This window comes from Streptomyces sp. NPDC021749 (assembly GCF_040640655.1).
Classification (GTDB): domain Bacteria; phylum Actinomycetota; class Actinomycetes; order Streptomycetales; family Streptomycetaceae; genus Streptomyces.
The window spans coordinates 285721-341055 of record NZ_JBFACE010000002.1 but is presented as its reverse complement, the minus strand read 5'-3'; the positions used below and the strand labels follow the sequence as shown (position 1 = coordinate 341055).

General features: G+C 72.7%; 53 protein-coding genes, 2 pseudogenes and 1 riboswitch (1 of these 56 only partly in view). Of the genes and pseudogenes, 24 read left to right on the top strand and 31 right to left on the bottom strand.

Annotated elements, in window-relative coordinates:
* Positions 1–68: 68 nt before the first annotated feature.
* The 3 genes from AB0G35_RS03380 (at position 69) to AB0G35_RS03370 (ending at position 2131) form a co-directional block, all read left to right on the top strand.
* Positions 69–1250, top strand: a complete 1182-nt coding sequence (locus tag AB0G35_RS03380; RefSeq protein WP_360942890.1) for a helix-turn-helix transcriptional regulator — start codon at positions 69–71, stop codon at positions 1248–1250.
* Positions 1251–1420: 170 nt separating this feature from the next.
* Positions 1421–1744 carry a DUF6415 family natural product biosynthesis protein gene (locus AB0G35_RS03375; RefSeq protein WP_360942887.1) on the top strand — a complete coding sequence of 108 codons (324 nt, stop codon included), beginning with the start codon at positions 1421–1423 and terminating at the stop codon, positions 1742–1744.
* A 108-nt stretch (positions 1745–1852) separates the two neighbouring features.
* Positions 1853–2131 (top strand): hypothetical protein, encoded by a 279-nt coding sequence (locus AB0G35_RS03370; RefSeq protein WP_360942884.1) that lies wholly within the window; start codon positions 1853–1855, stop codon positions 2129–2131.
* An 83-nt stretch (positions 2132–2214) separates the two neighbouring features.
* Here the strand turns inward: AB0G35_RS03370 and AB0G35_RS03365 are convergent, their stop codons facing one another.
* The 3 genes from AB0G35_RS03365 to AB0G35_RS03355 form a co-directional block, all read right to left on the bottom strand.
* Positions 2215–3747 carry a protein kinase gene (locus AB0G35_RS03365; RefSeq protein ID WP_360942881.1) on the bottom strand — a complete coding sequence of 511 codons (1533 nt, stop codon included), beginning with the start codon at positions 3745–3747 and terminating at the stop codon, positions 2215–2217.
* Between the two features lie 146 nt (positions 3748–3893).
* Complete coding sequence (locus AB0G35_RS03360) at positions 3894–4634, bottom strand: PP2C family serine/threonine-protein phosphatase (protein ID WP_360942878.1); 741 nt, start codon at positions 4632–4634, stop codon at positions 3894–3896.
* Positions 4635–4676: 42 nt separating this feature from the next.
* The gene (locus AB0G35_RS03355; RefSeq protein ID WP_360942875.1) at positions 4677–5813 is read right to left on the bottom strand and encodes a site-2 protease family protein; all 1137 of its coding nucleotides are present in this window, start codon (positions 5811–5813) and stop codon (positions 4677–4679) included.
* Between the two features lie 122 nt (positions 5814–5935).
* Here AB0G35_RS03355 and AB0G35_RS03350 point away from each other — a divergent pair, with 122 nt between their 5' ends.
* Positions 5936–6223 (top strand): hypothetical protein, encoded by a 288-nt coding sequence (locus AB0G35_RS03350; protein WP_360942872.1) that lies wholly within the window; start codon positions 5936–5938, stop codon positions 6221–6223.
* A gap of 264 nt (positions 6224–6487) precedes the next feature.
* Positions 6488–6901: a hypothetical protein gene (locus AB0G35_RS03345; RefSeq protein WP_360942869.1), complete on the top strand. Its 414-nt coding sequence runs from the start codon at positions 6488–6490 to the stop codon at positions 6899–6901.
* 70 nt (positions 6902–6971) lie between these two features.
* On the opposite strand, the gene AB0G35_RS03340 is transcribed toward AB0G35_RS03345, so the two are convergent.
* The 3 genes from AB0G35_RS03340 to AB0G35_RS03330 all read right to left on the bottom strand — a co-directional run bounded on the left by AB0G35_RS03340 (position 6972) and on the right by AB0G35_RS03330 (position 9392).
* A complete protein-coding gene (locus AB0G35_RS03340) occupies positions 6972–7310 on the bottom strand; it encodes a hypothetical protein (protein WP_360942866.1) in 339 nt (112 codons plus the stop codon).
* Positions 7311–7596: 286 nt separating this feature from the next.
* Positions 7597–8298: a transglycosylase family protein gene (locus AB0G35_RS03335; RefSeq protein ID WP_360942863.1), complete on the bottom strand. Its 702-nt coding sequence runs from the start codon at positions 8296–8298 to the stop codon at positions 7597–7599.
* 284 nt (positions 8299–8582) lie between these two features.
* On the bottom strand, positions 8583–9392 hold the full coding sequence (locus AB0G35_RS03330) for a hypothetical protein (protein WP_360942860.1): 810 nt from the start codon (positions 9390–9392) through the stop codon (positions 8583–8585).
* 326 nt (positions 9393–9718) lie between these two features.
* Between AB0G35_RS03330 and AB0G35_RS03325 the strand changes: the two genes are divergently transcribed.
* Both AB0G35_RS03325 and AB0G35_RS03320 read left to right on the top strand, forming a co-directional pair.
* A complete protein-coding gene (locus tag AB0G35_RS03325) occupies positions 9719–10966 on the top strand; it encodes a histidine kinase (RefSeq protein WP_360942857.1) in 1248 nt (415 codons plus the stop codon).
* A gap of 185 nt (positions 10967–11151) precedes the next feature.
* A complete protein-coding gene (locus tag AB0G35_RS03320; protein ID WP_360943098.1) occupies positions 11152–11802 on the top strand; it encodes a response regulator transcription factor in 651 nt (216 codons plus the stop codon).
* A gap of 194 nt (positions 11803–11996) precedes the next feature.
* On the opposite strand, the pseudogene AB0G35_RS03315 reads toward AB0G35_RS03320, so the two are convergent.
* Positions 11997–12823, bottom strand: a pseudogene (locus AB0G35_RS03315) (methyltransferase).
* 581 nt (positions 12824–13404) lie between these two features.
* Positions 13405–14649 (bottom strand): helix-turn-helix transcriptional regulator, encoded by a 1245-nt coding sequence (locus tag AB0G35_RS03310; protein ID WP_360942854.1) that lies wholly within the window; start codon positions 14647–14649, stop codon positions 13405–13407.
* Positions 14650–14878: 229 nt separating this feature from the next.
* Here AB0G35_RS03310 and AB0G35_RS03305 point away from each other — a divergent pair, with 229 nt between their 5' ends.
* On the top strand, positions 14879–15214 hold the full coding sequence (locus tag AB0G35_RS03305; protein ID WP_360942851.1) for a hypothetical protein: 336 nt from the start codon (positions 14879–14881) through the stop codon (positions 15212–15214).
* An 11-nt stretch (positions 15215–15225) separates the two neighbouring features.
* Here AB0G35_RS03305 and AB0G35_RS03300 read toward each other — a convergent pair whose 3' ends face one another.
* Complete coding sequence (locus AB0G35_RS03300) at positions 15226–15831, bottom strand: helix-turn-helix domain-containing protein (RefSeq protein WP_360942848.1); 606 nt, start codon at positions 15829–15831, stop codon at positions 15226–15228.
* Between the two features lie 137 nt (positions 15832–15968).
* Between AB0G35_RS03300 and AB0G35_RS03295 the strand changes: the two genes are divergently transcribed.
* On the top strand, positions 15969–17111 hold the full coding sequence (locus AB0G35_RS03295; protein ID WP_360942845.1) for an NAD(P)/FAD-dependent oxidoreductase: 1143 nt from the start codon (positions 15969–15971) through the stop codon (positions 17109–17111).
* Positions 17112–17179: 68 nt separating this feature from the next.
* On the opposite strand, the gene AB0G35_RS03290 is transcribed toward AB0G35_RS03295, so the two are convergent.
* From AB0G35_RS03290 to AB0G35_RS03260, 7 genes and pseudogenes are all read right to left on the bottom strand, one after another.
* On the bottom strand, positions 17180–19012 hold the full coding sequence (locus tag AB0G35_RS03290; protein ID WP_360942842.1) for an FAD/NAD(P)-binding protein: 1833 nt from the start codon (positions 19010–19012) through the stop codon (positions 17180–17182).
* A gap of 87 nt (positions 19013–19099) precedes the next feature.
* Entirely contained in the window at positions 19100–19177 is a 78-nt protein-coding gene (locus AB0G35_RS03285; RefSeq protein WP_355782455.1) for a class III lanthipeptide, read from the bottom strand.
* A gap of 287 nt (positions 19178–19464) precedes the next feature.
* Positions 19465–19542 carry a class III lanthipeptide gene (locus AB0G35_RS03280; RefSeq protein WP_355782455.1) on the bottom strand — a complete coding sequence of 26 codons (78 nt, stop codon included), beginning with the start codon at positions 19540–19542 and terminating at the stop codon, positions 19465–19467.
* 9 nt (positions 19543–19551) lie between these two features.
* The gene (lanKC, locus tag AB0G35_RS03275) at positions 19552–22233 is read right to left on the bottom strand and encodes a class III lanthionine synthetase LanKC (RefSeq protein WP_360942839.1); all 2682 of its coding nucleotides are present in this window, start codon (positions 22231–22233) and stop codon (positions 19552–19554) included.
* Entirely contained in the window at positions 22230–22520 is a 291-nt protein-coding gene (locus AB0G35_RS03270) for a hypothetical protein (RefSeq protein ID WP_360942836.1), read from the bottom strand. The genes lanKC and AB0G35_RS03270 overlap by 4 nt, the downstream gene beginning before the upstream one ends.
* Before the next feature lie 20 nt (positions 22521–22540).
* A pseudogene (locus AB0G35_RS03265) lies at positions 22541–22930 on the bottom strand (GNAT family N-acetyltransferase); the annotation flags it as partial.
* Between the two features lie 95 nt (positions 22931–23025).
* Entirely contained in the window at positions 23026–24291 is a 1266-nt protein-coding gene (locus AB0G35_RS03260; RefSeq protein WP_360942833.1) for a beta-ketoacyl-ACP synthase II, read from the bottom strand.
* A 552-nt stretch (positions 24292–24843) separates the two neighbouring features.
* On the opposite strand from AB0G35_RS03260, the gene AB0G35_RS03255 reads away from it, so the two are divergent.
* Entirely contained in the window at positions 24844–25023 is a 180-nt protein-coding gene (locus AB0G35_RS03255; RefSeq protein ID WP_360942830.1) for a DUF5708 family protein, read from the top strand.
* 524 nt (positions 25024–25547) lie between these two features.
* On the opposite strand, the gene AB0G35_RS03250 is transcribed toward AB0G35_RS03255, so the two are convergent.
* A complete protein-coding gene (locus AB0G35_RS03250; RefSeq protein ID WP_360942827.1) occupies positions 25548–26852 on the bottom strand; it encodes a helix-turn-helix transcriptional regulator in 1305 nt (434 codons plus the stop codon).
* A 490-nt stretch (positions 26853–27342) separates the two neighbouring features.
* On the opposite strand from AB0G35_RS03250, the gene AB0G35_RS03245 reads away from it, so the two are divergent.
* Positions 27343–28005: a DUF1707 domain-containing protein gene (locus AB0G35_RS03245; protein ID WP_360942824.1), complete on the top strand. Its 663-nt coding sequence runs from the start codon at positions 27343–27345 to the stop codon at positions 28003–28005.
* A 14-nt stretch (positions 28006–28019) separates the two neighbouring features.
* On the top strand, positions 28020–28862 hold the full coding sequence (locus AB0G35_RS03240; protein ID WP_360942821.1) for an ABC transporter permease: 843 nt from the start codon (positions 28020–28022) through the stop codon (positions 28860–28862).
* A gap of 262 nt (positions 28863–29124) precedes the next feature.
* On the opposite strand, the gene AB0G35_RS03235 is transcribed toward AB0G35_RS03240, so the two are convergent.
* Together AB0G35_RS03235 and AB0G35_RS03230 are read right to left on the bottom strand one after the other, a co-directional pair.
* Positions 29125–30852, bottom strand: coding sequence for a thiamine pyrophosphate-binding protein (locus AB0G35_RS03235; RefSeq protein WP_360942818.1), 1728 nt, complete (start codon positions 30850–30852; stop codon positions 29125–29127).
* Entirely contained in the window at positions 30849–32090 is a 1242-nt protein-coding gene (locus AB0G35_RS03230; protein ID WP_360942815.1) for an aldehyde dehydrogenase family protein, read from the bottom strand. The genes AB0G35_RS03235 and AB0G35_RS03230 overlap by 4 nt, the downstream gene beginning before the upstream one ends.
* A gap of 386 nt (positions 32091–32476) precedes the next feature.
* On the opposite strand from AB0G35_RS03230, the gene AB0G35_RS03225 reads away from it, so the two are divergent.
* Entirely contained in the window at positions 32477–33751 is a 1275-nt protein-coding gene (locus tag AB0G35_RS03225; protein WP_360942812.1) for a helix-turn-helix transcriptional regulator, read from the top strand.
* A gap of 161 nt (positions 33752–33912) precedes the next feature.
* Here the strand turns inward: AB0G35_RS03225 and AB0G35_RS03220 are convergent, their stop codons facing one another.
* Positions 33913–34407: a 4'-phosphopantetheinyl transferase superfamily protein gene (locus AB0G35_RS03220; protein ID WP_360942809.1), complete on the bottom strand. Its 495-nt coding sequence runs from the start codon at positions 34405–34407 to the stop codon at positions 33913–33915.
* 309 nt (positions 34408–34716) lie between these two features.
* Here AB0G35_RS03220 and AB0G35_RS03215 point away from each other — a divergent pair, with 309 nt between their 5' ends.
* Positions 34717–34959 carry a hypothetical protein gene (locus tag AB0G35_RS03215; protein WP_360942806.1) on the top strand — a complete coding sequence of 81 codons (243 nt, stop codon included), beginning with the start codon at positions 34717–34719 and terminating at the stop codon, positions 34957–34959.
* 125 nt (positions 34960–35084) lie between these two features.
* Here the strand turns inward: AB0G35_RS03215 and AB0G35_RS03210 are convergent, their stop codons facing one another.
* Positions 35085–35339, bottom strand: coding sequence for an acyl carrier protein (locus AB0G35_RS03210; RefSeq protein WP_360942803.1), 255 nt, complete (start codon positions 35337–35339; stop codon positions 35085–35087).
* Positions 35340–35683: 344 nt separating this feature from the next.
* Here AB0G35_RS03210 and fabI point away from each other — a divergent pair, with 344 nt between their 5' ends.
* The 3 genes from fabI to AB0G35_RS03195 are packed head-to-tail and all read left to right on the top strand — an operon-like array spanning position 35684 to position 38562.
* Complete coding sequence (gene fabI / locus AB0G35_RS03205; RefSeq protein WP_360942800.1) at positions 35684–36454, top strand: enoyl-ACP reductase FabI; 771 nt, start codon at positions 35684–35686, stop codon at positions 36452–36454.
* Between the two features lie 6 nt (positions 36455–36460).
* On the top strand, positions 36461–37039 hold the full coding sequence (locus AB0G35_RS03200; protein WP_360942797.1) for a MaoC family dehydratase: 579 nt from the start codon (positions 36461–36463) through the stop codon (positions 37037–37039).
* The gene (locus tag AB0G35_RS03195; protein WP_360942794.1) at positions 37036–38562 is read left to right on the top strand and encodes a class I adenylate-forming enzyme family protein; all 1527 of its coding nucleotides are present in this window, start codon (positions 37036–37038) and stop codon (positions 38560–38562) included. The genes AB0G35_RS03200 and AB0G35_RS03195 overlap by 4 nt, the downstream gene beginning before the upstream one ends.
* Before the next feature lie 376 nt (positions 38563–38938).
* Here AB0G35_RS03195 and AB0G35_RS03190 read toward each other — a convergent pair whose 3' ends face one another.
* From AB0G35_RS03190 to AB0G35_RS03180, 3 genes are all read right to left on the bottom strand, one after another.
* Positions 38939–39508 (bottom strand): DUF6344 domain-containing protein, encoded by a 570-nt coding sequence (locus AB0G35_RS03190; RefSeq protein WP_360942791.1) that lies wholly within the window; start codon positions 39506–39508, stop codon positions 38939–38941.
* A gap of 407 nt (positions 39509–39915) precedes the next feature.
* Positions 39916–40332 (bottom strand): DUF5994 family protein, encoded by a 417-nt coding sequence (locus AB0G35_RS03185; RefSeq protein WP_360942788.1) that lies wholly within the window; start codon positions 40330–40332, stop codon positions 39916–39918.
* Complete coding sequence (locus AB0G35_RS03180) at positions 40329–40580, bottom strand: hypothetical protein (RefSeq protein WP_360942785.1); 252 nt, start codon at positions 40578–40580, stop codon at positions 40329–40331. The genes AB0G35_RS03185 and AB0G35_RS03180 overlap by 4 nt, the downstream gene beginning before the upstream one ends.
* 380 nt (positions 40581–40960) lie before the next feature.
* On the opposite strand from AB0G35_RS03180, the gene AB0G35_RS03175 reads away from it, so the two are divergent.
* The 3 genes from AB0G35_RS03175 (at position 40961) to AB0G35_RS03165 (ending at position 43699) form a co-directional block, all read left to right on the top strand.
* Positions 40961–41503 (top strand): BlaI/MecI/CopY family transcriptional regulator, encoded by a 543-nt coding sequence (locus AB0G35_RS03175; protein WP_360943094.1) that lies wholly within the window; start codon positions 40961–40963, stop codon positions 41501–41503.
* Positions 41504–41706: 203 nt separating this feature from the next.
* A complete protein-coding gene (locus tag AB0G35_RS03170) occupies positions 41707–41952 on the top strand; it encodes a hypothetical protein (protein ID WP_360942782.1) in 246 nt (81 codons plus the stop codon).
* A gap of 415 nt (positions 41953–42367) precedes the next feature.
* A complete protein-coding gene (locus AB0G35_RS03165; protein WP_360943091.1) occupies positions 42368–43699 on the top strand; it encodes an LCP family protein in 1332 nt (443 codons plus the stop codon).
* Positions 43700–43858: 159 nt separating this feature from the next.
* Here AB0G35_RS03165 and AB0G35_RS03160 read toward each other — a convergent pair whose 3' ends face one another.
* Positions 43859–44131 carry a DUF1876 domain-containing protein gene (locus AB0G35_RS03160; protein WP_360942779.1) on the bottom strand — a complete coding sequence of 91 codons (273 nt, stop codon included), beginning with the start codon at positions 44129–44131 and terminating at the stop codon, positions 43859–43861.
* A gap of 217 nt (positions 44132–44348) precedes the next feature.
* On the opposite strand from AB0G35_RS03160, the gene AB0G35_RS03155 reads away from it, so the two are divergent.
* A complete protein-coding gene (locus tag AB0G35_RS03155; protein ID WP_360942776.1) occupies positions 44349–45116 on the top strand; it encodes a DUF4097 family beta strand repeat-containing protein in 768 nt (255 codons plus the stop codon).
* Between the two features lie 47 nt (positions 45117–45163).
* Here the strand turns inward: AB0G35_RS03155 and cobN are convergent, their stop codons facing one another.
* Positions 45164–48814 (bottom strand): cobaltochelatase subunit CobN, encoded by a 3651-nt coding sequence (gene cobN / locus AB0G35_RS03150; RefSeq protein WP_360942773.1) that lies wholly within the window; start codon positions 48812–48814, stop codon positions 45164–45166.
* 54 nt (positions 48815–48868) lie between these two features.
* Positions 48869–48941: riboswitch (cobalamin riboswitch) on the bottom strand.
* Between the two features lie 399 nt (positions 48942–49340).
* Here cobN and cobG point away from each other — a divergent pair.
* From cobG to cobJ, 3 genes are all read left to right on the top strand, one after another.
* Positions 49341–50897 (top strand): precorrin-3B synthase, encoded by a 1557-nt coding sequence (cobG, locus tag AB0G35_RS03145; RefSeq protein WP_360942770.1) that lies wholly within the window; start codon positions 49341–49343, stop codon positions 50895–50897.
* A complete protein-coding gene (locus tag AB0G35_RS03140; protein ID WP_030802746.1) occupies positions 50894–51526 on the top strand; it encodes a precorrin-8X methylmutase in 633 nt (210 codons plus the stop codon). The genes cobG and AB0G35_RS03140 overlap by 4 nt, the downstream gene beginning before the upstream one ends.
* A gap of 101 nt (positions 51527–51627) precedes the next feature.
* Positions 51628–53196 (top strand): precorrin-3B C(17)-methyltransferase, encoded by a 1569-nt coding sequence (cobJ, locus tag AB0G35_RS03135; protein WP_360943088.1) that lies wholly within the window; start codon positions 51628–51630, stop codon positions 53194–53196.
* A gap of 84 nt (positions 53197–53280) precedes the next feature.
* Here the strand turns inward: cobJ and AB0G35_RS03130 are convergent, their stop codons facing one another.
* From AB0G35_RS03130 to AB0G35_RS03110, 5 genes are all read right to left on the bottom strand, one after another.
* Complete coding sequence (locus AB0G35_RS03130; protein WP_360942767.1) at positions 53281–53820, bottom strand: hypothetical protein; 540 nt, start codon at positions 53818–53820, stop codon at positions 53281–53283.
* 413 nt (positions 53821–54233) lie between these two features.
* Complete coding sequence (locus tag AB0G35_RS03125) at positions 54234–54785, bottom strand: CchlQ (protein ID WP_360942764.1); 552 nt, start codon at positions 54783–54785, stop codon at positions 54234–54236.
* Entirely contained in the window at positions 54755–54985 is a 231-nt protein-coding gene (locus AB0G35_RS03120; RefSeq protein ID WP_360942761.1) for a DUF397 domain-containing protein, read from the bottom strand. Before AB0G35_RS03120 ends, AB0G35_RS03125 begins: the two co-directional genes overlap by 31 nt.
* Positions 54982–55188, bottom strand: a complete 207-nt coding sequence (locus AB0G35_RS03115) for a DUF397 domain-containing protein (protein WP_360942758.1) — start codon at positions 55186–55188, stop codon at positions 54982–54984. The genes AB0G35_RS03120 and AB0G35_RS03115 overlap by 4 nt, the downstream gene beginning before the upstream one ends.
* On the bottom strand, positions 55185–55335 hold the final stretch of the coding sequence (locus AB0G35_RS03110) for a helix-turn-helix transcriptional regulator (protein ID WP_360942755.1). The gene runs 671 nt beyond the window's last position; only the last 151 of its 822 coding nucleotides appear in the window; the start codon falls outside the window, past its right edge; the stop codon is at positions 55185–55187. Before AB0G35_RS03110 ends, AB0G35_RS03115 begins: the two co-directional genes overlap by 4 nt.

Below are 55335 nucleotides of genomic sequence, written 5' to 3'. Positions count from 1 at the left end.
CCGTTCGCTCGCTCGTGCCCCGACTACCGGGGGTACCGTTCTGGTGTCGAGCCAGAACAGGAGCCAGTATGCCTGCCATCCCGTCTGAGCACACCGGCGCGCGCGTGGCGCGCCTCCGGCAGATCCACCACCTCACCCAAGCTGGGCTGGCCCAGCGTGCCCACATCTCAACGTCGCTGGTCAGCAAGGTCGAGCAGGGCAAGGCGCCGGCCAGTCCGGCATTCATCGGCGCCGTGGCCCGCGCCATGGGCCTGTCCACCGCGGACATCACCGGCCAGCCGTACATCGAGGAACTGCGCGCCGATCAGCTGGATCGACTGATCCAGCCCATCCGGGAGGCGCTCGACGTCTACGACCTCGGTGCCGACCCGGAGATCCAGCCGCGTTCACACCTCACCTTGCACGCCGAGGCCGACCAGTTGTGCGCGAAGGTCCGGGAGACCAACATCAAGGGCGCGGCCACCGAGTTGCCGGCGCTGATTCACGAGGCGACGACCGCGGCCTACCTCGCCCCGTCGGACGACGTGTGGCGCACGCTCGCGAGTCTGTACCGCACTGCTTACGACGTGGCGACGAAGCTGGGCTACACCGACCTCGCCACGCTCGCACTCGACCGGCTGGAGTGGGCGGCGACAAGGGCATCCGATGCGGTGCTGGGCACCCTGCGGCAGTACCTGCGGGGGCTGGCGTACCTGCGGGCCGCGCAGTACACCACCGGCAAGCGGCTGGTGGGCATAGGGCTGCGGACCGTCGAGCAGGCCGAGGCAGGCCTGTTGCGGGACGTGGTGACGGGGCAACTCCACCTGGGCGCCGCGATCCTGGCCGCTCGCGACGGGCGCGAAGACGATGTCACGGGCCACCTTGACGAGGCGCAACGGATCGCTGACCGTACGGGCCCTGTCGAGCAAGCCCTGTGGGTCAGCTTCGGCCCTGCGAACGTAACCCTTCACCGCGTGGCAGCTCTCTCCGAAATGGACAAGTACGCCGAGGCGGTGCAGGCCGCCGGCGGTGCGGACCTCAGCACGTTGCCGCCGTCCCGCGTCGGCCACCACCACGCGGACGTGGCGCGGGCGCAGATGTGGTCGGGCCGGCCGGACGATGCGTACGCGTCGCTGCGCCGGGCGCGGACGGTGGCTCCGCAGCAGACGCGCTACAGCCCGGTCGTGCGCCAGACGATGGAGGATCTGACGTCGCACTACCGCAGCGTGCCTGACAGCTTCTCGCACTTCGCGCACTGGATCGGCATGTGAAAAGTAACGTCGCGTAGAGGCTTGGCCCCGGCTGTCAAACACCTTTGATAGTTGGGGCCTTGGCAGGTCGGCACGCTGAGCGTGTGAGCCAGAACACTCCCGCTCAGGGGCCGATGATGCAGACGCAGCCAACACCGCAAGAAGTACGTGTCGACGCGTGTCCGGTCGACGTGGCGACGATCAGTGAGACGATCCGGCGCGCCCTGCGCCTCGGCAGCGGTCGGCCGACCACTGCCGAACTGGTAGCCACCCAGGAGGAGTTAAAGGGACACATCGCCCTGTTCATCCCCCTCGCCCGGCAGGAGGTCCGCCGTCTCCGCCGTCGTGGGGACGAGACCCAGGCCCGTGAGCTCGCGGCCCGCCTCGACGGTACGGAGCACCGGGCCGCGCAGGAGCTCCGGCCCGACGTCCTCGCCGCACACGTGCAGATCGGGCACCTCGCGCGGGACTGCCAGTACCTGCTGGCCACACACACCGCCGCGGACTGGCGATGAACCGGGCCCCGCTGGCGTTCCGTCTACGACCGGTGCACCAGCCGCGGCCGGCGCGCCCGCAGCGAGCTGGACAGGCGGCTGACCGGTTGTCACGTCTACGCGGACCGCATGGGGTGGGTGCTGGCCGGGCACTGGCTCGACCTCGGCGGCCACGCGATGGGCACCCACCGCCCGCAGCTCGGCGCCCTGCTGGACGTGATGCGGGCGGAGGCCGGCCGCCGGGAGGTGCTGTGCCTGATCCACACCTGGGGCCGGCTGGCGAACGACGACACCCACCGGCAGGTGCTCCAGCGGCGCATCGTGGAGGCCGGCGGCTGGACGATCACCAGCTTCGGTGAGACCGACCGGCACGGCGCCCGCGCCGCACTGGCGGAGAGACAGCGGTGACGCCGCAGCGGCGCCGCAGCGCCAGGTACACCGCTACGGGATGCGGGGGTACGTGTGTCGGTCCGGACATCACCCGCGGCAGGTCAGCTGGCCGCCCGCGTCCGGGACTTGAGGACCTGGGTGCCGACGGCGAGGGTGACGGCCAGGAGGAGGACGTAGAAGACGCCTATCTTGCGTAGGTCGTCGAGGAAGTACCAGATGGCGGTGAGGGCGGTGAACCAGAAGGCCACCAGCGCGAAGCCGCCGGCGTGGTCGTCCCGGTACCCGGCGACGAAGCACAGCGCGGCGACCACCGCCAGGAGCAGGGCGATGACGACGTAGTGGGTGTCCCAGTCCAGGTAGCCGCGGGCCAGTTCGGACCATACGGCCACGGCCTCGGCCACCGGGCCCCACACCACCGCGCAGGCGAGCCGCGCCGACCAGAGCAGCAGCACCGCACCGGCGACCGCGGCGAGCAGCGCGACCCGGGAGAACTGGCCCACCTCGATCACCTGCGAACGGGAGATGACCAGCGACAGCACACAGCCGAGCAGCGCGACCGCACCTTCGGGCGTGGGCCGGAAGACCACCCGGCCGGGCAGCCACCGGCGCCGCGGCCGCGGTGCGGGCTCCGGCGCGGCGGCCGGATCGGTCGACGGGGCTGCGCCCTTCGGCGGGGCCGGAGCGGGCGAGGGGGCCGGAGCGTGCGAGGGGGCCGGAGCGGGCGAGGGGGCCGGAGCGGGCGACGGGGGCGGGCCGGCCGGGGCCGCCGCCCGCGGATCGAACGTGGTGGGGGTCGGGACGGCGGCGGGTGCGGGGGATGCGGCCGCCGCGGTGAGGGCGGCGCGCATCGCGGCGGCGCTCGGGTGGCGGCCGTCGCGGTCCTTGTGGAGGGCCCGGACGATCACCTCGTCGAGCGCGGGCGGGAGTTCCGGCCGGAGCCGGGACGGCGGCACCGGGTCGGCCACCAGGTGCTGGTGCATGACCGAGAACGGCGAGTCCCCGGTGTACGGCGGGCGGCCGGTCAGCAGTTCGTGGAGCAGGCAGGCCACCGCGTAGAGGTCGGTGCGGTGGTCGGTCTCGGCGCCGTTGATCTGTTCCGGCGCGAGGTAGGCGGGCGTGCCGACCGCGACCCCCGTCCCGGTCAGCCGGGTGGCCATCTCACTGACCGCCTTGGCGATGCCGAAGTCGACGACCTTGGCGGTGCCGGCGTCGGTGAGCATCACGTTGGCGGGCTTGATGTCGCGGTGGACGATGGCGTGCCGGTGGCTGTGGTCGAGCGCGTCCAGCACCTGGCAGGTGAGGTCGACGGCCTGCGCCAGGGGCAGCGGGCCCGCGTCGAGGACCCGGCTCAGGGTGCGGCCCTCGACGTACTCCATCACCAGGAAGGGCTCGGTGGACCCGTCGGCGGTGTCCTCGCCGACGTCGTGCACGGTGGCCACGCCTGGGTGGTTGAGCGCGGCGGCGGCCCGCGCCTCGCGCTGGAACCGGCTGCGGAACTCGGGCTGCCGGGCCAGCTCGGCGGAGAGCGTCTTGACCGCGACGGTGCGGCGCAGCCGGTGGTCGACGGCGCGGTGCACCGTCCCCATCCCGCCCTGACCGAGCTGTTCCACCAGCTCGTAACGCTGCCCCAACATCCTGCGCTCCACCGGGTTCCTCCACGGACCGTCACCGTTTGCACCACGGCCGAAGACGCCGCCGTGCGGGGGCGGGTTCCGTGTGGGGAGGGCGTGTGGGATCTCCCACTGCGCCGGCCGCGGCGGTCCCGAGGCGGTCCGGACCGTCAATCCCCGACGCCGATGAGCGCCAGCGTGATGTTGTCGGGGCCGCCGGCCTCGATGGCGGTCTTCCACAGTTCGAAGGCGGCCCGGCCGGTGTCGTGGGCGCGCAGCAGGTCGTCGAGGGCGGGTTCGGGGACCGGGTCGGTCAGGCCGTCGGTGCACACGAGGTAGCGGTTGCGGGGGGTGAGCGGGGCGGTGGTGACGTGCGGGGTGATCTCGTTGTACGTCCGGGTGCCGCCGAGCGCCTGGGTGACCAGGGACGTGGTGCGGCGGCCCGGGGCGAGCGGCGGGCTGTCGTCCACGCTCATCCGGTGCAGGCCCTCCTCCGTCACGGACAGCACCCGGCTGTCGCCGACGTTGAACACCAGCAGGGATTCGGACAGCACGACCGCGCCGGCGACCGTCGTGCCCATGGTGCTCAGTTCCGGGTCCCGGCCTGCGGCCGCGTACACCGCCCGGTTGCAGACGTCCAGGGCCTCCCGGACCGCCTCTTCGCTGCCGAGCCCGGGGCCGACCGCGGCCAGCTGCCGGACGGTCAGCGCACTGGCCACCTCGCCGGCCGGCTGTCCGCCGATGCCGTCGGCGACCGCGACCACCAGCGGGGTACCGAGCGGGAAGACCAGCGTCTGCGGGTTCTCGGTCACCGTGCCGCACAGCGTCCACGGCCCGGCCACCAGGCTGTCCTCGTTGTGGTCGCGCATCAGCCCGGGATGGCTGAGGGCGGTGACGGTGATGTACGGCATGGCGGGTCCCGTCTCTCGTCGGCCGGCGCGGGCCGGCCGTGGTCAGCCCTGGCCCCCGCTGCCGCCCAGGGTGCGGCGCCGCAGGAGCCGGGTGATGTCCTTGGCGGTGACGATCCCGACGAGGTGGCCGCCGTCGACGACCAGGATGCGCGGGCCGGTGCGCAGCCCGATCCGGTCGATCGCCTCGCTCAGCTCCTCCTCCGGGGCGGCGACCGCGCACTGGGACAGCGGCACCGCCACCTCGCGCACCCGCAGCGTCTCCCGTTCGGCCACCGGTACGGCCGCCAGCCGGCGCAGCTGGACGAGCCCGCTGGGGCGGCCCTCGAAGTCCAGCAGCGGCACGGCGGAGTGGTGCGAGGGCACGGCGACGTCGTCGATGAAGTGCTGGACGCTCAGCCAGTCGGCGCCGGTGGTCACCGGGGTGGTCATGGCGTCGGCGACCCGTACGCCGCGCAGCTCGGTGTGGAGCGCGGCGCGGCGGCGTTCCGCACCGGCCACGACCATCACGAAGAGCCCGATGAAGACGATCCACAGTCCGCCGGGCGCCCCGCGCAGCACGGAGATCCAGCCGGCGGCCACCAGCAGGACGGCGAGCACCTGACCGCTGCGGGAGGCCGCCAGGTCGGCCCGGTCGCGGTCCCCGGTCCGCCACCACAGGACGGCCTGGACCACCCGCCCGCCGTCGAGCGGTACGGCCGGCAGCAGGTTGAAGACGCCGAGGAAGAGGTTGGCCCAGCCGAGCCACATCAGCACCACCGCGGGCACCTCGGCCCAGCCGGTGAGCTGGTGCAGCCCGATGCCCGCGCCGAGCGCGGCGCCGCCGATGAGCAGGCTGGTGAGCGGGCCGCTGACGGCGACCGCGAAGGCCGCGGCGGCGCTCTGCGGCCGGCCCATCCGGGTCATCCCGCCCAGCGCCCACAGCGTCACGTCCTCGACGGAGATCTGCCTGCGGCGCGCGGTTGCGGCATGGGCGGTCTCGTGCAGCAGCAGGCTGCCGGTGAGCAGCGCGGCACCGACGACGCCGGCCAGGGCGTAGACCGCGTCCGGCCGGCCCGGGGTCCAGGCGGGCAGCGCCTGCCGGCCGAGCCCGTAGGCGAACATCACCACCAGCAGGGGCACGCTCCAGTGCATCCGCAGCGGTACCCCGGCAACCTGTCCGACACGCACTGAGCCGTTCATCGCCGTCTCCCACGCCCATTGTCGCTCGCCGACCGGGGTCTACGCTGGACAGACGTCCTACGCTGGTCGTACGGGCGCGATCGCCTCGCGCCGTCCGTACCGGGCTCAGCCGGAGGTGCGCCATGGGGCACAGCCACCACTTCCACCTTGATCAGGGGGGCCACTCGATCACCGTGAACGTCGGGCCGGGCCGGGACGGGGAGCTGGAGCTCCTCGTCGACGGCAAGGTCGTCGCGTACCGGAAGCACCACGCGCCGGGGATGAACGTGCTGACCGGTGAGCTGCCCGACGAGCCCGCCCACCCCTTCCGGGTCCTGCTGCGGCAACCGCACCTGGTCCCGTCCGTGCCGCGCTGCACGCTGGAGCTGGACGGGGTCAAGCAGCCGATGCCGGAGCGGATGGTGCTCTGAAGCCGGGGCCGCGGTTCCGGGGCGTCGCCCCGGGGCCGCCCCGGCGCGCGTCCGGGGGCGGGCCCGGGGGCCGCGGGCCGCGGGGCCGTCCGGGGGAGGCGCCGGGCCCGTCCCTAACGGCAGCACACCGACCCGAGTTGTTGGGCCACCCGGCTGATTCTGGCCGACGAGCGTTTTACCTCCTGCGGGTTGAAGGGGGATGCGGACCGGCGGGCGCAGCACGATACGTCTGGCATCGGAACGATGAACAGGCGAGGGAGCATCGTGAGAAGACTTGCGCAGGCGGGCACCGTCATCGGGGCGTGCGGGCTGGTGCTGCTCAGCACCAACCCCGCCCAGGCCGTGACCATTCCGGGCGAATCACTGCTGTCGGCGGTGGCCGGGGCCGACCTCGGCACCGTCACCGGCATGGTGTCGGGCGTGGTGTGCAACAACCGCCTGGCCGATTTCCACTACAAGTCCCCGAGGATCAATTCGCCGTCGCCGCAGCCCTGCATCAACGGGCCGGTCAAGAGCGGCAACAGCCTGCACAGCGGAAACTTCATCAACCACGGAAACCCGAACCACAGCGGCAACTTCGCGAACACCAACGGCTCGACCAACAGCTCCAACCTGGTCAGCGGCGCCCAGCAGGGCAGCGGCAACACCGTCCAGAAGATCCTCAAGCTGCATCCCTGACCGTCCACACCTCACACAGCGGCCCCGCTTCCCGGTACGTACCGGGAAGCGGGGCCGCCTCAGTTGGCCGTCAGATCTTGGTCGATCCGGGGCCGTTGTGCTGGATGTCGTTGCCGGTGTGGTTCTCGGCACCCGTCGTGCCGCCGCTGTCGACGTTCGTGTTGCCGTTGCTGTTGGTCGGGCTGCCGCTGTCGCTGTTGTTGCCGGACATGTGGACGTTCTGCGAGTTCTTCGTATTACCGGAGTTGACCGGTCCGTTGACGCAGATCCGGGCTCGCGGCGAGCAGCGGATGATGGAGTGGAAGGAGGCCCAGACGTCGCTGTCGATCACGTTGCCGCCCGTTCCGAATCCCCCGTAGCCGCCGTCCCAGGCCAGGGCGGGGCTGACCCCGCCGGCGGCCAGGAGCATGCCGCAAGCTCCTGCGATCACGATGCTGACGCGTGTTCTCTTCTTCACTGTGCGCTCCTGCACTTCGCGGTGGATGAACCCGCGGTCTTGCTACCGGGCGGGCCCGCCTGCACCAAGCCTGAGCAACGGCCCGTCCCTCGCATTCACCCTCTCCGACCACTGGATTCACCGTGACGGCCCTCGCTTCCCGGCCCCCCGCGGCGGAGCGCGGCGTCCCGCCGCCACCCGCCCGCGACACCCGCGCGCCGGCCGGATCCGTCTCCCCGCCGCCGGGCGCCGGGGCCCGCTACGCCCGGAGGCGCAGCCGCTGGCCCGGGTAGATGTGGTCCGGCCCGTGCGGGAGCCGGTGCCTGTTGAGCTCGTAGAGGGCCTGGGTGCCACCGGGGACGTGGTGCCGCTCGGCGATGGCGGAGAGGCAGTCCCCGGTGCGGACGACGTAGGTCGCGCGGTTGGGGTGGTGGTACGCCGCGGTACGGACCGGGGCATGGGACCGGTCCGACGGCGTCTGCCGGGCCAACTGATCGAGGTCGTCGGGCACTTGTTGCTCCGGTTCCGTCGTCGGCGGGGTCTCCTGCGAGGCCGGGGAGGCGGCGGTCGGCGGGGCGTGCCGGCCCGAGGTGGTGGCCCTGGGGGACTGCTGGGTGTAGGCGCAGCGCGGCCAGGCGGAGAGGCCGCGGTCGCGGACGATGCGCCGGCCGACGGCGATCTGCTCGGAGCGGGTGGCGAGGTCGGCCCGCGGGGCGTACCGGCCGCCGCCGTAGGCGCGCCAGGTGGCGGGGTCGATCTGCAGTCCGCCGTGGTAGCCGTTGCCGCTGTTGATGTGCCAGCGGCCGTTGCTCTCGCAGTCGGCGATCCGCTCCCAGTCGGGCACCGGCCCGGACGGCGCGCCCGCGGCGGCCCGGTGGACGGCGAGGCCGACGACGGCAAGCACCGCCAGCAGCACGGGCAGGACCGTACGGACGGATCGCTCGGCGAGGGGCGACGGCATCACGGGAATCCTCCGCTGTGCTTGCTCCGGCGGCGCCGTGACGCGCTACTCGCCACGACCGGTGGGCAGGCACCAAGTAACCCGGCAATATGGTTTTCGGCATGTCCGGGGCGTGCGACATGCGCGAGTTTCACCCGGGTGGTCCTTTGCCCGTCCGGCACCGGTGCCGTAGCGGTCCTTACCGCTGCCGTCGCCCTCGCTCGCCCGCCTTACGGCCCGAATTCCGGCCAATGGCGGGAATTCCCCGCCGCCCGCATTCCCCGGCCGGATGTGGGAACGGGCATTCAGCTGACCGAATAGGCGAAGGAAGGGGCGAGCGGCAGCGGTTCCGGGGTGGCCACCGCGAACTCGTAGGACGGCGAGAAGGTGAAGTTCCGTACCGAGACCGGCACTTCGCAGCCGTAGGGGCCGGGCACGGTGACCGTGCCGTGATCCGCCGGGAAGCCGGCCTCGATGCGCTCCGGAGCGATGGACAGCCCCCCGCCGGCGGCCTGCATGGCGGCGTCCTTGCGGACCCAGAAGCGGGTGATCATCCGCTCCCGCTCGGTCTCCGGGAAACGGTCCGCGGCATGCAGTTCCCGGGCGGTCAGCACCTCGCACGGGGTGTGCGGCGGCGGGCTCCCGCGGCGCACCGACTCCACCGAGAAGCCCATCTGCCGGGCGTCCTCCCCGCAGGCCACGACCAGCAGGCCGCGGGTCCCGCACAGCTCCCAGTGGGTGGCCCCGGCCATCGCGGTGCTCACCCGGGCGGGGAGCCCGGCCAGCAGCCAGCGGCGCGAGGCGTCGTCGAGGGTGGCCGCGGAATGGCCGTTGAGCCCCAGACAGCTGTCCGGGGACAGCGCACTGCCCGAGCCGCGGAGGGAGGAGGGCGAGCCGGCGGAGGAGGGGGCGGACGGCAGGTACGACAGGGAGGGGGAGGGGACGAGAGCGGACGGGGACGACGGGGAGGGGCCGTCCTCGCCGATCGGGACGATGAATATGGGGACGGGGGCGAGGGGTGCCAGGCGGGGCCGGGCGGGCTGGTGCGGGTGACCGGGGACGTCCTGGTCAAGGGGTCCCGGACAGAGTTCGAGAAGAGCGGCGTTCGTTTCCACGTACTTTCCGTCCTCCACTGGTGAGCGGTGCCGAGGCTGCCCTGGGTGAGTGGCAGCCCGTCAAACAGTTGGAGTCTCCCCCTATTCCACCTACATCGATCGATACAGACAGCCCAAGGTTTGCAGATCCTCTGGATCCTTCGAGTCATCCCTCCTGCTGATGTCCGGCTACATACTTCGATGTACGGGAGACCTCACCAAATTCGGGCGCCAGGGCCAAGAGAACGGGCAACGCCCGGAAGTACTGTCCTCGTGTGTGGTTACGTCTTTTCAGAGGTACGAACGCGCGCCGCCCTCCCCTGCCGCTCCGTGACCTCAGACTGGCCGTGGGCTTCTTCGCCGCCTGTCTGATTCTCTACGTCCTGGGCGGTTCCCGGGTCATGGGCGACATCCCCGTCTGGCAGGCCGTGCTGCCGGTCGTGGTGCTGTGCACCGCGAGCGCCTTCCGCAGCACCCTGCCGACGGCCGCGGTCTCGGTCGGCACCGTCACCGTCCTCGTGGAAATGACGTCGAGCGGCGGCCTCGGCCCGGTCCTGGTCTACACCGACCTGCTCTACGCCGCGGCGCTGTACGGCGCGCCCTGGCTGTGCCGGGTGCTGCAGTTCGGGACGGTCGCGGTCACCGTCGCCACCACCATCACCCTGATCGCCCTCAGCGACCGTTCCGAGGGCGTGACGACCGGCGTCATCGTCGCGATGCTGCTCATCTCCCCCGTATGGACCGGCATCCTGATACGCAACCACAAAGAGCGCGCCGACGCCGAGCGGGAGCGCGCCGCACAGATCAACCGGCTCGCGGAGCTCGACCGCAAGACCGTCCTGCAGACCGAACGCACCCGGATGGCCCGCGAACTGCACGACCTGGTGGCCAACCACCTCAGCGCCATCGCCATCCACTCCAGCGCGGTGCTCTCCCTGACCGAGGCCCGGCGGGCACCGAACGGCGAAGCCGGATCCGCCGGATCGTCCGGACCCGCCGGACCCGCCGGATCCGGCGATTCCGTGGCGGACGACCCGGTCCTACGGGCGCTGGCCGTCATCCGGGAGAACAGCGTGCAGGGGCTGGCCGAGATGCGCCGCATGGTGGTGCTGCTCCGCTCCGACCGGGGCGTCGACGACGACTGGGACCGGCCGCAGCTCAACGCCCTGGGCGCCCTGGTCGAACAGGCCCGCCCCGCCGCCGACGCCGCGGCACTGACCCTCCACACCGAATTCCCCGAGACCTTCCCCGAGGTCTCGTCGGTGATCGAGGTGACCGCGTACCGCATCGTCCAGGAGGCGCTGACCAACGTCCTCAAGCACGCCTCGTCGGGCCGGGTGCGGATCCGCTGCGAGGCCGGCGCCGAGCAGCTGACCATCTCGGTCGACAGCCCACTGGCCCGGCCCGACGCCCCGCCCGACGCCCGTACCCGGCAGCGCCCGGTGGCCCCGCTGACCAACGGCGCGGGCGCCGGGCTCACCGGGATGTCGGAACGGGCCGCCCTGGTCGGCGGCATCTTCGACGCGGGCCCCGACCGCACCGCCCCCGGACGCTGGCGGGTACGTGCGGTGCTCCCCCTCACCCAGAACACCTGACGAACCGGAACGGGGGCGATGACGAGAGACCGAGAGGCCCCACGGCCGAAAGGCGGACCCACATGAACGAGTCGGTTACGGCATTACAGGCATCGCGAGCACTGCAGGAGGACTTGGTGCGTGACACGGCGGCGGGCGGACGGACGGACGAGCCGGCGGAGCAAGCGTCCGAGCGGCCCCCGCACATCCGCGTCCTGGTGGCCGACGACCAGGCCGCCGTCCGGTCCGGGCTCGTCCTCGTCCTCCAGACCGACCCCGGCATCGTCGTCGTCGGCGAGGCCGGGGACGGCGAGGCGGCGGTCCGCCTGGCCGCCGAGCTACGCCCCGACGTCGTCCTCATGGACATCCAGATGCCCCTGCTCAACGGCGTCGCCGCGACCCGCCGGATCGTCGAACGGCAACTCGCCGAGGTCCTCGTCCTGACCACCTTCGACATCGACGAGTACATCTTCGGCGCCCTGCGTGCCGGCGCCGGCGGCTTCATCCTCAAGAACGCCGAACCGACCGTCCTGGTCGGCGCCGTGCGCGAGGTCGCCCACGGCGAGGGCTTCCTCACCCCCGCCATCGCCCGCCGCCTGATCACCGAATTCGCCCACCGCCCCCCATCGGCCCGCCCGCCCCTGCCGCACGGCACCCCCCAGGCCCTCGACACCCTCACCAAACGCGAACGCGAAGTCCTCGCCTGCATAGCCCGCGGCCTCCCCAACAGCGCCATCGCCGAATCCCTCAACCTCGCCGAGGGCACGGTGAAGACCCACACCAGCCGCATCCTCTCGAAGCTGAACCTCCGCAGCCGGGTGCAGGCGGCGATCCTGGCGCAACAACAGGGCATCTAGCCTCCGGCCCCCCGCCCGCGGCCGCCCCGCCGCGATCCGCCCCGCCGTTGCTCCCCCAGCCCGAAGGGCGGTGGGAGGGGCCCCAGCGGCGGGCGGGGCGTCTTCGGGTGCGGCGACAGCCCCCCGGACTCCGTCCTCCGGTCCGTCCCCTCCCGTGGGTGGGTGAAGAACGGTGGGTGGGGCTGGGGCGCGTCCTACCCGGCCCTCGCTCCCTGCTCGACCGGTTTCACCACCTCGGTACGCACCCTCACCCAGACGCGTTCGCCGGCCGTGGTGACCGTCAGCCCCATCTCGGCATCGGCCGGACGCCCCCGGTCGTCCCACTCCTGCCAGGCAGACTCCACGTCCCTCCACAGACTGCGGCCCCCGAACTCGGTGACGGTGCCCTCGGCATCCGCAATCGCTCCCGAGCCCCGCCCGTCCTGCACCCACACCCTCAGCTGGGCGCCCTCCCGCCCTTCGACGAGGGTGACGCCGGGCAGGCGGGCGCCCGCGTACAGCGCGAACCCGGGCGTGAGCGTCTCCTGCGGCGGTACCTGTGTGGTGCGCGAGCGAGGTGCTGACGTGTCGGGAGCGATGCCGCCGGTGCCCCGGTGCGAGCGCATCGGCATGTAGGTGGCCGTCCCCGCGAACGGGCCGGACGCCGTCCCGTCGTCGTCCCGAGTGAGGCGCACCAGAGCCCCGCACCAGAAGTCCCCCACCCAGGGCGCCACCAGCACCCCGCCCGGCCGCAGCTGGGTCACGAGCTCGTACGGAACCCGTCGCACGGCACAGGTGACGATGATCCGGTCGTACGGCGCCCCCGCCCGCCAGCCGTGCTCACCCTCACCGACGACGAGTCGCGGCCGGTGCCGGCGGCCGACAGATACCGCTCCGCCTGCACCGACAGAGAGGCGTCGATCTCCACGCTCGTCACGTACCGATCGCCCAGCCAGCCCGACAGCAGTGCCGCGACGTACCCGGTGGCGGTACCGATCTCCAACACGTTCTGGCCGTCGTGCACGTCGAGCAGCCCCAGCATCCGCGCGACCATGGACGGCATGCTGTTGGACGAGGTGGCGACGCCGGGGCCGTCCTCCCTCCCGTCGTCCACCTGCGTGATCACGGGTTCGTCAGCGGCGACCAGGGCGGCCCGTTCTCCGGGTTCGGTGAGCGGCCGGCACCGGTCAGGGTCCTGCCGCCAGATCCGCTCGGGCAGGTATGCCGCACGGGGGGTGCGCTCCCACACAGCCCGCCACTCCGGGGTCAACAGGCCGCGCTCATCCAGAGCCCGGACGAGCGCGGCATGCCCCTGTTGAGGGTCGGTCATCGGCTCACGCCGCCTTGGGGCGGTCGCCGTGCCCGAGCGTGCTGCCGCAGCCGCAGCGCGTGGAAGCAGTCATCGGCTCCCTGGTGCTGATCGAGCCGGCGTAACGACAAGGGCACGCGGATCTCGCCCGTGTCGCCGGTGCTTGACGTGGAAGCTCCCCGACGGGGTGAGGCGTGCCAGCCGCTCACAGATGCCATCCCGAACCCTCCGGTGCGTTGTGCTGACGGCCCGCAACCGTAAGAGCTGGCAGAGGAGTTGAGAGGGACACTTCGTCCCCCTGAGGCAGAACGCCCCTAGGCTGTGGCGACGCCCACCGCCTCGGCCAACCGGGCAGCCTCATCTCGGAATGCCCGCGGTGACTTCCGCCAGAGATCAGCGGCCACGGCCCGCGCCGACGGCGTGTAAGCCACGGTCTCGCTGCTGATCTCCTGCGCCTTACCCATCACGTGCAGGGCGGCCGTCCGGTCGCCCCGTTGAAGGTGTCCACGGGCCACCTCAACCCAGAGCCGGGCCCGCCGCTCCGTCGACGGCATGACGTCGGGATCAATGTCGTCGGCCAACGTCAGTGCCTGGCCCGACTTCTTGAGATCCGTGGCCACGGAAACCCCGTGGAACTCAACGTTGGCGCGACCGAAAACCGTGCTTGGGTGCACGTACGAAGCCGGCAAAGACTTCGCGACCTGGTCGCCAGCGTCCCAATAGTGCCAAGCATCCCCGTCCCGGCCCTCCCGGGCTGCGGTCACCGCGGCGTGCAGTTGTAGCGCACCGTAGATCCCTCGCCAGTCGTCGGGTGCGTCATCGAGATGGGGGCGAATGAGGGCAGCGGCCTCGGTCACGACCCGCAAGGATTCATCCGGATACGCGGTCTCCCTCAAGATGTTGCCCATGTTCCAGGCTGCCGCCGCAATCGCGTCCGGGGCATCTGCCTGTTGGGCCGCGGTCAGGGCCCGGTCGGCCACCACCCAGGCCAGCTCCGCCGGAGCGACATAGGCAGTGGCCTGGCCTGTGAGCCGGTACACGTCCGACAGCACAACGAGCGCGCGCCGTCGCGCCGGGCCGTCCAGGCTCTGTGTGGCAGCCTCCGCCCGCCGGATCAACCCGGGGAGCAGGCCGCCCACTTCGGTGCGCTGACGCTTCGACTCGTGCCAGAGGCGCCAGGTCTGGTCGACCTCCCCTTGCAGCATCGCAACGTCGCTCGGCTCAGCGTCGGTGTGGGCAGCAAGGCTCTTCCCCGTCACGGCTGCCCAGATGGCGGGCATGGCCGGGTGCGACAACCGGCCCAACGGTACGGGCTGGCTCACTTCGGTCGAGCTGCCGGTGATCGCGGAAAGATCCGATACCTGCAGGGCGGCAGCGAGCCGGAGCAACAACGTGTGCGAACGCAGTTCACGTTCACCGTTCTCGATCTTCTTGAGCCAGTCTTGGCCGCGCCCGCACAGTCCGGCAAGGACCGGTCGGGTCATGCCGCGGGACTCTCGGAGGAGCCGGATACGCTCACCGACGGCAAGGCCGGTGGGCAGGGCGTCAGGGTGGGTCATACTGAAACTCCGTTCTGACCTAGGCACTTAGAACGGTACGCCCGGCAGGGCCGCGCGCGTAGTGCGAACGGTCCTCGCTCACCTGACAGGGCCTCCGTGGAAGGCGGGCCCTCCGCCCACGAACCGTGAAGAGCCGGGCGGTCGCGTGTGGCGGGATGGCTCGCATGACGCGCCCGGTTCTGTACTTGTTCGTTTCCGCAGCACCACCCGTCCACGAGTTTTCCCCGACATGGTGCGACGCGCGCTCGGCGAGGGATACGACGTCTGCGTGGGATTGACCCCCACCGCGGCCCGCTGGCTCGCCGATGCCCATTCCGCGTTGGAGGACCTGACAGACCGGCCCGTACGGTCCACGTACAAGAACCCCGGCGAGCCCGACGTAGGGCCGCCGGCCGACGTCATCCTGTTCGCCCCGGCCACGTTCAACTCGGTGAATCAGTGGGCGCTCGGGCTTACCGGCCACTTCGTCGTCGGGGTGGTGGCCGAGGGCATCGGCAAACGGATCCCCTCCCCCTGGGACGCGGCCTTCAGCGAGGTCTCGGGGATGGTCGGCAGCCAGCCGTAATCTGCCCGCGGTTATCCGTCCTGGCCCGGGCCGGATTCCGCGCGTGCCAGGGGCGTCGTGGCCCAGCCCCGTTCCAGCAGGGCGAACAGGTCGCTGATGGCGCGGGCCGGGTCGTCCGTGGTGCGGGCGAGGCTCGGGATCTCCAGGGCGAAGCGGGCCAGGGCGGTGAGGGCGAGGTCGTCCGGGGGCAGGCCGGTGGCGTCGGCGAGCGTGGCGGCCAGGGCCTTCTCGTGGCGGGACCACATGCGGCGGGCGTAGTCCCGCAACGCGGGGGTGGCTTCGACGAGGGCGAACATGGGGTCGTCGGCGGGCACGGCCGTACGGGTCCGCATCAGGTGGTCGCGCAGGGCGTGCAGGACCGGCTGGCCGGGGGCCCGGTCGCGAACGGCGGCGATCAGGGCGCTCTCGATGTCCGCGTCCAGGTCGAAGACCAGGGCTTCCTTGCTGGGGAAGTGCTTGAAGAGCGTGCTCAGCGAGACGTCGGCCGCCTCCGCCACTTCGCGGACGCCGACGTTGTCGAAGCCGCGCTCGGTGAACAGCCGCATCGCGGCATCCGCCAGCGCCTGCCTGGTCCGGGCCTTCTTGCGCTCGCGGCGTCCGGTCGTCGTCTCGGCCATGGGCCCACCCTACCCCACTTGAGGGAACTCGATCGGAATGGCGATCGGGTAGAAAGTCGAATCAGTTGTACTTTCGTAGTCGCTTGTGCTTCCGTGAGGGGGCACCCCTTCGGCCCTTCGAACGGAGCGTGACGCTCATGTCCACCACCCCTCGTATCGCGGTCATCGGCGCCGGCCCCGGCGGCCTCGTCTGCGCCAGCGTCCTGCAGCAACACGGCGTGCCGGTCACGGTCTTCGAGCGGGAGAGCGACCCCCACTCCCGCTCGCAGGGCGGCACCCTCGACATCCACGAGGACACCGGTCAGGTCGCCCTGCGGGCAGCCGGACTGTTCGACCGGTTCCTCGCGCTGTCCCGGCCCGAAGGCCAGCAGTGGCGGCTGTACGACCGACACGCGACCCTGATACGTCACGACCGGGCCGGCCAGGGCGATCTGAGCCGGCCCGAGATCGACCGCGGCCAACTGCGCACCCTCCTGTTGGACTCCCTCGCCCCCGGCACGGTCCGCTGGGGCCACGGCGCCAAGGCCGTCACCCCGCTGCCCGACGGCACGGCCCTCCTGCACCAACAGGACGGCCGCGTCGAGGAGTTCGACCTGGTCATCGGCGCCGACGGGGCCTGGTCCCGGGTACGCCCCGCGCTCTCCGACGCCGTACCGACCTACGCCGGGGTCTCGATGGTGGAGATCCACTTCGACGACGTCGACCGCCGTCATCCCGGCATCGCCCGCCTGGTCGGCGCCGGGACCATGTCCGCCAAGGCGGGCCGCCGCAGCCTGGTGCTGCAGCGCAACAGCAACGGGCACGTCCGCGGCTACGCCTTCTTCCGCGGGCCCCAGGACTGGCACGCCGGTCTCGACCTGGCCGACACCGAAGCCGTACGCGCCCGCCTCCTCGCCCAGTACGAGGGCTGGGACGAGGGGCTGCTGGACATCCTGCGCGACAACGAGGGCGGCTTCATCAACCGCCCGATGGTCGTCCTTCCCGTCCCCCACACGTGGCGGCGCGTCCCCGGCATCACCCTGCTCGGCGACGCCGCCCATCTGATGCCGCCGGTCGGCGTCGGCGCCAACCTCGCCCTGCTCGACGGCGCCGAGCTCGCCCAGGCCGTGATCGGCCACTCCACCCTCGGCGAGGCCCTCGACGCCTACGAAAGCGTCATGCTGCCGCGCGCCGCCGAGAACGCGAAGACCGCCCAGCAGATGCTCACCAGCCTCATGCCGGACACCGACTCCGACGTCGCCGCCTTCCCCGACGCCCAGTGGCCGGCGCACGCGAGGTAGTCACCCCACGCACAAGGGGAGCACCGGCGAGGCACCACCGCGGCGTTGCCGCCGCGGACGTACGAAGGTCAGTCCGCCGCCAGCAACCGCCGCGCGATCCCGTCGTTCTGACGGAAGAAGACCGCGTCCGTCCCCGGGCGGGGGAACTGGGCCGGGCCGACGATGACGCGGTCGTGGTGGACGGCGCCGTGGGCGTCGACGGGGTGCAGGTCGGGGCCGGACAGGCGCAGTTCGCCGGCCGGGGTGCCGTCCTCCGCCCGGGCCTCGGTGAGTTCGCCGCGGGCGAGGAGGGCACGGAGCAGGGGGTCCGCGAGGCGGTCGGGGGCGGGGGCCGACAACCGGGCGTCCAGGAGGATGGCGGCCTCGTGGACGGCGCCGGGCACGGCGGGGCTGGTGGCGCGGAAGACGGGACCGGTCGACGGGTCCGATGTCGCGGACTCCACTGTCTCCACCCGCATCTCCGGGCCCACGAACACCACCACCCCCGCCTCGGCCAGTGCGAGCAGTTGCTCGGCGCGCAGGGGCGGGGGGCCGGAGCTCAGGTACGTGCCGAGGGAGAAGCGGGTGAGGGCGTCCGTCAGCTGGGCACCGGTCAGATCGCCGGAGCGCCACAGGTCCTCGATGACCGCGCCGGTGCGCTGGAGGCCGTCCACCAGGGCGGTGGTGACGGCCCGGGCCGGGCCGGTGCGACGGTGGTGGACCTCGGCGAGGTGCGCACGCAGCCAGCTTTGGAGGCCGTCCGCGTCGGCGAAGCGGCGGCCGGCGAGCGGGGCGGCCAGGCGGTCGAGGTCGAGGCGGTCGGCGGGGTCCGGGACGGCCTCGCGGGCGAGCTTGGCGAGCCGGTCGGCGTCGGTGAGCAGGAGCGCGTACTGGGCGTCGAAGTCGTCCCACGTCATACGGGTGCGGGCGGGCTGTTCGGCGAAGAGCGCGCGGTAGTGGCGCCAGCCCAGCTCGGCCAGGACCAGCGGCCAGACGTCACGCCCGAAGGTGGCGCCGGGGCGGGCCAGCCGGGTGCGGCAGGCCTCGGCGGTGGCGAAGCGGAGGGCGGCGGCCGGCGGTGACGCGGCCGGTGACGCGGCGGAGTACGTCGGCTTCGGCGGGAGGGGGACGCCGCGGCGGGACCCCGCGTACAGGCGGGGTTCGCGGCCAGAGGGCAGGTAGCGCAGACGGCCGTCCCGGGTGCGGTCGAAGCGGCCGCCGCGGCCCTCCGTCAGCAGGGCCAGGCAGTCGATGAAGACCAGGCCCAGACCGCGGACGACGACCGGCGCGCCGGGTGGGACGGCCTCCAGCGCGGCGGGGTCGGCGGGGCCCGGGCCGATGCGGGTCAGGCCGGCCGGTGCGGGCTCGGCCAGAACGTCCGGATGCCCTTGCGCCAGGACCACCCGGTCGGCGAGGAACGGGGGTTCGGCGGAGTCGAGGACCACCTGTTGGCGGGGGGCCGGTGCCGCACTGCCCGCGGACGTCCGGCGCAGGTCGACGGCGCGCGCCCGGTGGACGTACAGGCGGACCGAGGGCGGTCGTCCGGCCGTCACCGTCTCGAAGAAGTGGCGCAGGTAGCGGCCCTGGTCGCGGCGGGCCGCGTAGCCGCCGTCGTGCAGCGGGCCGGTCAGCCAGTCGGCGGTGGTGGGGCCGGGGCGCGGCGGGCCGGCGCAGGAGACGCTCGCGTCGGGGTAGAGGGTGACCTGCTCGGCGGCGGAGTTCATCCACAGCAGGCCGGGCTGGTCGGTGCGCCAGGTGCGGCCGGCGCCCGGCGGGTACGGGTCGACGAGGTGCAGGTCCAAGGGCCGGTCGCCGTACAGGGCGGGGACGTTGGCGAGGATCCGCTCGACGAGGGAGGTGCCGCGGGGGCCGCAGCCGATGATGCAGAGGGAGCGGGCCGCCGGTCCCGTACGGTCGTTCAACTCGGCTCTCCCCCCGAGGAGTTGGGCTACGCGGAAAAGGGAACCCGGTGGCCCCGCGCCGGGAGCACGGGACCACCGGGTACCGGGTCAGCAGCCGGTGCTGACGGTGGAGCCGAGCGCCTGGGCCTCACGCTCGCCCGGCACCTCCAGGCCCTGAAGATCCATGATGGTCATTTACGACACCTCCCTTCCGTTGTCCGTTCCGGATGCGTACAGTGCGTAGGACGACACCGAACTCGGTGTCAGCAGCCGCCGCTGACGGTGGAGCCGAGCGCCTGAGCGTCACGCTCGCCCGGCACCTCCAGACCCTGAAGATCCATGACCGACATGTGAACCTCCCTCCGGGGGGTGAGCAGGAACGGTGGACAGCGGTACTGACGTGTCAGGTGCCCTCGCGGGACACCTGGACCCGACGGGCCGTGCAATGACGGTGCACGGCCCGTCGGCGTCATTCAGCAGCCGGTGCTGACGGTGGAGCCGAGCGCCTGGGCCTCACGCTCGCCCGGCACCTCCAGACCCTGAAGATCCATGATGGTCATTTACGACACCTCCCTTCCGTTGTCCGCAGTGCCCGCCGACCCGGTCGGGACGGTGGGGGTCGTGGCGCCGTGGGCACCACGGGCGCGCTCCGGGACGGCCGGTGAACCGGCCGCGGCGGACCGCGGGTCGGGGAGGAACGGCAGCAGCGGGGTGCCCCGTTCGGCGGCGGAGAGCGCCAGCAGTACGCCGGCCCCGCCGGTGGCCACGTCCATGGAGATCCGGGCCCGGCCGTCACAGGGGAAGACCGTTGCGCCGTTCAGCGTCATGGCGTGGTGGTGGAGGTTGGTCAGATGGCGGCGCAGGTACCGCTCGGCGGTCTCCGGTGGCCAGGGGGCCTGCGCGCGCAGGGTGGCGAGGGTGCCGATGAGACCGGCGCGGCCGCCCCACAGTCCCGACTCGATGACGAAGTCGGAGGAGCAGGCCCGGAGCAGACCCGGCAGCGCCTCGCGGAGGCGGGCGTCGTCGCGGTGCCGGAGGAGTTCGGCCGCCACGAGGGCGATGCCCGCGCTGCCGTTGTCGAGGTAGGGCAGCAGCCGGAACCCCTCGTCGACCTGGAGGGTGTCCTGCGGTCCGGGGCTGCAGCGGTCGAGGTCGCGGTGGACGGCGCGGACCGCCTCGTCGAGCAGGCCGGGGTCGCCGGTGGCCAGGTGGGCGCGGAGCAGGAAGAGCGCGGGGCCCGACCAGCCGTACATCAGGCCGGCGGCGTGGCTGGAGCCGCGCCGGCGCTTGCGCTCGACGGGTTCGGTGCGGGCCGTGGCGAGCCGCGCGGTGACGCGGTCGGCGAGGCCGAGGGCCTGCTGCCGCAGGGCGTCGTCGGCCAGCGCGTCGGCGAAGTGCAGGAGGTTCAGGCCGACGCCGGACAGGCCGCGGTAGAGGCTCGGGCAGCGGCGTTCGGAGAGCCGGTCGGCGGCCCGGTCGAGGGCCTTGAGGGCGCCTTCGTCGTCGCCCAACTCCCGTAGGACGTAGGCGATTCCGTGCAGCCCGTCGTAGAAGCCGGTGCGTTCGGCGGGGACCCGGTCGACGGCGGCGCGCAGCCAGGCCGTGCCCTCCTCGTCGCGTTCCCCCAGGGCGGTGTGGCAGGCCCACAGGACGCCGGCGGCGCCGTGTCCGAAGCCCGCGCCGCCCTCGGCGAACTGCGCGAAGTCGCCGGGGTGGAGCCGGTCGGTGCGGTGCGGGGTGGCGCTGTCGCGCAGGCCGCGGCCGATCGAGGCCAGGATGTCGGAGGGTGGGAAGGTCTCCGGGACGCTGCGCAGCGGCGACGTGGTGTTGTCGTTCGGGGCGAGCTGGGGCGCGAGCCGGGACACCAGGTGGCCGGGGAGGCCGAACCGGCGGGTCGCGGTGTCGAGCAGCGCCGACGCCTTGTCGGGGGCCAGCCCGCCGAGCGCGGCCAGCGGCAGGAACATCCACAGGGCGATCGCGGCGAGTGCGTAGTGGTCGCCGTCCGCGCCGGTGGCGTCGGCCCGGTGGAAGCCGGGGGCGCCGAGGCTGCTGGGGGTGGCCAGGTCGATCGCGTCGGCCACCTCGAAGTCCAGGAGGACGGGGACGTCGCCGGGCTGGATGATGAAGTTGCCGGGGTGCAGGTCGCCGATGCGTATGCCGCGGTCGTGCACGGAGGCGATCAGCTTCTCGATCCGGCCGAACAGGGCGAGGGCGCGGTCCCGGTGGGCGGCCACCGCCGACTCGTCGGGTTCGGGCACGGTCAGCGGGTAGACCCCGGCGAGCCAGGACTGGAAGTCCTGTCCCTCGATGTCCTCCAGGACGAGGAAGAGGTGCTCGCCGGCCTGGAAGGTGCCGAAGGTGCGGGGGATGCCGGGCAGTCCGGCCAGCTGGGTCAGGATCCGGTGCTCGTGGGCGAGCCGGGCGACCGCGTCCCGGCCGACGCCGTCGGTGCCGGAGTACGGCCGGCCCTCCTTGAGGACGACGCTGCGCTGTCCGGCGCCGAGGGCCTGTTCGGTGGCCGGTTCGGCGCGGTACACGCCGCCGCCGTGCGAGAAGTGCAGCGCGCCGGTGATCCGGTACGGGAAGTCGTCCACGGCCTGCCGGGCGGCCAGCGAGTCCTTGAGGACGTCGGGGAGGGCGACCCAGTCGGGGGTGTGGAAGACCGGGGTGCGGCGGTCCGGTTCGAGCGTCCCGTCGGGGCGCCGGAAGGCCGTGACCAGCTCGCCGTCGGCGTCCTCCATGTAGTGGGTGCGGAATCCGCCGTAGCGGACGTACAGCGGGCCCTGACGGAAGCGCAGGTCGGTCAGGACGTACGGGCCGGGGCGGCCGCCGACCAGCGCGTCCAGCCCTTCGAGGGTGCGGGCCAGTTCGGCGTCGTCGGCGGGGTAGACGGTCAGCAGCTTGCCGGCGGAGGAGCGCTGGGCGTACTTGCGGCTCAGGGCACGCAGGACGTTGGCGCTCTTGAGGTACTTGAAGGCGATGCCGTGCCGGGTGCAGTAGCCGGCGACGTCGGCGAGGGTGCGCGGGGCGTCGTCGGGGGCCGCGCTGACGTGGATCTTCCAGCCCTGGTCGGGCAGCCGGTCCTCGGGCGGGCGGCAGAAGGTCCAGGCCTCGTTGTCGTCGCGGGTCCAGCCGTCGGGCAGCGGCGGGGCGGGGAAGCGGGTGGCCTCCAGGTCCCAGTTGCCGGGCCAGTCGAAGAAGGTACGGTCGGCCAGGGCGAAGCTCTCGGCGCCGTCTCTCATGCGGCACCCCGCTCGGCCGGCCCGATCGTGCTCGGGGGTGCGGCGTCCTGCTCCAGGTAGGGCGTGAGCGCGGTGCGGTCGGCGGTGGCGAGGTGCTCGGCGAGGACCGCACGGGCCTGCACCTTGTCGTCCTCGGACACGAAGTCCTCCAGCCCGACGGCCAGTACGCGGTTGTCCTCGCTGGGCTTGAGCGAGGCGTAGTGCTCGTCGCGCAGCAGGCCCCACACGATCGCGTCGTGGTACTCGCCGTCGAGGTAGCAGTGGTCCCGCAGGATGCCCTCGACCACGACGGGGTCTTGGTCATCAGCCGGATGATGCCCTTGTTGTAGCCGGCGGTGGTGACCTGCACCCGGTGGGCGTCGAGCTGGTGGAAGAGGTAGTCGACGAGCAGGACGACGGCCTCCGCGCCGTAGCCGCGGCGCCAGAGTTCGGGCGAGCCGATCGCGCCGCCGACGGTGTAGCCGCCGATCCGGCCGGAGCGCTGGTAGCTGACGGTGCCGATGCGGGTGCCGTCCTTGGTGCGGATCACCAGGTGGTGGACCCGGCCGGAGCGGTTGGCCTGCTCGACATCGGCGGCGCCCAGCAGCTCCCAGTCACCGCTGAGCACGGCCGCCGGCGAGCCGGGCCGCAGCCAGGAGGCGATCGCCGCCCAGTCGTCGTCGCCGGGCCATTCCAAGGTCACCAGTCGTCCCTGCATGGTGCGTCTCCTCCTTCAGTGGTCTCGTGGGTCGGCGGGTGGGGTCGTACCGGGTGTGGTCGTATCGGGGTGCGGCGCCCGGGGCGCGTACGGGGTCATGTGCCGTAGCGCTTCAGGACGAGGACGGCGTTGTGGCCGCCGAAGCCGAACGAGTTGCTCAGCACCACGTCGCCGTCCCAGTCGCGGGCGCCCTTGACGACCAGGTCGAGGTCATCGTCCTCGGGGTGGTCGCAGTTGCGGATCGGTGGGATCCGGCGGTCCCGCAGTGAGAGCACCGCGGCGGCGGCCTCGGCGGCCCCGGACGCGCCGAGCATGTGCCCGGTCATGCTCTTGACCGCGGTGACCGGGGTGCGGCGCAGCTGGTCGGGGCCGAGCACCTCGCGCAGGGCGGCCGCCTCGATGCGGTCGTTGAGGACGGTGCCGGTGCCGTGAGCGCTGACCTGGTCGACGTCGTCGGGGCTCAGGCCCGCGTCGGCGAGCGCACCGCGCATCGCCCGGACCGCGCCGGCGCCGGTCGGGTCGGGGGCGGTGGCGTGGTGGGCGTCGGTGGTGGCGGCGTAACCGGCGACCTCGGCGAGGATCGTGGCACCGCGGCGTTCCGCGTGGCCGGCCTCCTCCAGGGTCAGGACGGTGGCGCCGACCGCCATCACGAAGCCGTCGCGGTCCCGGTCGAAGGGCCGGCTGGCGCCTTCGGGGTCGTCGTTGCGGCGGGAGAGCGCCCGGGCGTTGGCGGTGCCGGCCAGGTCGGCGGCGGTGAGCGCATCGTCCGCGCCGCCGGCCAGGACCACGTCGGCCCGGCCGTGGCGGATCAGTTCGGCGGCCTCGCCGAGGGCCACCGCACCGGTCGCGCAGGCCGCGGAGACCGCGCAACTGGGGCCGCTGATGCCGTACTTGATGGACAGCAGACCGGCCGGGTGGTCGATGGCGGTGAGCACCGAGTGGTACGGGGAGACCCGCCGCGCGCCCTGGTTCTTGAGCACGTCGTACTGCTGCTGGATGGCGTGGGCGGCGCCGTAGCCGGAGCCGATCACCGCGGCGAAGCGGTACGGGTCGACGTCGGCCCTGGGTTCGAGGCCGGCGGCGCGCATCGCCTGGCCGGCGGCGACCACCGCGTACTGCGTGAAGAGGTCGGTGCGCCGGACCTCCTGCGGGGTGAGGAAGCCGGAGCCGGCCGGGTCGAAACCGGTGAGGTCCCCGCCGATCCGGACCGGGAGGCCGGAGGTGTCGAAGCGGGTGAGCGCGGTGACGCCGCTGCGGCCGGCGAGGAGGGCGGCCCAGAAGTCTTCGGTGGTGTTTCCCACGGGGGACACCACGCCGCAGCCGGTGACGACGACGCGCCGCCGATCCGTGCGTAACTCCATGAAACGCCTCCTGATTTTCTGCCCCGTTGTCACGCTCGGGGCGTCCTCATGACCAGAAACATGACAGCTGAGTCATTGGCTTGTCAACAGGTTGCCGAGGAGTCGGTACGTCGAGGTCCCGTGCGGCCGCATGTCATCAGGCCTCGCACCAGCGGAAACGCTCTCAGGACGATGACTGGAGGAGTCAGGAAAATTGACTACGGGGGCGGTTTCAGGGGAACAGGAGGGGCCGAGCGGGGGACGGAAGGGGGGCCGAGCGAGGGGGCGGAAGGGGGTCGAGCGAGGGGCCGGGAGGCGGCCGAGAGGGGGCCGGGAGAGGGCCGGGAGGGGGCTGGGTCCCTGCGAGCGGGCTCCGGGGGCGCACGCCCCTCACGGCCTCCTGGTAGGGCCCGGCGTACATAGAAAGTGACAGACCGCGGGGCGGAAAGTGCCTACCTGCGGACGATCCGGAGGCCCTGCCGCGACGGGACGCTGGTGACTACCACCGCCCCGCGCCGGCCGGCCGGGGCGCCATCACCGGGACCATCACCGGGCGAGGAGACAAGGGAACCGATGAAGGGTATTGCGGTAGGCATTGTTCTGGCGGTCGTCGGGCTGGCCCTGTGGCTGACCACAAAGGAAGTCGAGACACCGATCATCTCGCTGAGCAAGGCGGGTCTCATCCTGGCGATCGTGGGCGGCGCGGAGGCACTGTTCGCGCTCCTCGGATTGGGAAAGAAAGCTAATAAATGAATGCGCCAATTACCCGCAATAACGACATAAGGGCATAACACCCCACGGCCCATAGCGCCGCCGCGGCGTCTTTCCGTCCCGGCGGTCGCCGGCCCACTTTTGCGAACGGTCGCGCCGCAAATCCGTTTCATCGGCCAGGTATATGCGGACCGCGGCCTTGATTTTGTGCTCAACCATCATGGTGCCGGCGGCCGTTTCGGCGCCGGTGCGGCCGTCCGCCGGCCTTTCCGCCGCGGCGCTTTGCACCGCCGGCCGCGCAGGAGAGATTGCCGGGTTTGCTTTTGCCGGTTTGCTTTCGCGGCCGCCGGGCGCCCGCGACCCGCGCGCCTCCGCACCCGTCGGGCGCCTTCGGCAGGCTCGCTCACGCGCCCGTCACGAGCGGGTTCCGAGCCGCCGCGGAACCGCTTCCCAGCCGCTTCCCAGCCGCCTTGCAAGCTGGTGCCCAGCTGCTGCACAGCACTTCTAAGGTGCTGCTTCCGAGCCGCTGCTTCCGAGCCGCTGCAGAGCGCTTCAGCGCTGCTGCTTCAGAGCTGCCCCTGCGGCTGTCGGGCCGGGCCTTCGGCGAGCCGTACGAGCCGGTCCCGGGCCCGCTCGGCGTGCCGGTACGCCTGGGCCCGCCGGAACAGGTCGGCGGACTGCCGGTAGAGCCGGGCCGCCCGCTCCCGGTCCCCCACCCGCTCGCACGCCGCCGCGATCTCCAGGAGCGCGGCGGCCTTCTCATGGCTGCGGCCCGTCTCGGGCAGCGCGGCCAGCTCCTCGCCCAGCGCGGCCAGCCGGTCCCGGTCGCCGGCCGCCTCCGCGCAGACCGCGTCGGCCGTGGTGAGCCAGAGCGGGAATTCCGGCTCCTGCGCCACCGAGGCGACCACCAGCCCGCGCTCGACGATGCTGCGCGCCGCCGCCGACTCACCGCGGTACAGCAACAGCAGCGCGTACTGGCCGTTGACCTTCTCCCACAGGGGGAACCCGGCGGCCGGCGTGACCCGGCGCGCGCACTCGCCCAGCAGCTCGGCGGCCCGCTCCCCTTCGCCCTGGTCGCGCAGTGCGAGCGCCCGGTGCAGGTCGATGTTCGCGCGCGGCCCGGGGAGGACGCCGTCGGCCGGCGGGCGGGGCTGCTCGGGCTCGGGGACCCAGTCCGGGCACCCGCTCCAGTAGGCGCAGCGGGTGAGCACATCGAGGACGAGCAGCAGGTGGAAGCCGGTGCCGGGGCCGGTGGCCGGGCCGCCGCCGGGGCCCTGACCGGTCCGGCGGTCGGTGCATTCGAGGTAGCCGGTGTGGGCGTAGCGCAGCCCGTCCTGCACCCGGCCGGCGGATTCCAGCAGGTCGGCGAGGGCGATCAGGGCGCGCAGCCGGGCCTCGGCGTACGGCGCGGGGGCGAGCACGTCCAGCATCCGCAGCAGGACGTCCGCGCCCTCGTCGGCGCGGCCCAGCGAGCCCAGTATTTCGGCAATGGCGAGCTGCGCCTCGGTAAATACGTCGTCCTGCCGGCCGGCCGGCTCCATCGAGGCCAGTGCGCGGAATTCTGAGAGCGCTCCCTCGGCGTCGCCGCCCTCCCATTGCCGGCGGGCCGCGACCAATCGTCCGACCAGGTCCAGCCGGCGCGCCAGGCCCGGGCTTTCGGCCGGCTGGGGGCTGCTGGAGATTTCGTCCACGCCCACGCCGAGGCGGGCCGCGAGGATCTTGAGCGCCCGGCCACTGGGAATGCGCTTCCCGCGCTCGACCAGCGAGATGTAGCTGGACGACATTTCGGACCCGGCAAGGTCGTGCTGTGTCATTCCCGCGCTGACCCGAAGCTCTTTGATTCGCCGCCCGGTGTCCGCCAGCTCAGGCATTCGACAAACCCTCCGGATTTCGAACGGTGGATGACTCCGGCCGGTCGGATCAAATCGCCGAGTCACAATGAGTGCTGGGCACTTTACCAAGTAGTCAAGAAGAAGTCGACCGATATTCGGATTCCTTCACCGGTCTTCACCGGGGGTCACCGAGATCATTTCCCGCGTGACTACCGGACCGGAAAAACCGGCCGCCGAGTACACCAAAGCCCGGCGTAGTCCCCCGGACCGTTAAGCACCACCGGCAAGCCGGCCCGCACCCGCCCGCCTCCCCCGGCGGAGCCCGTACCCTGCCCGCCTCCCCGGCGGAGCCCGTACCCCGCCCGCCTCCCCCGGCGGAGCCCGTACGCTGCGTACGCCGAACTGCGTGGCCGGGGCCGCGGGTCAACCTTTCGATGTAGTACCCCGCGCCGATGCCCGCGCCCGGCGCGACGTGGTGCGATGAGCACGCAGACGCCCCACCACCGCCGGACCCGCGGAGGCACCACCCATGACCCAGCCCCATCGTCCCGACCTGACCAAGGACGCGGCGCCCGCGTCCCCCGCCGCCTCCGCAGCCGCGCGCTCGGTGCTGGCGTCGGACGCCGAGCGGGAGGCCATGGTCGAGCGGCTCAGGGAAGCCACCGCGGAAGGCCGGTTAACCCTCGAAGAGCTCGCCGAGCGCTCCGAGGCGGCGTATCTCGCGCGGACGCGCGAGGAGTTGGCGTCCGTGGGCGAGGACCTCCCCCATGTCACGGCCCCCGCCACCGCCGGCTCCGGCCAGCGTTCCTTCCGCGCCCTCTTCGGTGACCTCGTCCACCACGGCCCCGCGCTGGACCACGGCATCGAGGCCACCGCGGTCCTCGGTGACATCACCCTCGACCTGTGCTCCTCCCCCGCACCGCCGACCGGTGAACTCACCATCGCGGCCAAGGCGATCGTCGGTGATGTGCATCTGCTGCTCCCCGAGGGCGTCCGGGTGGAGATGAACTGCAGCAACGTCTTCGGCGACCTGCGCGACCTGACCCGGGCGCACTCCGGTCCCGAGTCCGTCACCCCGCTCATCCGCGTGACCGGCTCCGCCGTCTTCGGCGACATCATCGTCGCGCACCCCAGCAGCGACCGCCGCTCGTACTGGCAGAGGTGGCTGGACGAACGCCGCGGCCGGGCCTGACGGGAGGACCAGCCGTGACGACCCTTCAGGCCCCGCCCGCCCCCGAGGCGCCCGCTCCGCTCCTCGACGAGGGCCGGATCGGGCTGCGCGCGACCGCCCGGCACACCGGCGCGCTGGTCCGCCGCAACCTCCTCCGGATCCGGCAGAACCCGGAGTCGATGATCGACGCGCTGCTGATGCCGGTCGTGCTGACGCTGCTGTTCGTCTTCGTCTTCGGCGGCGTGATCGGCCGCGGCGGCAGCCGCGCCCAGTACACCGCCTTCCTGGTGCCGGGCCTGATGGTCATCCTCGGCATGACCATCGCCATGGCCGTCGGCACCGGAGTCAACGACGACTTCCGTACCGGCGTGATGGACCGCTTCCGCACGATGCCGATCGCCCGCTCCTCGATACTCCTCGCCAAGGTCGTCGTCGAGACGGGCCGGATGCTGGTCGCCATCACGGTCCTGCTCATCGTCGCCGCCCTGCTCGGCTTCGACTTCTCCGGCCGCTGGCCCGGTATAGCCGCGGCCGTCGGCCTGACCACCCTCTTCGGCACGTCGCTGATCTGGATATTCATGCTCCTCGGCCTGACCCTGCGCACCGCGCAGGCCATCCAGGGGCTCTCCGTCGTCGTGCTGACCCCGCTGCAGTTCGCCTCCTCGATCTTCGTCTCGCCCACGACGATGCCGGACTGGCTGGCCGCCTTCACCCGCCTCAACCCCCTGACCCATATGGCCGACGCGGCCCGCGGCCTCGCCCTGGGCGAGGGGCCGGTGGCCGGCCCGGTGCTCTGGACGGTGGTGTGGTCGGTGGGCCTGACCGCGCTCACCGCCCCGCTGGCCGTCGCCAAGTTCCGCCGCAAGACCACGAGCTGACACCGATCCGTACGGAACGGAGCGCATCCCCCGGCACGCCTCGGCGTGGCTCCCCGTACGAAGAAGACGTGGACCGGCCCTTCCCCGGCTACCCCCGGGCCGGGGAAGGGGCCGGTCCACGCGCATCCTGCAGGCCGTGGGGCCGTAGCCGCCCGGGCGCCCCGAGCAGCCGCCCCGCCCCGGGCAGCCGCCCCCGTACGCACGCGGGGGCCGCGCCGCCCCTGGCAGCACGGCCCCCGGAAGGCCGGGTTCCGGCCGGTGGCTAGACGTCCTCCTCCGCCCGCTCCGGGAAGTCGCCCGCGGCGCCCGTCATCCCCGGCGGGGTGTCCGCCAGCGCCACCGCCACCTCGACGACGGACGTGGTGCCGGCGGCGACCTCGCGCCAGGCGGCGGCCAGTGCGTCGGCCAGCCGGTCGGGGTCCGTCACCCGGCGGTGCCCCAGGCCGTAGGCGCTGGTCAGGCCGTCGGTGCCGGTGGGCCGGGGGCGGGTGAAGGCGAAGCGGGAGTCCGGGCCGCAGACCCGGTCGAGGTTGGACTGCAGCCATCCGTAGCCGCCGTTGTCCAGCACGACGTAGAGGACGGCCGCGCCGGTGTCCGCGACCGTCGGCAGCTCGGCGCGGAAGAGGTGGAAGGCGCCGTCGCCCACCACCGCGACCACGGGCCGCCCGGCCGGCTCGGCCAGCCGTACGCCCACCGCGGCCGCCGCGCCGAAGCCCAGCGGCGTCTGCTCGCTGGGGACGACGGAGCCGCCGCCGGTGCCGAGCGCGTAGTGCGGGAAGTAGTACGACCACATGTCCTGCAGGCCGTTCTCCTGGACCAGGACCCGGTCGGCGGGGACGGCCCGCTCCAGCTCGGCCAGCACCCGGGCGACCGGAACGGTGCCCTCCGGCGCCCGCTTCCCGGCCTCCTCAGCCCGGTCCGCGGCGCGCTGCGCCAGCGCGGCCCGTACGGAACGGACCCGCCCGGCCCAGGCCCCGTCCGGCCGGTGCCCGTCGAGCAGACCGGCCCAGCCGTCCACGGTGGCCGCCACGTCCGCCAGGACGTACGCCCCCGGCCGGTCCAGGACCAGGCTCTCCTCGCCCAACACCACCTGTACGACGGGGAGTTGGTCGGCCCCCTCCGGCCAGCCGAAGGTGGCCGTCTCCTCCAGGCGGCTGCCCAGCGCGACGACCAGGTCCGCCTCGCGCCACAGGGCGTCCGCGGGCGCGACGGTGTAGAGGCCGCTGACCCCGCAGTGCAGCGGGTGGTCCTCGGCGACGGTGCCGCGGCCGGAGGCGGTGGTGAAGATCCCGGCGCCCAGCCGCTCGGCGAACCGCTCGATCCCGCGGTCCTCGTTACGGTGCCGGGCACCCCCGCCGACCAGCAGCAACGGCCGTTCCGCAGCGGTGATCCGGGCGGCGGTCGCGGCCAGCGCGGCGGGATCGGGGGCCGGCCGCTGGGGCACGGCCGGCCGCCAGGCACCGGTACGGGGGACGGGTGCGCCGGCGATCTGCTCGGCGAGTTCGATGTAGACCGGGCCGGGCGTGCCGTTGACGGCGAGCGCGGCGGCCTTCTCCAGGGCGCCCGGCAGCCGCTCGGCGTGGTCGACGCGGACCGCCCACTTCACGTACGGGCGGACCGCGGCCAGCTGGTCCAGCTCCTGGAAGGCGCCGGTGCCGACCCGGTCCAGCCGGGTGCCGTCGGCGATCAGGAGCAGCGGTACGGCGGCGGAGCGCGCCTCCAGCAGGCCGGTGAGCGCGTTGGTCACCGCCGGGCCCTTGCCGATCACGCAGACCCCGGGGCGGCCGGCGGCGAGCGCGTAACCGGCCGCCATGAAGACGGCGTTGCGCTGGTCGCGGCAGAGCACCACCTGGACGTCGGAGTCTTCCAATGCGCCGAGCGGGGCCATGTCATCGCCGGGCAGCCCGAAGACCGCGGTGGTGCCCAGGTGGTGGAGGTGGTCGGCGATCGCCGCCCAGGCGGACGGGTGGGCCGCGGTGTCCTGGCTCATCGGCCGCCTCCCGGGCGGTACTCGGTGACGGCCTTGGAGATCAGTACGGGCTCGGCGCGCACGTCCCGGCCGTCGGAGATGTAGTTGGCCATCCGGCCGTAGCCGCCGAAGGGGGCGTTGCCGTCGTCGATGGACAGCAAGGTGGTGTCCAGGGTGACGGTGGTGCGCCGGCGGAGCGCCTCGACGAGCGCGGGGGCGTGGCCGTAGACGCTGGAGCCGAGGGCGCGTTCGGTGAAGTGGCCGGTGGTGAGGGTCGCGGCGAGCGCGTCCTCGTCGCGGTACGGGGCGACGTTGAAGATCGGGGCGAAGAACTCCGGCACGCTGGTGCGCGGGGTGACCTCCTCGCCGACGACGACGGTGGGGTCGAGGCGGCGGGCCCGGAAGTCGACGTGCCCGCCGTGCACGATGCCGCCGCGGTTGCGGGCCAGGAATTGTGCGCCGTCCTCCAGCGCGCTCTCGTAGAAGATCGGCCCGAAGTCGGCGTCCGGGTCGGTGTACGGGCCGTAGCGCAGCCCCTTCAACTCGCTGACCAGGGCGTCCACGAACGGGTCGAGCAGCGACTGGTGGACGCTGAAGAGGTCCGGGCCCAGGCAGTCCTGGCCGGTGTTGAGGACGCGGATGGCGAGGGCGTCCCGGGCGGCCTTCTCGACGTCGGCGCCGGGGGCGACCACGAACGGGTTGACGCCGGAGCCGAGGAAGAGGAACAGCTGCCCGGGGGTGAGCCGGGCGCGGATCTGCTCGGCGTTGGCGTAGGCACCGGTGAAGACGACGACGTCGGCCGGGCCGACGTGGTCCTGGAGGAACTCGCGCTGGCTGGCGGTGGTGAGGGTGATGGGCAGGCGGTGCTGCTCGGCGAGCAGGGCGTGCAGCCGGCACATCTGGTCCTTGACGCGGCTGGAGGGGCGGAAGACCAGCCGTTCGGTGTAGAGGGCGGGGACCAGGAGGTAGAGGGCGTAGGAGTAGAGGATGACGTTCGACGGCATGAAGGCGGCCAGCCGGGGGACGCGGCCGGGCCGGTGGGTGGCCACCTCGTCCAGGGCCCCGTCGAGGGTGGCGACGGTGGACTCGATCTCGTAGCGCGCGGCGCGGTGGGTGGAGATCTCGCACAGCAGCGCGTGCACGGTGTCGGCGTTGTCCACCAGAAAGTCCCGGACCCGGTGCACGGCCGCCGCGCGTCGTCCGTCGATACGGTCCTCCGGCTCGGCGGCCACGGTCGGCCATGCGGGAGCGGAGCTCATATGTCCCTCCTCGGGGCGTAGTCCATGGAGGGTCAGCGTCAGCCAATTGTCATTTATTGTCAAGTAAAGTCATTGCATGCGACTGGCCGTTGTGACAAGCGGCCCCCACCGCACCCCCTCCGCAACCCCCGCCGCGGGCCCGCCGATCCCTGCCCCACGGGCCCGAACACGCCTCCGAACTGTCGCAACACCGGTCGCACCGGCAAGAGGAATAGCGACCTCCGTAAGTGACAAAAAATGACTCCCCGGCGGAGCGAAGGTCGTCCACAGGCGCCCCCGAGCCGGTCTCCGATGAGTAGACTCCCCGTCATCACGTTCCACCGGTCCGGAGCTGTCCGTACCCCGTCACTGTCCGTCCGCCCAACTCAACTGCGAGCGATTCCTTGGTGATTGAGCAGCCTGCTTTCGGGAAGCGAGTGCGGGAGGTCCGCCGCGCGCAGGGCCTGTCCCAGGGGGACCTCGCCGGGGACGACCTCTCGCCCAGCTACGTCTCGCTGGTCGAGAACGGCCGCCGGATCCCGAGCGCCAAGATCGCCCGCTCGATCGCCGAACGGCTCGGCACGACCGTCGAGGCCCTGAGCGCCACCGAGGAGCCCGGCGCCCGGCTGACCCAGCGCCTGGGCCTGGTCGGCCAGTTGGTGGCGGCCCGCGCCAGCCAGCTGGCCGGCGACTGGGTGGCGGCGCGGCGCCAGCTGGAGGCCGTGGTGGAGCAGGCCGGCGGCGCCGACCAGGACGAGGTGCGCTGGGAGGCGCACTGGGAGCTGGCCACCGTCCTGGGCCGGCTGGACGACCCGGACCGCCATGAGGCCGCGCTGCGCCGGCTGCTCGACGACCCGCTCACCCGCACCGCGCCGGTGCTGCACGCCCGGGTCGCCATCGAACTCTCCCAGCTGCTGCGCACCGAGGGCCGCCTCCCCGACGCCGTCCGCTTCGCCGAGGAAGCCGTACGGGTCACCGCCGAACTGGAGCCCGGCCGCCCGGAGCGGGCCCAGGCCCGGATGGCGCTGCTGTCCGCGTCCGTCGACAGCGGCGAGTGGAACCGCGCCGAGCAGCTCGGCACGGAGCTGCGCGCCGAGGCCGCACCGCTGCCGGCCGGCGAACTGCGGGCCGGCGCCCTGTGGGCGGTGGCCGGTGCGCAGTACCTGGCCGGGCACCCGGACGAGGCCCTGGAACTCCTCGCCGAGGCCGAGGACCTGCTCGCCACCACCGACGGCGTACGGCTCCGCCTCCGGCTGGCCCGCGCCCGTACGCTGCTGACGCTCGCGGCGGGCCCGGAGGACGAGGCGGACGCCCAGCTGGCCCGCGCCCGCCAGGCCACCGCGCTGGTCGGCACCCCCTCGGCCCGGAACTGGCTGGCGGTCCTGGAGACCGCCGCCGCACTGCGCCGCAACGACGGACCGGCGGCCGCCGAACAGGCCGCCCGGATCGACCTCACGGCCCGTGACCTGTCGCCGCTCGACCGCGCCCGCTGTCTGCTCCACCTGGCCCGCGCCCACCGCGCGGACGGCCACGAGGAGGCCGCCGAGGCCGACTTCAAACTGGCCGCCGAAGGCTACGAACAGGCCGGCGCCTTCCGCCTGGCCCTGGAGACCTGGCGCGAACTCACCTCCACCACCCGCCGCCCGGAAAGCACGGACCCCCACGCGGTCCTCATGCCGTAGGCCTGCGCCGCATCCCGCACGTACCTGGCCGTCCCGCCGCGGGGGCTTGTTCGGCGTTGCGCGCTTTGGGGCGCCGCGTACGTAGCTGGCTCTACCGCCGCGGGTGTTGTCCACCGTTGCACGCTGTGCGGCGCCGCAGACGGCTACGTGGGAGGCACCCCTCAGAGGCGCCAGGTGCGGAGGCCGGAGGCGGGGGCGGGCGTGGCCGCGGAGGCGACGGTGCGGGGGCCGGTGGGGAGATCGCGGACGTAGGCGATGCCGCCGGGGTGGGCCGGGGACGCCGGGATGACGACCTTGCCGTCGCGGGCCTCGCTCAGCGCGTCGATCTCGTCGGCGAGGGCCAGCCCGCCCCGGCCGGTCAGCCGCAGGGCCGCCTCCTTACGGGTCCACAGCTGGGCCAGCCGGTGCGCCCGCCGGTCCTCCGGGGCCTCCTGGACGTAACGGCGCTCCAACGGGGTGAAGGGCAGCAGCAGTTCGCCGACCGGGCCGCGCGGCACGGTGTGGACGGAGAGCGCCACCGGGAGGTCCCTGGTCACGGCGAGGAACTGGCGGCCCGGGTCGGCGGCGATGCCGAGGTAGAGACGCGCGCCCGGAGGCCAGCCGGCCCCGGCCGGGGGTGCGGCGGAGACCGGGCGGCCGAACCCGTCATGGATCACCGGAATATCCCGCGGAGAACACTGGAGTAACCGGCCGAGAAATTCCGCCAAACCGCGGGTCTGGCGAATGTCTGCGCCGTCGGGCCAGAATATGTGCAATGCGCCGTCGGCTAATTCATCGATGCGATCCGGGTGCCAAAACCCGTCGTCACCAGGCAGGTTGGACGTGTCGCCGGGGTCGGCATGACTGAGCGAATGACCGCTCGGATGCGCGTCACAGAAAGGCTCGTCCCCCCGCATAGATCCCCTCGCACCATGTCTCCTTTCTGCGGATCGATGACATCCGAGAAAGCAGTGCACTGAGTCGATTTGATTTACCGTCCGGAGATCCTCAAGGTAACCCTGGTCTATGCCTGCGTCAACAAGCGACGACCGAAAATCAACTCTGGTTTACTCACCGGCATTACCAAATTTCGCCAAGTTGCGGCCGAGGTTGCCATGCCGACGCTCTCCGCCCTGCTCCGCCCAGCCGGCCCGGGACGCCTCGCGCAGGGCCTGGACCTGGAGCGGAGCGGCAACTTCCTTGTCAACGCGTGCAGTTGTGCGAACTGACCGATATTCAAATTCACCGCCGTGCCGCGCGACAGCGGTGGGCTCCTGCCGGACGGGGCCGTACGCCGGCAGGAGCACGCACCGGCCGAGGGGACCGCGTGGCGCACACGCGTTCCGGGCGGGCCTCAGGACGTCAGCTGCTTCTCGACCCGGAGCACAATGTCCAAAACTCTACGCATGTCCTTCATTTCCTCTTCGGGCAGCGCGATCCCGAAGCGCTCCTCGGCGACCACGATCACCTCGGCCATGGCCAGGGAGTCCACGTCCAACTCCTCGACCAGGGACTTCTCTTCGGTTACCTCGGCCGGCACGACGCCGGCCACCTCGTGCAGGATCTCGGCGAGCTCAGCCACGATCTCTTCTCTGGTCGGAACGGTCATGACGAACACCTCTCTGTCGGGCACGGACGGGAACACGGACCTACGGCCGGACGGGCGGCCGGATCTACGGCCGGAGTGCGGCCGGATGGATGGCCGGGCGTACGGCAGGGCGTACGGCCGGATGCGTGGCGCGGCGCTGCCGCCCAGGCGGACTGGCCCTGCGGGGTGGACGCCGACGCGCTTACGTGACATGCGAGTCACTGTTTTGACTATGCTTGACTATTCTAGTCAACTGGAGGTCGGATAGGTTGTCAATGACGACCTATCAAGACCAAGGCCGGACAATGGCGTTGAGTTTTGTCCGGTGACTCCTGAGTCGAGGACGAGTCAGACGGAGGCACCGCATGAGCGGTCTGCTCGACGGAAAACAGCTGGTGATCACCGGCGTGATCACCGAAAGCTCGATCGCCTACACGGTGGCCCGGCTCGCCCAGGAAGAGGGCGCCAAGATCGTCCTCACCGCGTACGGGCGGCCGAGTCTGGTGGCCCGGCTCGCCCGGCGGCTGCCGGAAGAACCCCCTGTCGTGGAGCTGGACGTCACCGACGAAGCGCAGCTCAGCACGCTCGCCGAGCGGGTCGGCGAGCACCTCGACGGCCTCGACGGCGTGCTGCACTCGGTCGCGAACGCCCCCGCCTCCTGCCTGGACGGCGGTTTCCTGTCCGCCCCGTGGCGCGATGTGTCCGCCGCGCTGCACACCTCCACGTACTCCCTGGTGGCGCTCACCATGGCCTGCCGGCCACTACTGCGACCGGGCGCCTCCGTCGTCGGCGTGGACTTCGACGCCTCGCGGGCCTGGCCCGGTTACGACTGGATGGGCGTCGCCAAGGCCGGACTCGAAGCCTGTTCCCGCTATCTGGCGCGGGACCTCGGCGGGCAGGGCATCCGGGCCAACCTCGTCGCGGCCGGCCCGCTGCGCACCCTGGCCGCACGGGGCATCGGCGGCGACGGCCCGTCCTTCGAGAAGAGCTGGTCGACGCGGGCCCCCCTGGGCTGGGACCCGCAGGACGCGGAGCCGGTGGCACGTACCTGCGTGGCCCTGCTCTCGGACTGGCTGCCCGCCACCACCGGCGAGATCGTCCACGCGGACGGCGGCCACCACATGATCGGCGCCTGACGCACCATGACGGGCAGAGCGACCCCCCGGCCTGCCGCCCACCCGGCGCCGGGCACCGGCAACGGCACCGGCAGCAGTAGCGGCAGCGACAACCGCAGCCGCAGCCGCACCGGTAGCGGAAGCCGCACCGACGCGGGCCGCGGTGCGGACGTCCTCCACTGCGGCCCCTACGTCCTCGACCGCGCGCGGATCGCACGCTTCGCTGCCGCAGTGGGCGATCCGCACCCCGTCTATACGGATCCGGTCGCCGCGCGTGCCCTCGGGTACCCGGACACGCTTGCCCCGCCCACCTACCTCGTCACCCTCGCGGCGCGCGCCGAGGACCAACTCCTCGGCTCCCGGCCGGACTTACCGGTCCTCGACGGCGCCGTGCACCGCGCGCAGAGCCTGCGGAACGCCCGTCCGGCCCACGCCGGCGACGTCCTGCACGCGACCGTCCGGCTCGCCGACGCCGCGTTCCTCGCCGGCCGCCGGCTCCTCACCCTCGACTGCGCCTTCCACGACGCGGGCGGCCGGTGGGTGGCCACCACCACCTCCACCCTGCTGTGCCGCCCCCTCGACCCCACGGGATCGGAGCACCCATGACCGACACCATCGCCCCTCCGGTCGCCGACGCCCGGCTCGTCGACGGCACCGCGGCCGCGCGCGGCGGCACCGGAAGCCCGCCCGGCGACCCGGGCCGCCGCCTCGACGGACCGGCGCTCGGCCAGCGGCTGGCGGCCACCGCGCGCGCCCTGCACGGGCTGGGCATCCGCGCCGGTGACCGGGTCCTGGTCCAGGGCGACAACAGCGTCGACTACGTCGTGACGCTGCTGGCCCTGATGCGGCTGGACACCTCACTCGTCCCGCTCGACCACCGGCTCTCCGCCGCCGACTCCGCCGCGGCCGCCCGCCAGGCCCGGGCCCGCTGGCTCGTCACCGCCGCCGACCACAGCACCGGCTTCCCCAGCATCCCCGACCGGCGCATCGTCCACTACCCGCACCTCGCCCCCGTACCGCCGGCGGCCGACGGCCGGCAGCCCACCCCCGCACCCGAGCCGGCCGCCCCCGGGGCCGACCCCCTCGCCGCCTGGTTCCGCCGCCCGGACGCGCTCGTCCTGTGGTCCTCGGGCACCACGGGACGCCCCAAGGGCATCGTCAAACCCGGCCACGCCGTCCTCGACAACTCGCTGCGCACCATCCAGGCCATGGGCTACCGCGCGGACGACGTCCTCGCGCCGCTGCTGCCCTTCTCGCACCAGTACGGGCTCTCCGTCATCCTGCTGTGGTGGCTGGCCCGTTGCACCCTGCTGGTCACCCCGTACCAGCGGCTCGACGCGGCCGTCGGCCAGGCCGCCGCGCACGGCGCCACCGCCGTGGACGCCGCACCGTCCACCTATCACTCGCTGCTCGGCGTCGTCCGCCGCCGCCCGGAAGTACGCGCCGGTCTCGCCGGCGTCCGCATCTGGGGCGTGGGCGGCGCACCCCTGCCGGCCCCCCTGGCCGAGTCCTTCCGCACGACGATGGGCCGTCCCTTGCTGGACGGCTACGGCCTGACGGAACTCGGCAACGTCGCCCTGGCCACGCCGGACTCGCCGCACGGCTGCGGACGCCCGCTGCCCGGCGTACGGCTCCGCGTGCTGCGCCCGGACGGCACCGTCGCCGCCCCCGGCGAGCTCGGCGGCATCGAGGTGCGCTCCCCCGGCCTGATGGCCGGCTACCTCCGCGAGGACGGCTCGCTCCGTCCCGTCGACCCGGACGCCTGGTACCCGACGGCCGACCTCGGCAGCGTCGACGCCGACGGCACGGTGCGGGTGGCGGGCCGCAATCAGGCGGTGCACCGGCTGGGCTTCACGCTCTACCCCGAGAGCCTGGAGCGGCGGGCCGAGTCCTGCGGCCGCCCGGTCAAGGTCTTGGCGGTGGCGGACCAACGCCGCGGCAGCGCCCTGCACTTCGTCGTCGCGGACCCGGCGGGCGGGGCCCCGCTCACCTGGCGCCGGCGCCTCGCCGAGCACCTGGCGGAGTACGAACAGCCCAACGCGGTCCATGTCGTCGACCACTTCCCCCTCACCGCCAACGGAAAGCCGGACACGCGCGCGTTGCGTGCTCAGCTGGGGCTGGGGTCCTGAGGAGGAGAGGTGAACTCTCCGGGAGGTGAAGTCTCAGGTCTCACGTCTTCTGGTCTTCGTCTGCCTCTGCCTCTGCCTCTGCGTCTGCCTCTGCGTCTGCGTCTGCGTCGACCTCTACGTCTGCTTCTACGTCTGCGTCTGCCTCTGCCTCTGCCTGCACCTCTGCGAGTACGTCTGCATCTGCGTCTCGTCTCGTCGGCGCGGAGCTGTCACGCGCCGTCCCGCCCATGTCAGGGCCGGCGGGCCTGGCCGATGGAAAAGCCGTCGAGGACCTCTGCACGGCCACGCGTACCGGACCTCGCGTACCGGGCCTCGCGTACCTGGCCTCGCATACCGGACCGCTCGAAGGAGTCTCGAAGAAATGCCGCTGCCCGGCTCAGACCGTACGGGCGGTGTGCGCACGGCGACGGGCGGCCGGGATGACCGCGGGGCGCGGGTCCACGGTGCCGGCGGTCTGCGGGGCGGCCCCGGCGGAGGCGGTGGGCAGCGGCTCGGTGCCACGGATGCAGCGGCTGCGCAGACCGGGAGAGGCTCCGTGCGCCTCGGCGTGGATGCGCTGCTTGATGGTGGGCGGCAGCTCGGGCCGGGTGAGCATCAGCCGGGCGGCGGAGGTCTGGCCGTCGCGCGTCACCGTACGCGGGGCCGGCACCGTGGGTCCCTCGACGACCGGTGTCTCCAAGGCGGACGGCTCCGCAGCGGGCGTCGCGGCAGCGGGTGCGGCCGCGAGGGGTGTGGGTGTCCTTGGTGCAGGGGTATCCGCGCCCGGGCCGTCCGCGCCCCGGGGCTCGGTGCCCGCGTCCGCGTCCCTGTTGCCGAGCGTCCGCTCGTAGAGCGCGGCCTCCCGGCGCGCCGCCGACGCCGGCGCCGAGACACCCAGCGATGCCAGCAGCTTGCCGAGCACGGCAAGGCACATCGCCCAGAACGTCATGACCTTGTTCGCAGCCATGGCTCCTCACTTCCGATCAGGATCTCCCCAGGAGATCCGCTTGCTTCCCTCGGTACTTCCGTTGCATCGCCTCAGTTGCACCGCTCCGCTCGCATCGCTTACGTTGCGCCGCTTCTGTTGCGTTTTCTTATGATGAGTACGCAATGGGAGGATTCACGGACCGACGCCCCCGGGGCGGCGTTCTTCCGATGAACACCACCCGTACGCAGTAGCCGCCCCGGGTGCGCGCCGCGGGACCCCGGGTTATGGCGGGTCATGACGGGCGCGAGCGGCAGGCGGCCCGGGCGGGGCAGGTACCCCAGGCAGGCCGAAGCGGCGGCTGACGCGAGTCGGGGCAGTTCGGGTAAGGGAGCCGGTAGGCAGGTCGGGTAAGGGAGCCGGTAGGCAGGTCCGAGTGGGCCGGACCGTCAGGCCGGGGTGACCGGGGTCAGCGCTCCCGTGCGGGCCATCTCCGCCATCACGCGGACGGCCTCGGTTTCGGGGGTGGCGGGCGGGATGATCAGCAGGTCCCAGCGGCCGTGGCCGGTGGAGACCAGGCAGAGGGTGTCCGGGCCGTGGTGGCCGCTGGTCCGGCGCAGGCGGACGACGTGGCCGTCGACGATGATCCGGGCCGGCAGGGCGCGCCAGGCGTCACCGTTCACGGTGGCGTGGGTGATCCGCGGCCAGTCGAAGGGCAACGCCATGAGCAGCGCGGGGAGTTCGGCCAGCAGATCGGTCGAATGCGGCCACCAGATCCCGTCGATGCGCCGGACCGTCTCGCTGTGCGGGGCGATGGCCACCCGGGCGACGGGCGGCGGGGCGTGGTGCTGACCGGCGGTCGTCACAGCTCGCCGCCCGTCTTGCCGGAGGGCGGTGGTGAGGGTGGTGGTGAGGGGGGTGGGGGGCCGGTCAGCGGTCCCGAGCGGGCGCCGTCGCGCGGGCGCCTGCGGATCCGCCGCCGCATCGACTGCATCCGGTCCGCGTACCGGTGGGTGGCCATCCGGCCGGCCTGCTGGGCATTGACCCGTGCGATGAACAGCGCCCCCAGCGCGATCAGCGCCAGCAGCACGACCACGGTCAACAGAGTCTGCATGGTGCTCACCTCACTCGGGCGAACCGCGGCAGATCGGTGAACGGCAGACGGTCGGTGGAGCGCGGCCGATCCTGGTGCGCCCGGTGTTGTGGGTCCCCGAGTCCCTTGGTTTTACGGTACCCCGCACCGGCCCGGCGCATCCCTCCGCAGCAGGTGAAGGGCCCTGTGCTCTCGGTAGCGGGCCTGCCCGGGCGGCCGCCCACCGGGCCCGGTGATCCGCGCGCCCGCCGTTGGTCGGGACCCGTGGCGCGACTACGTCTACAGGCCTGTAGATGCCCGGGCCCACCCGCCTTCGTCCCCCGGGCGGCGACAGGTGCCGGCGTCTAAGATGCCCCGACGTCCCGGCCAACGGGACGCCCCGCGCGATGGGAGACGACGGCATGGGCGGGACGCCCTTCGGGAAGGCGCCGGGCGCCGGGGGAGCCGGTCGCGGGGATCCCGGACACGGGCACTTCGGCGCGGCGGGGCGGGAGCGCGGCCGCCGGCGCGGGCAGGGCCAGCTGGAGTCCCAGGTGCTGGCCGCGCTGCACCGCGCACCGGGTCCGGTCACCGCCGCCTGGGTGCAGGAACGGCTCGGCGGCGACCTCGCGTACACGACCGTCATGACGATCCTGTCCCGCCTGCACGCCAAACAGGCCGTCTTCCGCGAACGCTCCGGCCGCGCCTACGTGTGGACCCCGGCCGCCGACGAGGCCGGGCTCGCCGCGCTGCGGATGCGCCGCGTCCTGGACGGCGAACCGGACCGGGACGCGGTCCTCACCAGCTTCGTCTCCGCGCTGCCGGCCCACGACGAGAAACTGCTGCGCACCCTCCTCGACCGCGCCGCGGCCGACGCCCCCGGCCGGCGCGGGACGAGCGCCCCGCACCGGGCCACGGGCGACGCCGCCGACCCGGCCCACCCGGACGAAGCCCACGGAGCCTGATCGTTCCGCGCTCGCCTTCGCCGGCGAGCACACGTGGCGTCCGTTGTGCCGTTCCGGGGGCGGCGGGTCCGCACGACGGGCACACTGTTCTGATCCGACCGGGTCCGCTCCCGTCGTCGGCGCCCCGGACTTCTTCTACACCCGTGTAGAACTTGCCGGTAGAGTCGTGCACACATGCACAACGGGCGTGTCCGGAGGGGGAGATGGCGACGAGGTGCGGACTCCTGAGCCGGGACAGCCCGCCTCCCGAGGCGGAGGTGCGGTGGGTCTACCAACCGGTGGAGGTCCGCTATCCGGACCACACCTGGGCGTTGGGCCGGATCAGCGGGTGGTGGACGGACACCTCCGGCGAGGAGTGGTGCCGGCTGCGGACGCTGCCCGGCGGCGGCCCGCGGTGGTGCCGCTACGACCCGGAATCCGTCCGGCTGCTGCCCACCACGGTCATCTGACGCACCGCCACCCCGCCTGCCCCGCACCGCGACTTCGGCGTCCCGTGCAACCTTCGCGGCCCCTGAACCATCTGCATCAGCAGACCGGCGCACTCCTCGTACCGAATGTGCCGGGTACGAGCAGTTCGACCAGCACCCCCCGACCAGCAGAACCAGCAGCAGGACCGGCAGGACGAGCCTTCCCGGCGGGAACGGCTTCCCCGGCAGGTCCGGCGCGAGCAGAAGAGCCAGAAGGGCCACCCGCGTGCATGACAGGCAGCCGCACCAGCAGACGGCCCGACGGGACGACGACGCGACCCCCGACGCCACGCCGGACGCCTCCCCCGACGGGCCCGGCCGCCGGTCCGGCGGCTCCCGCAGGGCGAGCAGGGCGAAACCGTCGGGCAGGCGAAGCGCGTCGGGCGGGAAGGTCCGGATGACCCGCCGCGGCCGGATCGTGGCCTGGACCGGCGGTGTGCTCGGCGTCCTGATCCTCGGCACGGCCGGGGTCGGCGCGTGGGTCTACCAGCACCTGGACGGCAACATCCACGGCGTGGACATCGGCGTCGACGGCAAGCGCCCGGTCAACCTCAGCCCCGGCTCCAAGAACATCCTGGTCGTCGGCTCCGACAGCCGGGCCGGCGCCAATGCCAAATACGGCAAGGGCCTGACCACCATGCAGTCGGACACCCTGATGCTGCTGCACATCTCGGCCGACCATAGGTGGGCCACCGCGGTGTCGTTCCCCCGTGACTCCTGGGTGCAGATCCCCGCATGCATCCGCGGCAACGGCTCGAAGTCGTCCCCGCACCACTTCAAGATCAACGAGGCGTTCTCGATCGGCGGTGACTCCGGCAGCGTCACGAAGGCCGCGGCCTGCACCATCAAGACCGTCGAGAAGAACACCGGCCTGCGGATCGACCACTTCACCTCGATCGACTTCCAGGGCTTCAAGGGCATGGTCAACGCGCTCGGCGGCATCGAGGTCTGCCCCAAGCACGCCATCCACGACAAGAAGGCCCACCTGGACATGGACGCCGGGTGCCAGAACGTCCAGGACGAGAAGGCGCTCGGCTACGTCCGCACCCGCTACAGCGTCGGCGACGGCTCCGACCTCGGGCGGATCGGCCGCCAGCAGGAGTTCATGAAGGCGCTGGCCGCGAAGGCGCAGTCCAAGCTGACCAGCCCGGGCGACCTCTACGGCTTCCTGGACTCGGCGACCAAGTCCCTCACCACCGACACGGAGCTGGCCGGCCTCAAACCGCTCTACGACCTGGCCTCGACGGTCAAGGACATCCCCACCGACCGCCTCACCTTCCTGACCGTGCCCAACTACTACCGCGAGGCCGACGTCCCCACCGACCACGCCAATGTGATCTGGCAGTACCCGGAGGCCGGCCGGCTGTTCAGCGACCTCGCCCACGACCGCGAGATCGGCGCGGCCGGCAAGAAGAAGTTCGCCGAGGCCGCCAAGAACCCGATGACCGCGCGCTCGGTGCGAGTACGCGTCCTCAACGGCACCGGCACCTCCGGCCAGGCCGCTTCCGCCGCGGAGCAGCTGCGGCGGCTCGGCTTCACGGTCGTCGGGACCGGCAACGCCCCGACGACGGACAAGACCACGCTCACCTACGCGGGCTCCCTCAAGCCGCAGAGCGAGGTCCTCGCCGGCCGCCTTCCGGGCCTGAAGCCGGCCCCGTCCGCCGACGCGACACCGGGCGCGCTGACGCTGACCATCGGTCCGGACTTCACGGCGTTGATGGGCGGCTAGGGACGCCACCGGGTCGAGGGGCGGCTAGGGACGCCACCGGCCGGGGGACGTCCCACCGCGGCCCCGAGCGGCACACCGTGCCGGAGCAGCACGGTGTGCCCGGGCCGCTCGCGGTCGCCCGGGCTCCGCCTCCCCGTACGCCTCAGCCCTGCCGGCTCCTCACGCCTGCAGCCGCTCCACCGGCCGGGAGGTGTGGACCTCGATGTCGTGCGCCGCCCGCTGCAGCAGCTGGTGGCTGAGGTCCGACATCGCCCGGGCCACGGCCAACTCGTCGCCGATGGCCGGGACGTTCTCGTCCGCGGGATTGCAGCGCGCCGAACCCTGGCCGACCATCTGGCCGCCTTCCTTGCCGCGCAGCCTGGCCTCCGCCCGGACCTCGCTGCCCGCCTCGGTGATGCTGATCTCGGTGTTCCATGTCTTCGTGGCAGTCACCGGAAGCCTCCTCATCCGCCCGTACGCAGCACATGCACCGCCCCCACGAAAATCCTCGCACCGGGGCCCGCGGGCCGCACCTGGGGCTTTTTGCACCCTCCACTCTCGGGTTTTCCCCATGGTCGGCGCCCTCGCCGGCGGCCTAGTCTCCTGCTTCGCGGCCGTCCGGCGGCCGACCGATACCGACCACCAACTGCCGTTCACACCGGGGGACTTGATGCTTCACCGTCATCAGCACCGCACCCGCCCGCCGCGCCGTGCCCTCGTGGGCGCCGCGGTGGCCGTCGTCGGGGTGTGCGGCCTCGGCGCCTGCGGTCTGCTGCCCGGCAAGACCTTCGAGGACGACGCCACGCTGTCGAAGAAGATCACGGCCGTCCGTCTGGACACCGACTCGGGGGGCGTCACGGTCCGCGGCGGCAAGGGCTCCGGCAAGAACGGCGACGGGGTCTCGCTGCACCGCTCGGTGGAGTACCACGGCGACCGCCCGGAGGGGGCGACGCACCGGGTCGAGGACGGGGTGCTGGTGCTCGGCGGCTGCGGCGACGCCTGCTCGGTGACGTACACGGTCGACCTTCCGGCCGGCCTCCCGGTCAGCGGGGAGACCTCGAACGGGGCGGTGCACCTGAGCAAGGTGGGCGCGGTGAAGGTGACCACCAGTTCCGGGGCCGTCGCTCTCGACGGCGTCACCGGCCCGGTCGACGTACGGACCAGCAACGGCCGGATCACCGGCCGCGGCCTGTCCGGCGGGCACCTCACCGCGGAGACGTCCAACGGCGCGATCGACCTGACCCCGGCCCGGCCGCAGGACGTCCGCGCGAAGACCTCCAACGGCTCGGTCACCGTACGGATGCCGAAGGGCCGCTACGCCGTCTCCGCGCACACCAGCAACGGCGCGAAGCACATCGCGCTCACCGACGACCCCTCGGCCCGCTACCGGCTGGACCTGACCACCTCGAACGGGGACATCACCGCGAAGGCGGCGTAAGGCGTGACCGGCCGGTGCCCGGCCGACCGGCCGGGCACCCGGGGCGGCTACTCCTCGCCCTCCAGCTCGCCCTCCGTCTCCAGGAAGACATCGCGCAGGGCGGCCAGGGTCTGTGCGTCCGGCTTCTCCCACATGCCGCGGGACTCGGCCTCCAGGAGACGCTCGGCGATGCCGTGCAGGGCCCAGGGGTTGGCGTCCTGGAGGAAGGCCCGGTTCTCCGGGTCGAGGACGTAGGTCTGGGCGAGCTTGTCGTACATCCAGTCGGCGACCACGCCCGTGGTGGCGTCGTAGCCGAACAGGTAGTCCACGGTGGCGGCGAGCTCGAAGGCGCCCTTGTAGCCGTGCCGGCGCATCGCCTCGATCCAGCGCGGGTTGACGACCCGGGCGCGGAAGACCCGGGAGGTCTCCTCGACCAGCGAGCGGGTGCGGACGGTCTCCGGGCGGGTGGAGTCGCCGATGTAGGCCTCCGGCGCCTTGCCGCCGCGCAGGGCCTTCACCGTCGCCACCATGCCGCCGTGGTACTGGAAGTAGTCGTCGGAGTCGGCGATGTCGTGTTCGCGGGTGTCGGTGTTCTTGGCGGCCACCGCGATCCGCTTGTAAGCGGCCTCCATCTCGTCCCGGGCCGGCCGGCCTTCGAGGCCGCGGCCGTACGCGTAGCCGCCCCAGACGGTGTAGACCTCGGCGAGGTCGGCGTCGGTGCGCCAGTCGCGGGAGTCGATCAGCTGGAGCAGACCCGCGCCGTAGGTGCCGGGGCGGGAGCCGAAGATGCGGGTGGTGGCGCGCCGTTCGTCGCCGTGGACGGCCAGGTCGGCCTGGGCGTGGGCACGCACGAAGTTGTCCTCGGCCCCTTCGTCGAGGGATGCCGCGAGCCGTACCGCGTCGTCCAGCAGGCCCGTGACGTGCGGGAACGCATCGCGGAAGAAGCCGGAGATGCGCAGCGTGACGTCGATGCGGGGGCGGCCGAGCTCGGCCGGCGGGATGGCTTCGAGGCCGGTGACGCGGCGGGAGGCGTCGTCCCATACGGGGCGGACGCCGAGCAGCGCCAGCGCCTCGGCCACGTCGTCGCCGCTGGTGCGCATGGCGCTGGTGCCCCACAGGGACAGGCCGACGGACTGCGGCCAGTCGCCGTTGTCGGTGCGGTAGCGCTCCAGCAGGGAGTCGGCGAGGGCCTGGCCGGTCTCCCAGGCGAGGCGGGAGGGGACGGCCTTGGGGTCGACGGAGTAGAAGTTGCGGCCGGTCGGCAGCACGTTGACCAGGCCGCGGAGCGGCGAGCCGGAGGGGCCGGCCGGGACGAAGCCGCCGTTCAGGGCGTGCACGGCGTGGTCGAGTTCGTCGGTGGTGGCGGCGAGGCGCGGGACGACCTGGCGGGCGGCGAAGTCGAGGATGTCGGCGACCTGCGGGCCGTGCCCGGCGGCCACGGAAGGCACCGCGGCCGGGTCCCAGCCGGCGTCCTCCATCGCCTGGACGAGGGCACGGGCCCGGCTCTCGGCGTCATCGGCGGCGGTGCGGGTCGCGGCGGACTCGTCGAGGCCGAGCGCCTCGCGCAGGCCGGGCAGGGCGGAGGTGCCGCCCCAGATCTGGCGGGCGCGGAGGATGGCCAGGACGAGGTTGACCCGGGCCTCGCCGGTCGGCGCGGCGCCGAGGACGTGCAGGCCGTCGCGGATCTGGGCGTCCTTGACCTCGCACAGCCAGCCGTCGACGTGCAGCAGGAAGTCGTCGAAGCCGTCGTCGTCCGGGCGCTCCTCCAGGCCCAGGTCGTGGTCGAGCTTGGCGGCCTGGATGAGCGTCCAGATCTGGGCGCGGATGGCCGGGAGCTTGGCCGGGTCCATGGAGGAGATCTGCGCGTACTCGTCGAGCAGCTGCTCCAGGCGCGCGATGTCGCCGTAGGAGTCGGCGCGGGCCATCGGCGGGACGAGGTGGTCGACGAGGGTGGCGTGCACCCGGCGCTTGGCCTGGGTGCCCTCGCCGGGGTCGTTGACCAGGAAGGGGTAGACGAGCGGGAGGTCGCCGAGGGCGGCGTCCGGGCCGCAGGCGGCGGACAGGCCGGCGTTCTTGCCGGGCAGCCACTCCAGGTTGCCGTGCTTGCCGAGGTGGACCATGGCGTCCGCGCCGAACCCGCCGTCCTCGCGGGGCGCGGCGATCCAGCGGTAGGCCGCCAAGTAGTGGTGTGAGGGCGGCAGATCGGGGTCGTGGTAGATCGCGATCGGGTTCTCACCGAAGCCGCGCGGCGGCTGGATGAGGACCAGCAGATTGCCGCGGCGCAGCGCGGCGAGGACGATGTCACCGTCGGGGTTGTGGGTGCGGTCCACGAACATCTCACCCGGCGGCGGCCCCCAGTGCTCCTCCACCGACGCGCGCAGCTCCTCCGGGAGGGTGGCGTACCAGCGCTTGTAGTCGGCGGCCGGGATGCGGACGGGGTTGCGGGCCAGCTGCTCCTCGGTGAGCCACTCCTGGTCGTGGCCGCCTGCCTCGATCAGGGCGTAGATCAGCTCGTCGCCGTCGCCGGATTCCAGGCCGGGCACGGGCTCGGCGGTCTCGTCACCGAAGTCGTAGCCGTCCGCGCGCAGCCGCCGCAGCAGTTCGACGGCGGAGGCGGGGGTGTCCAGGCCGACGGCGTTGCCGATCCGGGAGTGCTTGGTCGGGTAGGCGGAGAGCACCAGCGCGAGGCGCTTGTCGGCGTTGGGGAGGTGGCGCAGCCGGGCGTGGCGCACCGCGATGCCGGCGACCCGGGCGGCGCGCTCGGGGTCGGCGACGTAGACCGGAAGGCCGTCCTCGTCGACCTCCTTGAAGGAGAACGGGACGGTGATCAGCCGGCCGTCGAACTCGGGGACGGCGATCTGCGAGGCGGCGTCGAGCGGCGACAGGCCCTCGTCGTTCTCCTCCCAGGCGCTGCGCGGCCCGGTCAGGCACAGTGCCTGGAGGATCGGCACATCCAGCGCGGCCAGCGCGCCGGCGTCCCAGGACTCGTCGTCACCGCCGGCGCCGGCCTCCGCGGGTTTGGTGCCGCCGGCGGCGAGGACGGTGGTGACGATGGCGTCGGCGCTCCGCAGCGCATCGACGAGTTCCGCCTCGGGGGCGCGGAGCGAGGCGACGTACAGCGGGAGCGGGCGGCCGCCGGCCGTCTCGATCTGCGCGCACAGTTCGTGCACGAAGGCGGTGTTGCCGCTCATGTGGTGGGCGCGGTAGTAGAGCACGGCCACGACCGGGCCGGTGCCGTCGGCGGCCGGGCGCTCCAGGCGGCCCCAGGTGGGGGCGGGCACCGGCGGTTCGAAGCCGTGGCCGGTGAGCAGCACGGTGTCGGAGAGGAAGCGCGCGAGCTGTTCGAGGTTGCCGGGGCCACCGTGCGCGAGGTAGGCGTGCGCCTCGGCCGCGATGCCGACCGGGACCGTGGACTGCTCCATGAGCTGGGCGTCCGGGGCCTGTTCGCCGGTGAGGACGACGACCGGACGGTCCTGGCCCTCGGCGAGCAGCAGATCGAGGCCCTCCTGCCAGGCGCGGATGCCGCCGAGGAGGCGTACGACCACGAGCTCGGTGCCGTCGAGCAGGTCGGGCAGCTCGGTGACGTCGAGGCGGGCGGGGTTGGCGAGCCGGTACGCCACCGGGCCGGTGGCCGCGCGGGCACTGAGCAGGTCGGTGTCGGAGGTCGACAGCAGCAGGATTCGGGGGGCCGCGGGGTGGTCCCCGGACGAATGCAGCATGCGAGCGCTGGCCTTCCTCGGGGTGTCCGCGCCCCGGGTGGTCGTGGACGGCGGGAGTTCCTGACTCACCCGGCACCGGCCGGGTTCACAGTGGCGGGACCGCGCCGGATTCTCACCGGGCTTCCTCCCTCGGGCCCGAGGGCCCGGCGCCGTCGCTGGCGTCCGGCGGGTCAGCCGACCCGCCGACCTGCATAGTAAGGGCTGCGGGCGGAGGAGGTAAGCGGGCCTGGGTGGGGGCGGTGCGGGGGCGGTGCGGGGGCAGTGCACCACCGCGGGCGGGGGCGGTGCGCCACCGCGGGCGGGGGCAGTGCACCACCGCGGGCGGGGGCGGTGCACTACCGCGGGCGGGGGCGGTGCACCACCGCGGGCGGGGGCGGTGCACCACCGCGGGCGGGGGCGGTGCGCCACCGCGGGCGGGGGCTTTTGTACGCCCGGTACGTGGGACTCCGGGGCCCATGCCGCGGTGGCCGGATTCGTCCGCTTCATGGCCGGATCCGCCCCGGATCGGCCGCGCACCGTCGTAGGTATGCTCGCCGCCATGCCGCCCTCCCCCTCACCACGGCCCCGACGGGCCGAGCCGCCCGTACGGGCCCGCGGTGACGCCTGCCCGGGAGCACTGCGGCTGCACCCGGCCGCCGACGGCCACCTGGCCCGAGTGCGCATCCCCGCCGGTGACTTGACGGTCCGTCAGGCACGCGCGCTGGCCGACGCCGCGGACCTGCTCGGTGACGGCCGGCTGTCCCTGACCTCGCGCGGCAACGTCGAGCTGCGCGGCCTGCCGGACGGCTGCGGCGGTCGCCTCGCCGAGCTGCTGCACGAGGCCGGCCTGCTGCCGTCCGCACGCCACGAACGCATCCGCAACATCCTCGCCTCCCCGCTGGCCGGGCTGGACCGGAACACCCCTGCTGACGTGCGGAGGTGGGCCCGCCGGCTGGACGAGCTGCTGTGTGCGAGCGACTCCGCGACCGCGCTGTCCGGCCGCTTCCTGTTCGTCCTGGACGACGGGCGGGGCGATGTGGCGGCGCTCGGCGGCGATGTGACCTTGGTCGCAGAATCGGGCCCCGCGGGCCCAGAGGTGGCGGGGTCCGGCGGTGGGGCGCTGCTGCGGGTCGGTGACGACCCGGCGGCGCTGCGGATCGCCGGCCCGGACGTACCGCGCGCGGCGCTGGTCGCCGCCGAGACGTTCCTGGCCGCCGCGGAGGCGACCGGCAGCGGCGCCTGGCGGGTGCGCGAACTCCCGCACGGCCACGGACTGTCGGCGCGGGACGTGGCGGAGAGGCTGCGCGCGGCGGGCATCGAGTCGTCCTCCGTAACGGACGGGGTGGAGGCATCGTCCTCCGTAACGGACGGGGTGAGGCCATCGTCCTCCGTAACGGACGAGGTGGGGGCGGCCGAGCCGGTGGTCCGCCCTGCGGACTCCTCCGCCCCCGGCATCATCGAGGGCCGCGACGGTCGCCGTGCGCTCTCCGTACTGGCCCCGCTCGGCAGGCTGTCGGTGTCCCAGTGGCGGCTGCTCGCGTCCCTCGCGGCCGACGACGGCTGCGGCGCACTCCGTCTCACCCCGTGGCGCGGCATCGTCGTCCCCGGTCTGCCGGCCGCCGCGGCCGCACCCCGGCTCCGCGAACTGGCCGCCGCCGGGCTGGTCACCGACCCGTCCTCCCCCTGGCACCGCATCGGCGCCTGCACCGGCCGCCCGGGCTGCGCGAAGTCCGTCACGGACGTCCGCGCGGACGTGGCAGCAGCGGTCGAGGCGGGCACGGCGTTGCCGCCGGGCGTCCCCGCACCCGCACCCGTACGGGAGACGACCCCCGTCCACTGGTCCGGCTGCGAACGCCGCTGCGGGCACCCGCACGGCGCCTGGATCGACGTACTGGCGACGGAGGCGGGCTACCGGGTCTCGGTCGTAGACCCCGACGCAGCACCGGCCACACCGGCCACCCCCGCAACACCGGCCACCCCCGTAACGCCGACTCCGCCCCCGACGACGCCACCGACGCCCCCGGGGCACCCCCCAGCACCGGCAGCACCCGCACCACCCGCAGCACCCGCACCACCAGGAACGCCAGAAACGAGGCCAGAGTGACCGCGTTCGACTACGAGAAGGACGGTGCGGAGATCTACCGCCAGTCCTTCGCCACCATCCGCGCCGAGGCGGACCTCTCCGGCCTGCCCGCCGACGTCAGCCGGGTCGCGGTCCGGATGATCCACGCCTGCGGCATGGTCGACCTCGTACGCGATCTGGCCTTCACCCCCGGCGTGGTGACCGCCGCCCGCAAGGCGCTGCGCGACGGCGCGCCGATCCTCTGCGACGCCAACATGGTCGCCAGCGGTGTCACCCGCAAGCGGCTGCCGGCCGGCAACGAGGTGCTCTGCACGCTGGCCGACCCCGCGGTGCCGGACCTGGCCGCCCGTATGGGCACCACCCGCAGCGCCGCGGCCCTGGAACTGTGGCGGGACCGCATGGAGGGCGCCGTCGTCGCGTTCGGCAACGCCCCGACCGCCCTCTTCCGGTTCCTCGAAATGATCGAGGAGGGCGCCCCCCGCCCGGCCGCCGTGATCGGCATACCCGTCGGCTTCATCGGCGCGGCGGAGTCCAAGGACGCCCTCATCGCCCATCCGTCGGAGCTGGACCACATCGTGGTGCGCGGGCGGCGCGGCGGCAGCGCCATGGCCGCGGCCGCCCTCAACGCCCTGGCAAGCGAGGAAGAGTGAGCGTGAGCGAGCAGCAGGAAACCGGCACCGACACCGGCGCCCGCACCCGGGCCACCGGCCGTCTCTACGGCGTGGGCCTCGGCCCCGGCGACCCCTCCCTGATGACCGTACGGGCCGTCGAGGTCATCGCCGAGGCCGACGTCATCGCCTACCACAGCGCCCGCCACGGCCGCTCGATCGCGCGCTCCATAGCGGCCGGGCACCTGCGCGCCGACCACATCGAGGAGGCGCTGGTCTACCCGGTCACCACCGAGTCGACCGACCACCCCGGCGGCTACCGCGGTGCGCTCGACGAGTTCTACGAGGAGGCCGCGGCGCGCCTGGCCGCGCACCTCGACGCCGGCCGCACGGTGGCGGTCATCTCCGAGGGCGACCCGCTCTTCTACGGCTCCTACCAGCACATGCACAAGCGGCTCGCGCACCGTTACCCGACCGAGGTGGTCCCCGGTGTCACCTCGGTCAGCGCCGCCGCGGCCCGTCTGGGGAAGCCGCTCGCGGAGGCCGACGAGGTCCTGACGATCCTCCCCGGCACGCTGCCGGAGGAGGAACTGACCGCCCGTCTGGCCGCCACCGACACCGCCGTCGTCATGAAGCTGGGCCGCACCTTCCCGACCGTCCGCCGCGCCATGGAACGCGCCGGGCGCCTCGACGAGGCGCACTACGTCGAACGCGCGACGATGCCGGGCGAGCGCACCGCCGACCTCGCCGCGATCGACTCGGACACCGTCCCGTACTTCTCCGTCACGGTCGTCCCCAGCCGCATCGCGGCGCAGACCGCAACGCCGCAGCCGCCCGAGTCCCCGGCGCCCGAACAGGAGGCGGACGAGGTCGGCGCGGTCGGCCAGGCAGACCATGTCGACGAGGTCGGCCAGGCAGGCCAGGTCGGCGAGATCGGCGAGGTCGGCGAGATCGGCGAGATCGGCGAGGTGATCGTCGTCGGCACCGGCCCGGCAGGCCCCCTCTGGCTCACCCCGGAATCCCGCGGCGCCCTCGCCGCCGCCGAGGACCTGGTCGGCTACACCACCTACCTGGACCGCGTCCCGGTACGCCCCGGCCAGCGCCGGCACGCCTCCGACAACAAGGTCGAGTCCGAACGCGCCGAACTCGCCCTGGACCTGGCCCGACGCGGCCGCCGGGTCGCCGTGGTCTCCGGCGGCGACCCCGGCATCTTCGCCATGGCCACAGCAGTCCTGGAAGTGGCATCACAGGACCCGTACCTCTCGGTCCCCGTACGCGTCCTCCCCGGCGTCACGGCAGCCAACGCCGCCGCCGCCCGCGCCGGCGCCCCCCTCGGCCACGACTACGCGGTCATCTCCCTCTCCGACCGCCTCAAGCCCTGGGAGGTCATCGCCGAACGCCTCCACGCCGCCGCCTCCGCCGACCTGGCCCTCGCCCTCTACAACCCCGGCTCCCGCAGCCGCACCTGGCAGGTCGGCAAGACCCGCGAACTCCTCCTGGAACACCGCGCCCCGGACACCCCGGTCATCCTCGCCCGCGACATCGGCGGCCCCGAGGAGTCCCTCCGCACGGTCCCCCTCGCCGACCTCGACCCCACCCAGGTCGACATGCGCACCCTCCTCATCATCGGCTCCTCCCAGACCCAGGCAGTACGCCGCGGGGACGGCACACAGGTGGTGTGGACGCCGCGGAGGTATCCGGAACAGCGGTGAGGACCCGGATGCCCGTAAGCAAGCTGCGGTTCGCGCTCGGGGGGGCGGACCGCAGCTTCTGCTCAAAGGTCTCCAGGACGCAGGTCACTTGGACCAGTAGGGGTCCCGCACGTCCGGGGTGTAGTCGGGGCCGCCGCTGGGAGCCTCGGGGAATTTGTCGCCTTCTTCTCCCAAAATGTCACCGCTCGGACCATCAGACAGCGCACCGACGCTGGCACCGATATAGACCTCACCAGCGCCACCGACCTTGAGTGTCACGATGCGGCCATCTGCAGCCGTAGCAGATATCGAAGGCTCGCGGGGATTCGAGTCACGAAGCTTAAACCCCACTTTCGCCCAGTGCTTGTAGACGACCGTGAGCAGCTCTTTCAGCTTCGGCTTCGAAATCTTGGTGCGCACATAGCGGTCCCGGTAAACGCTCACTTCCCCGTTCGACATATTGGTGAACGAGTTTCTGCGTTCCGACATATGAGCCGGGCCATCTCGCCATTTCATCCGGGGACGTACCGCATGGAGCGTGTCATCCAAAACAGAGTCGACGCGCTTCACCGCCTGATCGACGTTGAGGGTCGGGTCCGGATCACTCTCCCCCAGGACTGAACACCCACAGAGGAGACTGGGCACGAGCACAACGCTAGCGGCTGCCACGAGGCACTTCCATCGACTCATCACCTTTACCCCCTTCCCTGGAAAGTAACCTTTTCTGGATGACCGGCCACAATGGCACCCACATTATGCAGGGACGCACCGCCCTCAGGCTTGAAGTAATTGGAATGGGAATCCATTGGCTTTTCCCTGGCCAGCGGCCGCGCGCAGCGTAGCTGGGTCGACTTTATTGGTCGACACACTTCCCCCGATTCCCCGTTTTCCATTTTCCGTTTTCGTCCAGCTCATGCCGTCAAACCTGGTCTGGAGCCACGCCCTTCGAACGTCCTCCTGGGGTTTGACGGCCCGTCACCATACGTGATGACCAGTGCCGCCGCCCCGCCAGCGCATGATTCGGCCAAACCTCTGCCGGAAGGCTTCGGCCGGGCTCGTCATGCCCCCGCAGCCAGGGGCCCCCGCCGGCAGATCACACACCGGTCCGTGCCGTCCCATTCCTCCCAGCCGAAAACCGCAGGGGCGAGAGAACGACCCTCCAGTTCTTCACGCACGGCCACGCGGTAGGCCCAGACCGCTTCGAGGTAGGGGTGATACACGTCGTGGAAGGCCCGTGAGCTGTGCCCGCCTCCCTCCGCCACGACTCGCTGGAGCGCCCGCAGCCGCTCGAACATGGCCTGGCCCGCGCCGGCGACGGCCGTGCTCGCATCGATGAACAGCCGCTCGCGCACCTCGTGGATCGCCGCGTCGGTCAGCGCCGCACGCGCGGCGGCGCCGGGGTCCGCCTCGGCCTCCGGCTCCTGGGCGATCTTCCGGAGCCGCGCGTGGCACACCCCGGCAGCGGCGATGAACTCGATATAGACCGCCCGCCGCCGCTCCGCACTGCTACGGGCCTTCTCATGCCGCTGCTTGAGCTGATCCGCGAGCACGGTGCCGGTGATGGCGATCAAACCGCCGCTCACCGTCGCGACGAGCGTCCCCCAGTCCACGCGTCCCCCTTCACGCTGCCTATGAACGACGACCATGCGGCAGCCGGGAAGCGGAGCGCCGGGCCGTCCGGGTCCTTGCTGTCACGGACGGGGACGACGCCGGGGAAGTCATCGGCTACCTCGACGCAGTTGTCGGCTCCCCCGTCGCTGTAGCTGCTCTTGCGCCACACCGTGCCGCTGCGGCCAGGCAACGCCGTCATAGCCGAACATCCTTCACCGTCGCTATGAACGACGACCATGCAGCAGCGGGGAAGCACAGCACCGGACTGTCGGGAACCTTGCTGTCACGGACGGGGACGAGGCCCGGGAAACCATCGACGACTTCGATGCAGTTGTCATCTCCGCCATCGCTGAAGCTGCTCTTGCGCCATGTCACGCCAGCCAGGTCGAGCGTCGTCTTCATGGGCTGCTCTCCTCCACCAACTGCTTGATCAGCGCTAATGAGTCACGGGGCGACAGCGCCGCATCTCGCAGGTGATCGTAAGACAGTCGGTAACGCTGGACCTCTTCCGGATCCTCGATCAGTTCACCCGATCCGTTGCCCTCCAAG

Bases quoted from the DNA above. Each gene is read 5' to 3' on its own strand.
- AB0G35_RS03380 (WP_360942890.1), top strand. From the start codon at position 69: ATGCCTGCCATCCCGTCTGAGCACACCGGCGCGCGCGTGGCGCGCCTC.
- AB0G35_RS03370 (WP_360942884.1), top strand. From the start codon at position 1,853: ATGGGGTGGGTGCTGGCCGGGCACTGGCTCGACCTCGGCGGCCACGCG.
- AB0G35_RS03365 (WP_360942881.1), bottom strand. From the start codon at position 3,747: ATGTTGGGGCAGCGTTACGAGCTGGTGGAACAGCTCGGTCAGGGCGGG.
- AB0G35_RS03360 (WP_360942878.1), bottom strand. From the start codon at position 4,634: ATGCCGTACATCACCGTCACCGCCCTCAGCCATCCCGGGCTGATGCGC.
- AB0G35_RS03355 (WP_360942875.1), bottom strand. From the start codon at position 5,813: ATGAACGGCTCAGTGCGTGTCGGACAGGTTGCCGGGGTACCGCTGCGG.
- AB0G35_RS03350 (WP_360942872.1), top strand. From the start codon at position 5,936: ATGGGGCACAGCCACCACTTCCACCTTGATCAGGGGGGCCACTCGATC.
- AB0G35_RS03340 (WP_360942866.1), bottom strand. From the start codon at position 7,310: ATGCTCCTGGCCGCCGGCGGGGTCAGCCCCGCCCTGGCCTGGGACGGC.
- AB0G35_RS03335 (WP_360942863.1), bottom strand. From the start codon at position 8,298: ATGCCGTCGCCCCTCGCCGAGCGATCCGTCCGTACGGTCCTGCCCGTG.
- AB0G35_RS03310 (WP_360942854.1), bottom strand. From the start codon at position 14,649: ATGACCCACCCTGACGCCCTGCCCACCGGCCTTGCCGTCGGTGAGCGT.
- AB0G35_RS03305 (WP_360942851.1), top strand. From the start codon at position 14,879: ATGGTGCGACGCGCGCTCGGCGAGGGATACGACGTCTGCGTGGGATTG.
- AB0G35_RS03300 (WP_360942848.1), bottom strand. From the start codon at position 15,831: ATGGCCGAGACGACGACCGGACGCCGCGAGCGCAAGAAGGCCCGGACC.
- AB0G35_RS03295 (WP_360942845.1), top strand. From the start codon at position 15,969: ATGTCCACCACCCCTCGTATCGCGGTCATCGGCGCCGGCCCCGGCGGC.
- AB0G35_RS03285 (WP_355782455.1), bottom strand. From the start codon at position 19,177: ATGGATCTTCAGGGCCTGGAGGTGCCGGGCGAGCGTGAGGCCCAGGCG.
- AB0G35_RS03280 (WP_355782455.1), bottom strand. From the start codon at position 19,542: ATGGATCTTCAGGGTCTGGAGGTGCCGGGCGAGCGTGAGGCCCAGGCG.
- lanKC (WP_360942839.1), bottom strand. From the start codon at position 22,233: ATGAGAGACGGCGCCGAGAGCTTCGCCCTGGCCGACCGTACCTTCTTC.
- AB0G35_RS03260 (WP_360942833.1), bottom strand. From the start codon at position 24,291: ATGGAGTTACGCACGGATCGGCGGCGCGTCGTCGTCACCGGCTGCGGC.
- AB0G35_RS03255 (WP_360942830.1), top strand. From the start codon at position 24,844: ATGAAGGGTATTGCGGTAGGCATTGTTCTGGCGGTCGTCGGGCTGGCC.
- AB0G35_RS03250 (WP_360942827.1), bottom strand. From the start codon at position 26,852: ATGCCTGAGCTGGCGGACACCGGGCGGCGAATCAAAGAGCTTCGGGTC.
- AB0G35_RS03245 (WP_360942824.1), top strand. From the start codon at position 27,343: ATGACCCAGCCCCATCGTCCCGACCTGACCAAGGACGCGGCGCCCGCG.
- AB0G35_RS03235 (WP_360942818.1), bottom strand. From the start codon at position 30,852: ATGAGCCAGGACACCGCGGCCCACCCGTCCGCCTGGGCGGCGATCGCC.
- AB0G35_RS03230 (WP_360942815.1), bottom strand. From the start codon at position 32,090: ATGAGCTCCGCTCCCGCATGGCCGACCGTGGCCGCCGAGCCGGAGGAC.
- AB0G35_RS03210 (WP_360942803.1), bottom strand. From the start codon at position 35,339: ATGACCGTTCCGACCAGAGAAGAGATCGTGGCTGAGCTCGCCGAGATC.
- fabI (WP_360942800.1), top strand. From the start codon at position 35,684: ATGAGCGGTCTGCTCGACGGAAAACAGCTGGTGATCACCGGCGTGATC.
- AB0G35_RS03200 (WP_360942797.1), top strand. From the start codon at position 36,461: ATGACGGGCAGAGCGACCCCCCGGCCTGCCGCCCACCCGGCGCCGGGC.
- AB0G35_RS03195 (WP_360942794.1), top strand. From the start codon at position 37,036: ATGACCGACACCATCGCCCCTCCGGTCGCCGACGCCCGGCTCGTCGAC.
- AB0G35_RS03190 (WP_360942791.1), bottom strand. From the start codon at position 39,508: ATGGCTGCGAACAAGGTCATGACGTTCTGGGCGATGTGCCTTGCCGTG.
- AB0G35_RS03180 (WP_360942785.1), bottom strand. From the start codon at position 40,580: ATGCAGACTCTGTTGACCGTGGTCGTGCTGCTGGCGCTGATCGCGCTG.
- AB0G35_RS03175 (WP_360943094.1), top strand. From the start codon at position 40,961: ATGGGCGGGACGCCCTTCGGGAAGGCGCCGGGCGCCGGGGGAGCCGGT.
- AB0G35_RS03170 (WP_360942782.1), top strand. From the start codon at position 41,707: ATGGCGACGAGGTGCGGACTCCTGAGCCGGGACAGCCCGCCTCCCGAG.
- AB0G35_RS03165 (WP_360943091.1), top strand. From the start codon at position 42,368: ATGACCCGCCGCGGCCGGATCGTGGCCTGGACCGGCGGTGTGCTCGGC.
- AB0G35_RS03155 (WP_360942776.1), top strand. From the start codon at position 44,349: ATGCTTCACCGTCATCAGCACCGCACCCGCCCGCCGCGCCGTGCCCTC.
- cobN (WP_360942773.1), bottom strand. From the start codon at position 48,814: ATGCTGCATTCGTCCGGGGACCACCCCGCGGCCCCCCGAATCCTGCTG.
- cobG (WP_360942770.1), top strand. From the start codon at position 49,341: ATGCTCGCCGCCATGCCGCCCTCCCCCTCACCACGGCCCCGACGGGCC.
- cobJ (WP_360943088.1), top strand. From the start codon at position 51,628: ATGACCGTACGGGCCGTCGAGGTCATCGCCGAGGCCGACGTCATCGCC.
- AB0G35_RS03120 (WP_360942761.1), bottom strand. From the start codon at position 54,985: ATGACGGCGTTGCCTGGCCGCAGCGGCACGGTGTGGCGCAAGAGCAGC.
- AB0G35_RS03115 (WP_360942758.1), bottom strand. From the start codon at position 55,188: ATGAAGACGACGCTCGACCTGGCTGGCGTGACATGGCGCAAGAGCAGC.